Genomic DNA, 57,671 nt, shown 5'->3' on the forward strand with positions numbered 1-57,671 from the left:
AGGAAAGAGGAATTACAATTCTTTCAAAAAATACTGCTGTAATTTATAATGATATAAAAATAAATATAGTAGATACTCCAGGGCATGCTGATTTCGGTGGAGAAGTTGAGCGTGTACTTAAGATGGTCGACTCAGTTTTACTTGTTGTTGACTCTTATGAAGGTCCAATGCCACAAACTAAATTCGTTTTAAAGAAATCATTAGAATTGGGATTAAAACCAATCGTTATAATTAACAAGATAGATAAACCTAATGCTAGACCAACAGATGTTATAGATGAAGTATTTGACTTATTTGTAGAACTTGGAGCTAATGATGAACAATTAGATTTCCAAATTATTTATGCATCAGCTAGAGAAGGTTTTGCAAAATATAGTGTAGATGATGATAATAATGATATGAATCCTATATTTGAAACAATAGTGAAATATGTTGCACCACCAGAAGGATATGTAGATGAACCACTTCAAATGCTTGTAAGTACATTAGATACAAATGCATTTGTTGGTAAAATTGCAATTGGTAAAATACATAGAGGTACAGTAAAAAGAAATCAAACAGTATCTTTATTAAAAAGTGATGGTTCAAACTCTAATTTCAAAATAACTAGTATATTTACATACAAGGGATTGAAAAGAGAAGAAGCAGAAGAAGCTTCAATGGGAGATATAGTTGCAGTAAGTGGTGTTCTTGATGCAAATATAGGTGATACTATAGCAGACTCTTCAGCACCAGAAGCACTTCCATTCTTAGAAATAGATGAACCAACATTAAACATGAACTTTATGGTTAATGATTCACCATTTGCAGGTCAAGAAGGTGAATTTGTAACATCAAGACATTTAAGAGATAGATTAATGAAAGAACTTGAAACTAATGTAAGTTTAAGAGTAAATGAACTTACTCCAGATTGTTTTGAAGTTTCAGGAAGAGGAGAACTTCATCTTTCTGTTCTTATTGAAACAATGAGAAGAGAAGGTTATGAATTCCAAGTTTCAAAAGCTAATGTTATCTTTAGAGAACACAATGGACATAAGGAAGAACCAATTGAATACTTAACAATAGATGTTCCAGAAGAATTTATGGGGCCAGTTATGGAAAAGCTTGGACCTAGAAAAGCTGAAATGGTTAATATGACATCAGCAGTTAATGGATATACAAGATTAGAATTCACAGTTCCAGCTAGAGGTCTTATTGGATTTAGAAGTGAATTAATGACTGATACAAAGGGTAATGGAATCATGAATCACGTATTCCATTCATACGAAAAATATAAAGGTGAAATCCCAGGTAGAAGCAGAGGATCAATAGTATCTTTCGAAACTGGAGATTCAATAGCATATGGATTATTTAGTGCTCAAGAAAGAGGTCAGTTATTTATAGGAGCTGGTGTTCCAGTGTATGGTGGTATGGTTGTTGGAGTTTCTGCAAGAGCAGAAGATCTTGAAATCAATGTATGTAAAATGAAGAAACTTACCAATACAAGATCATCAGGTGCTGATGATGCATTAAAATTGACTCCGCCACTTGAAATGTCTCTTGAACAATGTTTAGAATTCATAAATGCTGATGAATTAGTAGAAGTTACACCAAAGTCTATCAGAATGAGAAAAAGAATTTTAGATAGTGCTGAAAGAAGAAGAACGATTAGTAGAAGTAAGAAGTAATTTACTAAAAGTACTTTAAATATTAAATAAAATAAATATAATTAAAGTAAATGGTCTTTTGAGACTATTTACTTTTAATTATATCTAGGAGAAGTTATGAATAAGCATAAATCATTTAGAAAATTCGTACTCATAGGTATCTTTTTTCTATTTGTAATGGTATTATTTTTTACTGTTTCTTATAATAAAGCTATAGATAAGCCATTAAAATCTAATGAAGATACAATTACGATAGAGGTAAAACAAGGGGAAGGTTTTAATGATATATTAAATAAACTAGATAAAGAAAATAAATTATCTAGTAAATTTTTTGTGAAAATAAAGTTGGCTATGGATAAAAGAAATTTTAAATTGCATGAAGGAATCTATGAAATAAATACTAATGCTACATTAGAAAGCTTCATCAATTCTTTGGAAAATGAGAATGGTGACAAGGATTTGGTTAAATTAACAATACCTGAAGGATATTCAATAGATGAAATTGCAGATACTGTTGACGAAAAAGGAATTTGTTCTAAAGAAGATTTCTTAAAAGCAGTTAAAAATTATGATTTGCCTGAATTTGTAAAAGCTGATAATAAAAAAAGATATAATTTAGAAGGATATTTGTATCCTGATACATACTTAGTTAAAAAAGACAGTGATGGGAATTCTTTGATTAAGACTATGCTGAATAGATTTAGTGAGGTATTACAACAGGTAAAGGAAGAAACTAAAACTGACTTAAAAGATGAAGAGGTTGAAAAAATTATTAACATAGCATCAATCATAGAAAAGGAAGCTAGGGTACCAGGAGATAGAACTTTAATTTCTTCTGTAATATATAATAGACTGGATAAAGATATGAAACTGCAAATAGATGCGGCTGTAATTTATGCTTTAGGATACCATGTTGACAAAGTATTAAACAAGCATCTGGAAATTGATTCACCTTATAATGTATATAGATATAAAGGATTACCAGTTGGACCTATATCTAATCCAGGTATTGATTGTATTAAAGCTGCATTAATGCCAGCAAAGACGGAATATTTATATTATGTTTTGCAGACTGATAAAACTCACTATTTTACTAATAATTATAATGATTTTTTAAAGAAGAAAAAGGAATTAGGATATTAATTCAGTTTACAGTGCACAGTTTTCAATTGTAGATTGTGAGTTGAAGTTAGAAGTATGATTGAAATTTGGAGGAAGTTATGAGTGAAATTACATATGACTATATGGAAGAATATATTAGAGGGCTAATTTCAGATAGGGATGGAATATTAAATGAAATAGAGAATTTTGCAAGGGAAAATGGAGTACCTATAGTTCAAAAAGAGACAGGTGTATTTCTTGAATTCATGACTAGTATGAAAAAGCCAAAGAGAATACTAGAATTAGGCACAGCTATAGGTTTTTCGTCAATCTTGATGTATCAAGCAGCAGGAACTGAACCTGAAATTGTAACAATCGAGAGAGATGAAAGAATGATAGAATTAGCAAACGTTAATTTAAATAAATTTAATTTGAGTGAAAAGATAAAGATTGAAGAAGGGGATTGTCTTGAGGTTTTAGAAAAACTGACTGAACCTTTTGATTTGATCTTTATGGATGCAGGCAAAGGACATTATAATCATTTCTTACCACATTGTTTAAGGCTGCTTAAGGAAGATGGAATAATCGTGGCTGATAATGTCCTATTTAGAGGGATGGTTGCATCACAAGATTTGGTGAAAAGAAGAAAAATAACAATAGTAAAAAGAATGAGAACTTATTTGGAATTAGTTACTCAAGATAAAGATTTAATAACATCTGTCATACCTATGGGAGATGGAATTGCAGTTACTAAGAGGAGGTAATTAAAAATGATAAGACCAGAAATTTTGGCACCAGCAGGTAATTTAGATAAGCTTAAGATAGCAATAGATTTTGGAGCAGACGCAGTATATCTTGGAGGAAGTAAGTTGAATTTAAGAGCATTTGCTGATAATTTCACAAATGAACAATTAAAAGAAGGCGTAGAATACGCTCATGAGAGAAATAGAAAAGTCTATGTAACAATGAATGTTTTTCCGCATAATGAAGATTTAAATGGTGCTGAAAATTATATAAAAGAATTATATGAAACAGGTGTTGATGCAATAATAGCATCAGATCCAGCTATAATAGCTACTGCTAGAGAGGTTGCACCAAACTTAGAAATACATTTGAGCACGCAGGCAAATAATGTTAACTGGAGAGCTGCAAAGTTTTGGTATGACCAAGGTGTTAAGAGAATAGTAATGGCTAGAGAGCTTAGTTTGACCGAAATCAAGCAAATGAGAGATAATTTACCTGAAGAATGTGAAATTGAAGCATTTGTTCATGGATCAATGTGTATAAGTTATTCAGGACGATGTTTGATATCTAATTATATGGTTGGAAGAGACGCTAATAGAGGTGCTTGTGCACAAGCATGCAGATTTAAGTATCATTTAGTTGAAGAAAAGAGACCTGGTGAATATTATCCGGTTGTTGAGGATGAAAAAGGAACATATATAATGAATTCAAAAGATTTATGTATGATAGAACATATAGATGATGTTATAAATGCTGGAGTATATTCTCTTAAAATTGAAGGAAGAATGAAGAGTATGTATTATGTTGCTGCAGTAGTGAAATCATATAGGCAAGCTGTAGATGCATATATGAAAGATCCTGGTGATTATAAATTTGATCCAAAATGGATGGAAAATTTAAATAAGGTAAGTCATAGACAATACCATACAGGTTTTTACTATGGCCAAAATGGTGAGCAGGTATACGAAGATTCGGCTTATATAAGAAACGCAGATATAATTGGTATTGTAAGAGCATATGATGAAGAAACACAAATAGCTACTATAGAGCAGAAAAATAAAGTTTTAAATGGTGATACTGTAGAAATACTAAGACCAGAAGGAGAAAATTTTGAGGTTGTACTCCATGATATGACAGAAGAAAATGGAACTCCAATTGAATCTGCTAATAGAGCAAAAATGATTTACAAAGTAAAAGTAGATGTGCCACTAAAGGTAAAAGACTTAATAGTCAAAGACAAATAATGAATAAAACACCTTCTTTAAGGCTAGAATTTAGCTAAAGGAGGTGTTTTATATTTTTACTGAAAAATTTCATATGAATAAAAGGCTAGCACAAATTTTGATTATGTTTATTGTAGTAATATTAATTTTAACAATGCGTTTATCTATGCTTCAAATATATCCATCTGATAAAGTTGTTTCTTCATATCAAAATCATCAAGAAGAAAATATAAGTAATATGAATTATATGATTGTTGATACTAATGGAAAAGATTTGATGAAATATAATAAAAAATATGTGCTTGTGATTGATACTAGGCCTTTCAGTTTAAATAATTATGAAGAAACACTAGAAGACTTAATGGCTTTAAATTTCATAATGAAGTCTGAAACTCCTGATTTTAATTATTCAGAAATAATGAAGCAAAGTGGAAAAGTGTATTTTAATATTTCAGAGGAGACTTATAATAAAATAAATAATCTTAAAAATATAAAAGGAATTTATACTTATATTTCCGATGAAGTTGATACAAAAAAAGCATGGAGTATTAGTAATATGTTATCAAAAATATTAGATGATAAACAGGAATCAAATTCATTAGAGGGGCAGTTATACAATTATTTAAAAGATAATGATAAACCTAAAAATGAATTCTATTTAGATAATAGAGCTGTTTATGCAGAAAAATCTGTAAAAATTAATGATAATAATAGAAACATAAAATTAACAATTGATAAAGAAATTGAGGATAAAATTCGAGAGATTTTAGATAAAGATGAATACTCATATCTTAATAATATAGGAGTAACGATAATGGAAGCAGATACAGGTAAAATTAGAGCTATAGTACAAAAAGATGAGAGTGAAGCTAATATAAATTTAGGAATTCAACAGATTGGCTATGAGCCAGGATCAATTTATAAAAGTATTACTCTCGCAGCGGCTCTGGATATGGGATTAGTAAATGTGAATGATACTTTTGTATGTAGTGGGAAGATATGTAAGGAAGTTCATGGAAAATTATCTGTAGAGCAAGCCTTTGAAAAATCGTGTAATGATATTTTTGCAGAATTAGGAGCTAAGGTTGGTTATGAAAAATTAATGGAATATTCAAAGGAGCAGGGATTATATGATAAAGTTCTAGATTTTAATACTAGCAATAGAGTTGAAGCAACAGGTGTAGAACCTAATATAGATGCAGGAATGAACAATATATCCATAGGTCAATGTATGAATGTGACACCAGTTCAGATGTTAGGAGCTATAAATACAATTATTAATAATGGGGTATATGAGAAACCATATATAGTTGAAGGAATTTTAGACAAGGATGATAATGAAGTAAAAGAATTTCAAACTTCTAAGAAAAAAGTATATAGTGAGACTACGGCAAAACTAGTTAAAAATGCTATGAAGCAGGTTGTAATAAAGGGAACGGGAATAAAAGCTTATATTAGTGATTTAGATATAGGTGGGAAAACTGGATCCTCTACAGGAAATGGAGGCCAGACGCATGGATGGTTTGCAGGTTATTTTAAAGTTGGAGGAAAGAATTATACGATGATTGTGTTTACTCCAAGCATAGAATCAAAGAATAATAATACTAATAATGAGGAATTAGGTGGAGGAGATACAGCTGCACCGATTTTCAAGGATATAGTAAAAAAACTTTCTGGAAATTAACTGAGAAATGTTCAATCTTAAGTTAGAGTGAATATAAAAATAAATGAAGATTGATGGGCAACTTTTTTATTATTTAAACATATTATAATATCAAGCACTGCTATGGAGGAAAAAGGTGTTTGTATTAAATAACTTTATAGACTTAATATGCAATTCCTTGTTTTTAACTGGATATGTAACAAACAGTAATACATTCCCATTGCCATTGGATGAGGCAGAAGAGCAATTGTACTTAAAAAAGTTTAAAGAAGGAGATAAGACTGCAAAAAGCATATTGATCGAAAGGAACTTAAGATTAGTGGCTCATATTGTTAAAAAATATTCATTCCCAAATAAGGATGTTGATGAATTGATTTCTATTGGAACTGTCGGATTAATAAAAGCCATTGATTCTTTTGATTCTAGTAAGGGGACTAGACTTGCAACTTATGCATCAAGATGCATTGAAAATGAAATATTAATGTTATTAAGAAATAACAAGAAGCAAAAAAGTGAAATTTATTTACAAGATCCAATTGGAGTTGATAAAGAAGGAAATGAATTTTGTCTTATGGATATATTAAGCAGTGAAAAAGATTGCGTTTTAGAAAAAGTTGAAAGTAATTTACAAGTAAGGGCTTTATATAAGAAGTTGATAGAATCATTAACAAAAAGGGAAAGTGCTATTTTGATAATGAGATATGGTCTAGTAGATGGAAAATGCAAGACACAGAGAGAAATTGCTATAAATTTAGGGATTTCCAGATCATATGTATCTAGAATAGAAAAAAAAGCCTTAAAGAAATTAAAAAGAGAACTATTTTTGAGAAATTAAGGATATATGAAGGAAAATGAGTTAGATTTTCTTAAGATAGATATTGACATACTTGGAATAAGAATGCTATTTTAAAAAGTAGCATTTTATTTTTTTGTAAACTTCTGAAATAAAAGAGGAATTTAACGAAATATGTTGAATATAAAGCAAGTAATAGATTTTTTCAGTTAGGAAGGGAAAGAATTAATTATGCAGCATGGGACAATTACAGTAATAGATTTTGGAAGTAAAAAATTATCAGCTTCCATTGCGGAAACTGGAAAAGAAGATATTGAGATTTTAGCAGTTAAATCATGTAAATCAAATGGTATAGAAAAAGGCTTATTAGTTGATGTTATTAAATGCAGGGAAAATGTTATAAATTTGTTGACTGAATTGGAGGAGAAAACTAAAAAAGATATTAAAGGGATATCTATTGGAATTTCTTCGAATAATATTCGTATTACTGAAATTACTACAGCTATAAATTTGCCAGAAGAAAAGGTTACAAGTAATGATATTAGAAAAGCATTGAAGAATGGCCAAAAAAGTATAACTATAAGTGAAGAAGAGTGTGTAGTTGATGTATTAATTAATTTCTATATATTAGATGGAAAGGTAATACATAAAGACATAATTAATTGGAAAGGCCGAAAGTTAGAAATAAGTCTTACATTAGTAATAGGGCAGACGAATGAAATTCAAAAGTATTATGAATTATTTAAAGATACTAAATATGATATTGAATTTATAAAATTAAATGTATTAGTCGGAAAACAAATTTTCTTGAATGAAAAAAATTCCATGGGGAATGTTGCTTTAGTTGATATAGGAGCAGGAATTACTGATATAGCGCTATTTAATAATGGAATTCCTAAAAATATAAACGCCATTCCACTAGGTGGAAATAATATAACTAATGATTTGGCTATTTGTGGGCAATTTTCATTTTTGGAAGCTGACAACATGAAAAAGATTTATTCAAGTAATTATAATACTTTATATAAAGATACTTCTATTTCTGACGAAATTGAAGTAGGGACAACTAAGGTATCAAAAAAGTTGTTTTATGAGGTGGTTAGTGCTAGAATTGAAGAAATATTAAGTTATGTTAATATAAAATTAAAAAATACTGGTCATTATGATAGGATTTATAGTATAATTCTATATGGGGACGGAGTCAATTATTATGAAGATATAAATGAAATCGTTCGTAAAACTTTTGAGATACAAACTAGAGTTATTACTAAGAGTGAATTAGGAATAAAAAATTCTGAAAATATTACTTCCATGGCTATAGCTAAAGAGGTATATGATAGATTAAATTTATTAGGGAACAAGGGTATAGTTCAAGCTAATAAAAATAACGAAATTAAAAGAATTGATGAAAATCATAATTTGCACAATAATGAAGGTGAAAATCATATTATTAAAAAATTAAAGGATTTTTTTAATAAGATTTTTTAAGGGGAGGAATTGTTTTGTTAGATTTTGAGACAGATATACAAGAATTAACCAACATAAAGGTAATTGGTTGTGGTGGCGGTGGAAGTAATGCCGTTAACAGAATGATAGTAGAAGGATTGAAAAATGTTGAGTTTATCGCAATAAATACAGATAAGCAAGCTTTGATGCTTTCTAATGCAAATCAAAAAATTCAAATTGGAGAAAAGTTAACTAAAGGTTTAGGTGCTGGAGCTAATCCGGAAATTGGTAAAAAGGCAGCAGAGGAAAGCAGAGAAGAGATTACAGCATCTGTAAAAGGCGCTAATATGGTGTTTATTACAGCTGGTATGGGTGGCGGAACAGGTACTGGTGCAGCTCCTATAGTTGCAGAAATAGCAAAGTCTATGGATATTTTAACTGTAGGTGTAGTTACAAAGCCTTTCCCTTTTGAAGGTAAAAGAAGAATGAGACATGCTGAGATGGGTATTGCAACATTAAAAGAAAAGGTTGATACATTAGTTATTATTCCTAATGAAAGACTACTTAACATGGCAGATAAGAAAACAACATTATTAGATTCATTTAAATTAGCTGATGAAGTGTTGAGACAAGGTGTTCAGGCTATTTCAGATTTGATTACTATAACTGGTGTAATTAATGCGGACTTTGCTGATATAAAGGCAGTTATGCTTAATAAAGGATTAGCACATATGGGTGTTGGTTTTGGTAAAGGTGATACAAGAACACAGGATGCTGTTAAGCAAGCTATATCTTCTCCATTGTTAGAAACATCAATAGATGGAGCAACAGATGTTATCATAAACTTTACAGGTGGTGCAGATCTTGGTGCTTTAGAAGTATACGATGCTGCAGATGTTGTTCGTGAAGCTGTTGATCCTGATGCTAACATAATTGTTGGAGCAGTAATTGATGAAACTCTTACTGAAGAAATTAGGATTACTGTTATTGCAACTGGATTTGAAAGCGAAAATAATGCAATTGCTAATTCATTAGTTGAAGAACCAAAGAAACAGCCGGTTCAAGAAACAGTGAAGGCAGAACCAGAAGTTGCAGTGGATACAAAAGAAACAGAAGTGAATTCTAATAGTTTTGAAAATGATGATTTAGATATACCAGTTTTTTTAAGAAGACAAAAAAGGCACTAAAAAAGATCAATTAAATTATATAATTGAATAAAAGACAAAATCTAATTATTTAGGTTTTGTCTTTTTTGTGTGGTTAAATTCCTAATTTAGATAAAAATGCTACATTGTATTTTTAAAAATATATAATGTAAATATATGTAAAAAGGATAGGTAAAAAAACAAAAATAATTAATGTCATTATGACAAATTTTTGAAATTAATAAGTATATAATAAATTTCATACAGGAGGAGTAAAATGAAAATTTATGCAGATGTTTTAATTTTAGAAAATAGTATAGTAAATTTTTTTTTATTAACTTTAACTATGAAGATGATAAAACACAAATGCAAAATTGGAGCCTTAATATGTTCTAGTATTATAGGTGGAATATATACAATAGTTTTGATTATTCCACAATTAACTGTAATGACAAATTTACCCTGCAAATTAGCAGTAGCATATATTATGGTGAGAATTGCATATGGAAGAAATAATATTATTAATAATATGAAAGTCTTATTTGTTTTTTTGCTCGTAACATTTACTTTAAGTGGACTATGTTTTCTATTATCGTTACAACAAAATATATATATTCTAGGAAATAGCTTTAGAATAGAAAAATATTCGATTAAATATATCATGTTGGGAATAATGATTGTATATGTAATTTATGGCAGGTTAATTGAATATATCAGAAATAAATTGTTTGTGAATAATTATATTTTTCAGCTTGAATTTGAAATACAAGATAAGAAATACAATTTTAAAAGCTTTCTAGACACAGGAAATGAATTACGAGAACCAATTACAAATCTCCCGTGTATATTGATTGAAAAAAATCTGATAGAAGATATAAAATTTGATTGCAATAATACATATCGTATTCTTTATGATTCTATTGGAGATGGAGGAGAACTAAAGGGAGTAAGAATTAATAATGTTAAATTAAATAGTAATAGATTTCTAGATAAAAAAATTGATGCGATAATATGCCCTTGTACAGAAAAATTAAGTAAGGAAAACGAATTTAATGCATTGTTATCAAGGGGAGTAGTATAGAGGGGGATATAAATGGAAAAACTAATTTTATTTTTTAACAAACTAATAAGTAAATTTAAATGGATTAGAAAAAAATTATATTATGTTGGGGGCAATGATGCTCTGCCACCACCATTATCAAAAGATGAAGAAGAGGATTTGTTAAATAAATTAAATGATGATGATGAAAATATTAGGAGCATTTTAATTGAGCGAAATTTAAGATTAGTGGTATATATAGCCAGAAAATTTGAAAATACAGGTGTATATGTGGAAGATTTAATTTCAGTTGGAACTATTGGCTTGATAAAAGCAGTTAATACTTTTAATCCTGAGAAGAAGATTAAATTGGCAACATATGCTTCAAGATGTATAGAAAATGAAATATTAATGTACTTGAGGAGAAATAGCAAAATAAAAGCAGAAATTTCATTTTATGAACCCCTAAATATCGATTGGGATGGAAATGAACTTTTATTATCAGATATATTAGGAACTGAAAACGATACTGTTTATAATTTAATAGAAGATGAAGTTGATAAGCAATTACTGATTTTAGCATTAAAAAGTTTAAATGATAGAGAAAAAGAAATTGTAAGGTTGAGATTTGGCTTAAATGGATCAAGGGAAAAAACACAGAAAGAAGTTGCAGATATGCTTGGCATTTCTCAATCGTATATTTCTAGACTAGAGAAAAAAATAATTAAAAGATTGAAAAAAGAAATAAGTAGAATGATTTAGCTTGTCTTCAAGTATAAAAGTATTCCCTATCGGAGATAATGTTTAATGCAATGGATTATTACTTTCGAAGGGGTGAATACTTGTGATAATTAACAAAGTAGAAATATGTGGCGTTAATACTTCAAAACTCCCTGTACTTAAGGAAAAAGAAAAAAAGCAACTCTTTATGCAAATGAAAGCAGGAGATAAAACTGCAAGAGAAACTTTTATAAAGGGAAATTTGAGATTAGTACTTAGTGTTATTCAAAGATTTAATAATAGAGGAGAAAATATTGATGATTTATTTCAAGTGGGTTGTATTGGATTAATGAAGTCAATAGATAATTTTGATTTATCTCAAAATGTTAAGTTTTCAACTTATGCTGTTCCAATGATAATTGGAGAAATTAGAAGATATTTAAGAGATAATAATTCTATTAGAGTGAGCAGATCTTTAAGAGATATTGCATATAAAGCACTAATTATGAGAGAGAAGTATATTAAGGAGAATAATAAGGAACCTACAATTTCTCAAATTGCAAAAGAACTTGAATTACCAAGAGAAGAAGTTGTATTTGCACTAGATGCGATACAAGATCCAGTATCATTGTTTGAACCAATATATCATGATGGAGGAGATGCAATATATGTAATGGATCAAATAAGTGATTCACAAAATACAGATGAACATTGGCTTGAGAATATATCTATAAAGGAAGCGATGAAGAAGCTCACTGATAGAGAAAAATTAATATTAAATTTAAGGTTTTTCAATGGAAGGACTCAAATGGAGGTAGCTGATGAAATTGGAATTTCGCAAGCACAAGTTTCTAGATTAGAAAAGACAGCATTAAAGCATATGAGAAAGCATATATAAATAATTTAATTATGGGGGAGAATTATGGAAAATGAATTACATTCACTTAATGCTATGAGAAATATGGAAGTAATAGATATAATGACTGGAGCAAAAATTGGTTTTATAAAAGATTTTAAAATAGATTGTGATGCAAACAAGATTATTGCACTAATTTTACCAGGAGAAATGAAATCGTGGTTTGCGAAGGACGATGAAAAAGAAATCTATTGGAATGAAATTGTGAAAATAGGAACTGATGTAATATTGGTAAAAATAAATGATAAAGTAAATGCAAGTAATGTATAGTCAGATTTTTAAAATATATGTATAATAAGAGAAGGAGTTGATATAGGAAAGCTAAGAGGTGACTGAAAAGTATGAAATGTCCATATTGTGGTTTTGAAGAAAGTAAAGTTGTTGATTCAAGAGCAGCAGAAGATAATACATCTATTAGAAGAAGGCGTGAGTGCTTGCAATGTACTAAACGTTATACAACATATGAAAAAATAGAAGATTTACCGATTTTAGTGATAAAAAAAGATTTTACTAGAGAAAATTTTAATAAAGAAAAAATAATTAATGGACTAATCATTGCATGCCAAAAACGACCTGTATCTAGGAAACAAATTGAAGATATAGCAGCTGATATTGAAAAAACTGTTTCTAATAGTATGCTTACAGAAGTTCCAACAAATGATATAGGTGAAATGGTTATGGCTAGATTGAAAGAAATAGATGAAATATCATATGTAAGATTTGCATCAGTTTATAGGCAATTTAAGGATATTAATACTTTCCTAGATGAGATAAAGAATCTTATAAAATAAACTATTTGAATTTAAGGGTGTTGAAAAATTTCAATATCCTTTTTTGCATTCAAGTGGATAGTTTAGATTATTAGCTTCATTGAAGGAATGTTATATATAGGTTAAACTTTGGTAAATAAAGATGATAAATAGCATTTATAATGTTAAAATTAAGTAAGAATTAATATATAAAATTACAGTATATTTTAGATAAAAGGTGTAAGTTATTGTTTTAAGGTTATGATTATGTTATAAGTAATATAAAAATGCGGAGGAATATAGTGAATACATTAGAATTAAAAGAATTATATATAAAAGAAGATTTTGCAATATTAGATAATGATAAATCAATAGTAGCATTTACTAATGCAGAGAAAGAGAGAAGTTTTAATAGAAATACGGAAGATGGGGTAAGTGAAATTAATTCTTTAAAAAAAGAATTTGCTGCAGATGATGTTATATATCTAAAACAAATCCATAGTGATAAAATATTAAAATATGAAAATAATGCTTCTTATATTAAGAATGAAGAGGGAGATGCAATAATAACAAATCAAAAAAATATTATTATTGGCGTATTTACGGCTGATTGTGTTCCGATTATATTAGTAGATGAAGTGGATGGAGTAATAGCGGCTATACATAGCGGTTGGAGAGGAACTTTTGAATCAATAACATTAAAAACAATAATGAAAATGAAAGCTGAATTTAATATTAAAGTTGATAATTTAAGGGCATATATAGGACCGCATATTAGAAAGTGTTGCTACGAAGTTTCAGAGGATTTAAAAAAGGACTTTATTAATAAAAAAAGTACAATAAGAGAAGAGGATCTATTTGAAGGAAGAAATTTAAATTTGGAAGCTTGTATATTAGAAGATTTAAAAGAAGCTGGTGTAAAGGCATGCAATATAAACAGTTTGAATTTATGTACTTATTGTAGTGATGAGATTAAATTACATTCATATAGAAAATCAAACGGAACATATGGTAGAATGTTTTCATTTGCTATGTTGCGTTAAGGGGGAGTAAATTATGGCAAAAGAAAAAATATTAATAGTTGATGATGAAGAACATATAGTTGAATTATTAAAATTTAATTTATTAAATGCAGGATACAATGTGTTTACTGCTAATAATGGGATAGATGCAGTAAAAATTGCTAAATCAGAAAAACCTAACTTATTATTGCTTGATTTAATGCTTCCGGGTATAGATGGATTTGATGTTTGTAAAGAAATAAAAAGAGATAATGAAATGAAAAAGACATCAATAATTATGCTGACAGCAAAGGGTGAAGAATTGGACAAAATACTTGGATTAGAACTTGGAGCAGATGATTATATTACGAAACCATTCTCAGTTAGGGAGCTGCTTGCAAGAGTAAAGGCAGTTTTGAGGAGAACAAATTCATTTGAAGAAATTGAAGAAGATTCTTATAACTCAGAAAATCTTAAAGTAGACTTTGAACGTCATGAAGTATATGTTAATGATGAAAAGGTAGACTTAACTTTAAAAGAATTCGAACTTTTACAAATATTAATAAAAAATAAAGGGAAAATTTTAAAGAGAGAAACCTTGTTGGATAAGATTTGGGGATATGAATATATAGGAGAAACAAGAACTGTGGATGTTCATATAAGATATCTTAGAAAAAAAATAGAAGAAGATGATAAGAATCCGAGATTCATTGAAACTATAAGAGGAGTAGGGTATAGATTTAACCCAGCAGAATAGTAAAATGAAAAATAAAATATTAACTTCAGTTATGATAACAGTCTTGTTTGCAATAATAATTGTAGTATCTTCTTTTATGATAATAACAAATTTAGAACAGGAAAAATTTACAACAGAAGAACTTAGGAATATTAATTATTTAGTATCAGAATTAAATAATGTTACAGATATTAGTAATAACAATTATGAAGCAATAAGAGAATTAAATACAACAAAAATAAATGGAATAGACGTAAGATTTACTCTTATTGATAATAATGGTGTTGTTTTATATGATAATGAGCAGTTAAGTGGTGAAAATCATAAAGATAGAGTAGAGGTCAAAGAAGCATTGGCTAATGGGCAAGGATATTCAAAACGATATAGTGACACTATAAAAGCATACTTAATTTACTATGCAACTAAGTTAAAAAATAATTATGTAATTAGAAGTTCGGTCAGTATAAATACAATTACCTTATTACAAAAAGAAAATATAAAATATTGTTTAGGAATATTAGCATTAGTCATTCCTTTTTCTGTATTTTTATCGCTAAGATTAGTTAAAAAGATTGTTGATCCAGTAAAAGAATTAGAAAGTGTAACCTTAAAGATGGCTCATGGGGATTATGAAATTCGTGCAGATATTAATACTAATGATGAACTTGGAACTTTAGGAAACAGTTTTAATAATATGGCGGAACAATTACAATTGAAAATTCATGAAGTTATTGATAACCAAAATAAAATAGAATCTATTTTTAAGAGCATGGAAAGTGGAGTTATAGCAGTAGATAACCATGATAATGTTATTTCAATAAATCCATGTGCAGAGTCGTTACTAGGGATAAGAAAAAATATTGTGGGGCAATGTCTGCTGGATTATGTAAATGATTATGATATAAATAAATTTTTACAAGAAGAAGGAGAAAGTGATAAAGAAATAAAAATACTACATCCAATAGAGCGAGATTTTAAAATTAAAAAATCAGAAATGTTTGATGGAGCAGAAAATATAGGTAAAGTAATAACTTTTCAGGATATTACAGATATTAATAGGGTAGAATTAATGAGACGTCAATTTGTTGCTAATGTATCTCATGAATTAAAAACTCCATTAACATCAATAAAAGGTTTTGCTGAAACCTTGAAATTTGTTAAAGATGATGAGACAAGAGAAAAGTTTTTAGACATTATTGATAAAGAAGCAGAGAGATTATCAAGACTTATAAATGATATATTGGTATTATCTAAAATTGAAAGTAATTTAACTATAGATATGGAAGAATTTGAACCAAGAATAGTAATTGAAGAAGTTCTGAATATTATGAGAAAAATTGCTGTTAACAAAAATATTAAATTAGAATTCAAAGATACTAGTGATAAAAAAGTTTTAGGAAATAGAGATAAGTTTCATCAGTTAGTATTGAATTTAGTTGAAAATGCAATAAAATATTCCAAGGATGATTCGGGTAAAGTTGAAGTATTTAGTTATGATAAAGATGAATATTATTGTTTAATTGTAAAAGACAATGGGGTGGGAATACCTAAAGAAGATATACCAAGAATTTTTGAACGATTTTATAGAGTTGATAAATCTAGAAAAAAAGGTGGTACAGGACTTGGTTTAGCAATTGTAAAACATATTGTTAAATTATTTAATGGAGAAATTAATGTTAAAAGTGAAGTGGGAGAAGGCACAAGCTTTGAAGTTAAAATCCCGGATATTTGATTAATTGAAAAGGAATGCTGAAAGGAAAATCGAGGAACGGTTTACCTTTCAGCATTTATTTTTTTAAAGAATTTTTAACAATAGATAAGTGCAATGTTAAAATTTCTTAACAATTTCCTAATATAACTTAACAAACCTATAATAATCAATTAACTAAGAGGGTATATTATAGAATATGTAAGAAAGATATTTTGAACATAAATAATATGAGGTAAATAGTGGAGGGAAAATAAATGAAAAAAAGAACATTAAAGTTAATGGTTAGTGCACTAGTAGTGGCAATGATAGGAAGCGTAATGGTAGGGTGTGGACAATCAGCACCAAAAGATAATAAAGCAGATACAGGTACAAAAACTGAATCAGCAGTAAAAGGATCTATAACATTAAGTGGATCAACAGCATTATTACCACTTGTAGAAAAAGCAACTGAACCATACAATAAGATAAATCCAGATGGACAAATTAGTGCTCAAGGTGGAGGATCAGGTACAGGGTTAACTCAAGTATTAGGTGGATCTGTAGATGTAGGAATGTCAGATATATTGGCTGAAGAAAAATTAGATGCAGATAAAGCTAAGCAATTAGTAGATCACAAAGTATGTGCTGAAGGATTTGGAGTAGCAGTAAGTAAATCTTTAGGATTAGATAATTTAACATCTGCACAACTTAAAGATATATTCTCAGGAAAAGTTACTAACTGGAAAGAAGTTGGTGGTCCAGATAAGCCGATTTTCATAATCCATAGAACAGCTGGTTCAGGAACAAGAGCTACATTTGAAAAAGTAGTACTTGGAGGAGATAAATCTTTAGAAAATGATTCATTAGGAGTAACTCAAGATTCAAATGGAGCAGTTTTAAGTGCAATGAAACAAAATGATGGATCAATTAGTTACTTAGGTCTTGCATATATGAACACAAAAGAAGCAAAAGATGCTATAAAAATAGTTAAACTTGATGGTGTAGCAGCTGAAAAAGCTAATATTGCTGATGGTTCATACAAATTCTGGTCATGGGGACATATGTATACTAAGGGAGAAGCAACAGGTGTAGCTAAGGATTTTATAGATTATGTTTCAAACAAAGTAGATAAATCAATATTAGATGAGTTAGGATTTGTTTCAGCAAGTGATATGAAAGTAAAATAATCAATTAAAGGATGAGTAAAGATGGAAAAAAGAAGTTTTAAAGAAAAGCTCAAAAATGAATATCTAGGTCAAGGCTTTTCAGCGCTATGTGGAATATTAATAATTGCAATAACAATAGCAATAATAGTATTTATAGCTTCAAAAGGTATAAGATTATTTACAGTAGATGGATATAGCATCACAGACTTTTTGTTTAAAAATGATTGGAAGCCAAACAAAGATGGAGAACTTTCCTTTGGATCTTTAGCTTTCATCTTAGGCTCAACTTTGGTAGCAATAGGTGCAGTAGTTTTAAGTGCACCTATTGCTGTTGCCTTAGCAATTTTTGTGAATGTAATATCTAATAAGGTAGGTATGAAGATAATTAAACCATCTCTAGAAATATTAGTTGGAATACCTTCTGTTGTATATGGATGGGTTGGAATCTCGGTGTTAGTACCACTTATCAGAAATTCATTTGGTGGAATGGGATTTTCTATGCTTGCAGGAATAATAGTTCTTTCAGTGATGATATTACCAACAATTGCAACATTATCTATGGATGCAATAAAAATAATTCCTAGAGATCATATTGAAGCGTCTTATGGGTTAGGGGCAACAAGATGGCAAACAATTTCAAGAGTAATAGTTCCTGGTGCAAAATCTGGAATACTTACTGGAATTGTATTAGGCGTAGCAAGAGCCTTTGGTGAAGCGTTGGCAGTACAAATGGTAATTGGAAATACTGTTAAAATGCCAGATGGTATTCTTTCATCGATGGCAACTTTAACTAGTGTTATAACAATGGACATGGCTAATACAGTTGGGGAAACTCCATGGAATGATGCATTATGGACATTAGCATTAATTCTACTTGTAATTTCTTTTATATTTATTGTTATTGTAAGAATGATTGAAAAAAGGAGTGCAGTATAATGGATGCAAAAAGAGTTGATAAGATAGCTACAGTTGTATTTTATGTTATTAGTACGTTCATAGTGGTACTACTTGGGGCATTTATATTATATATTTTATATAGAGGTGGAAGTATGTTAAAACCTTCATTTCTATTTGGAAATCCAAAAACCACTGGTACTGGTGGTGGAATCGGACCTGAATTGTTTAATTCATTTTATATGTTAATTATTTCTTTAGTAATAACAATTCCAATTGGAGTTGGTGCTGGGATTTATTTAGCAGAATATGCAAAAGAAGGCCCTATTCTTAGATTTATTAGAATGTCTTTGGAAACAATATCTTCACTTCCATCGATTGTTATCGGTATGTTTGGATTATTGGTTTTTGTTACTATGGCAGGCTGGGGATATTCAATACTTGCTGGAGCTTTGTCAGTAAGTATATTGAATATACCATCTATGACTAGAATTTCAGAAAATGCTATAAGTGCAGCAAGTAAGAAAGTAAAAGAAGCTTCAATTGGTCTTGGTGCAACTAAATGGCAAACACTTGCAAAGATTACAGTGCCAACAGCAATGGGAGAGATACTAACAGGAATAATATTGGCATCTGGTAGAATTTTCGGAGAAGCAGCAGCATTTTTATATACAGCTGGACTAAGTTCAAAAAGTTTAAATTTTGATTCCATAAGTTTATCTGGAAATAGTTCTGCATTTTCTCTTTTTAGACCAGCAGAAACTTTAGCAGTACATATATGGAAGTTGAATTCAGAAGGAATAGTACCTGATGCAGCTCAAATAGCTAATGGAACAGCGGCTGTACTTATTATAGCTGTACTTATATTTAATGTTGGTGCTAGATTACTAGGAAATAGATTAATGAAAGCTTATAGTGGGAAGTAGGAGAGTAGTATGAATATAATAGAAACTAAAGACTTATGCTTATATTATGGAGAAAATCAGGCTCTTAAAAATATTGATATAGCTATAAATAAAAATGAAGTTACTGCACTTATTGGACCTTCAGGTTGCGGAAAGTCAACATTTTTAAGAACTTTAAATAGAATGAATGATTTAATTGAAATTGTAAAAATTACAGGGAATGTTTTTTTTGAAGGTAAAGATATTTATAAAGATTATGATGATATAGACTTAAGAAAGAGAGTAGGAATGGTGTTCCAAAGGCCTAATCCGTTTCCAATGTCTATTTATGATAATATTGCCTATGGACCTAGAATACATGGAATAAAGAATAAAAAAATATTAGATGAAATAGTAGAAAAAAGTTTAATAGGTGCAGCTCTCTGGGATGAAACTAAGGATAGATTAAAATCAAGTGCTCTTGGAATGTCTGGAGGACAACAGCAAAGATTGTGCATTGCAAGAACTTTGGCTGTTTCACCAGAAGTAATACTAATGGATGAACCAACTTCGGCTTTAGATCCTATTTCTACTAGTAAAATGGAAGAACTAATGGATGAATTAAAAAAGAAATATACGGTAATAATAGTAACACATAATATGCAGCAAGCAGGAAGAATAGCTGATAAAACAGCATTCTTTTTAAATGGAGAAGTAATTGAATATGGGAAAACAGAAGATATATTTTATAATCCAAGGGATAAAAGAACGGAAGATTATATAACAGGAAGATTTGGTTAAGAAGGAGTATTGATTATTATGACAAGAGGATCTCAGGATACAAGGGTGAAAATTATTAATAGGGAATTAGTTACTATGTCTAGTTTAGTAGAAAAGCAGATATATGAAAGTCTACTTTGCTTGAAAAATTATGATGTAGAAAAAGCTAAACAAGTTATTAAAGACGATGATAAAGTCGATGATATGCAAAAGAAAATTGAAGAGGAATGCATTAAGTATATTGCTACAGAACAACCACTTGCTACAGATTTAAGAAGAGTATTTACTGCATCTAAAATAGTGACTGATCTGGAAAGAATGGCTGACCATGCAGTAGATGTTTGCAAGATAACAAAAAGAATAGGTGGAAGCATAAGTAACAATAAAGAAATTCTAGAACAGTTGATGAGCATGGAGTCAAAAGTAAGGTCTATGTTAAAGGCAGCTATAGAAGCACACATTAACGAAGATTCTGAATTAGCATACAAAATATGTGAAAAAGATGATGAAATTGATGCAGTTTATAAATCATTATTTTCAGCTTTAGTTAATGCAATAAAGGTTGATGAAACTTTAATTGAAAAAGGAACACAATTATTATTTGTAATAAAATATTTAGAAAGAATAGGAGATCATATAACAAATATATGCGAATGGACTATTTTTTCTAAAACTGGAGCTTATGTAGATTTGAATGAATAAAATTATAGGTGAGTAAAAATGTCCGTTTAGGGCATTTTTATTTTATGTAGAAAATTAAAAAAATGAAGGCTAATGATAAAAGCATTTCTTGACGTAGCAATTATATTAATGTAATATAACAAGGATAGATATGTTATAATTAGGAGTGGAATAATGAGAAATATTATAACAATGGTAGTCTCTAATGGAATTGCAGAGGAAGTAGGAATTGAAAAAGGTGATGTTTTATTATCTATTGATGGTAATAAAATTAATGACATAATAGATTATAAATTTTTATCAGCGGATGAAGAAATAGTTTTAGAAGTAGAAAAACCAAGTGGTGAGGTTTGGAAAATTGAAATTGAAAAAGAATATGGTGAGGATTTAGGTATTGAATTTGGCGGTGGGATTATGGATAAGGCAAAATCATGCAGTAATAAATGTATATTTTGTTTCATAGATCAGTTGCCTAAAGGAATGCGAGAGTCTCTATATTTTAAAGATGACGACTCAAGATTATCCTTTCTACAGGGGAATTTCGTGACCCTAACTAATATGAAGGAAGAGGATATTGATAGAATAGTACAATATCATATAAGTCCAATCAATATTTCTGTACATACAACAAATCCAGAGCTTAGAGTAGAAATGCTTAATAATAGATTTGCCGGTAAAGTATTTGAACGTATGAAAAGACTAGCTGATGCGGGAATAAATATGAATGCACAGATAGTTTCAGTTCCAGGCATAAATAATGGTGAAGAACTTAAAAGGACAATTCAGGATTTGTACACATTATATCCTCAAGTGTCAGATATTGCTGTAGTGCCAATAGGTATAACTAAGTTTAGAGAAGGTCTTAAGAAAGTAAAGACATATACTAAAGAGCAATGTTTAGAAGAAATTGAGAATGTGAAGAAACTCCAAGAGAAATATATGAAAGAAAATGGAACACCTTTTGTAAGATTATCTGATGAATTTTATCTTGTTGCAGAGGAAGCAATACCAAGTCAGGAATTTTATGATGATTATCATCAAATTGAAGATGGAATAGGTATGGTTAGATGTTTTAGAGATGCAATAGAAAGTGATTTGGAAGATTTAGATGTAAATATGAAAGGTGATTTTTCTATTGTAACAGGGACTTTAGCATATCCAGAAATTTTAGATGCTGCAAATAAAATAAAAGAGAAAAACACAAATATAAAATTAGATGTATACAAAATAGTAAATAATTATTTTGGAAAATCAATTACAGTTGCTGGACTTTTAACAGGAACAGATATAATAGAGCAGTTAAAGGGCATAATAAATAGTAAGTACTTAATTATGTCTAGTAATATGTTTAGAAAAGGCTATGAATTATCAGATTCAACAGAGCAGATAATGCTTGATGATTTGAAAATTAAAGATATAGAAACAGCTTTAAATGTTCAAGTTATTGTGGTTGATTATACAGGAGAAGATTTGATTGAAAAACTTAATGAATATAAAGAGGAGGAATTTTAATGGGTAAACCAATAGTTGCAATAGTGGGAAGACCTAATGTTGGAAAATCGACATTGTTTAATAGATTAGCAGGAAAAAGAATTTCAATAGTACAAGATACACCAGGAGTTACGAGAGATAGAGTATATGCGGAAGCAGAGTGGTTAAGTTATAATTTTACCATGATAGATACAGGTGGTATTGAACCTGAAAGAGATGATATTATAGTAAAACAAATGAGGAGACAGGCGAACATTGCCATTGAAACAGCAGATGTTATAGTTTTTATAGTTGATGGTAAAGAAGGCTTAACACCAGCAGATAATGAAGTTGCAACTATGCTTAGAAAAAGTAAAAAGCCTGTAGTGTTAGTAGTTAACAAGGTTGATTCTCTTAAAGAGGAAGATAATGCTTGGGAATTCTACAATCTTGGAATAGGGGATCCTGTAACTATTTCTGCATCACAAGGTTTGGGACTTGGAGATATGCTTGATAAGGTAGTTGAGGGCTTTGATAAATCAATCTTCGAAGAAGAAGAGGATGAATATATAAGAATAGCTATGATTGGAAAACCTAATGTTGGAAAATCTTCGTTAATCAATAAGTTACTTGGTGAAGATCGTGTTATAGTTTCAGATGTTCCAGGAACTACAAGAGATGCAATAGATAGTCATTTAGAAACTGAAGAAGGTAAGTTTATTTTAATTGATACTGCTGGACTTAGAAGAAAGAGCAAAGTTAAAGAAGAAATTGAAAGATATAGTGTTGTAAGAACTTATGCAGCAATTGAAAGAGCTGATGTTTGTATACTTATGATTGATGCAACCGAAGGTATCACAGAGCAAGATGAAAAAATAATAGGATATGCTCATGAAATGAGAAAAGCTATTATGGTAATTGTTAATAAGTGGGATTTGGTTGAAAAAGATGATAAAACTTTAGATAAATTCAAAAAAGAATTACAAGGAAACTTAAAGTTTTTAAGTTACGCTGAATATTTATTTATTTCTGCATTAACAGGACAAAGAACAAATAAGGTGCTTCATATGGCTAAATATTGCTATGATAACTATAACAAGAGAGTATCTACAGGAATATTAAATGATGTTATAAGTAAAGCTATTCTTATGAAAGAACCTCCTGTTGTTGGAATAAAAAGAATGAAAATTTACTATGCTACTCAAGTAGCAACAAGACCGCCAAAGTTTGTGTTTTTTGTAAATGATGAAAGTGCAAGACATTTCTCATATGAAAGATATTTAGAAAATCAGTTAAGAGATAGTTTTGACTTTAAAGGAACTGGAATTCAAATAGAATACAGACAAAGAAAGGAATAATTATGAGCAAAATTGCTTTTTTAGGTGGAGGAAGTTTTGGAAGTGCTTTAGCTGTTTTACTTGCAGAAAAAGATAATATAGTTAGTATATACAATAGAGATGAAAATGTTGTTAATGAAATAAATCAGATGAGATTAAATAAAAAATATCTAAAAGATTTAAGAATTCCGGATGGAGTAACTGCATTTAATAATATTGACAAGACAATACAAGAAGCTGATTATATAGTTTTATCAGTTCCATCACACGTTATTAGAAATATGTGTAAAGCAATTAAAGGGAAAGTACCTAACCATATTCCAATAATTTCAATTGCTAAAGGTATTGAAGAAGACAGTGATAAGAGATTGTCTGTTGTGATAGAAGAAGAGCTTGAAAATCCTGTAGTAGTTTTATCGGGACCAAGTCATGCTGAAGAAGTTGCAATGAAAATACCTACAACTATTGTAAGTACATCTAAAGATATGAAATATGCTATTGAGATACAGGATTTATTTATGACATCGTATTTTCGAGTTTATACTAATGATGATATTATTGGTGTAGAAGTTGGCGGGGCTGTAAAGAATATAATTGCTTTGGCAGCAGGGGTTATAGATGGCCTTGGATATGGAGACAATACAAAGGCGGCTCTTCTTACAAGGGGGATGAAAGAAATTACAAGGGTTGGAATGGCTCTTGGAGGAAGACTAGAAACCTTTTATGGATTAACTGGAATGGGGGATCTAATAGTAACTTGTACTTCAATGCATTCTAGGAATAGAAGAGCTGGATTGCTTATTGGAAAGGGAATGTCTGTTGAAGACGCTTTAAAGGAAATTGGGATGGTTGTTGAAGGTGTGAAAGCCTGCAAAGCATTTTATCAATTAAAAGAAAAGACTGGAATATCAATGCCAATAACAGATGGCCTTTATAAAGGGTTGTTTGAAGGTAAAGATGCTAAGGTTATTGTTGACGAACTTATGAATAGAGATAAAAAAAGTGAGTTGTTTTAGTGATTGAGAACTAAGAATTAAGGAAGAAAAATTTGAGGTGTTTCTTAGATTGAACAAAAAGAGTGGTTATTCCACTCTTTTTTATTGTACAGAAAACTGCATAATTTGAGGTAATTAATAATAATTAATGCTCAATTGTCAATGAAGGATGAAATGCAGTAGGCTTTTCTAAAAAATGAACGAAAGTCTTTAGCTTTAAACATTGGCTAATAACTTAAAATTAGCAATTGAAAAAGTTATGAGAAAGGAAAATTTTCTTAAAAGGTTTTTATTGCAGCATAGCTGCTTTGGGGGGATTATGAAAAATGATCTTGGTTGCAGCATAGCTGCTTTGAAGGGATTATGAAAAATGATCTTAATTGCAGCATAGCTGCTTTTTTTATATGTGTATATTTTGAAGTTGAGCTGAATATATATATAGTGGAAAAAGAATATAGGAGGTAATTGTGTGGATAATTTTAACATATACAAAGACATATCTAATAGGACTCAAGGGGACATATATGTAGGAGTGGTTGGTCCAGTTAGAACTGGGAAATCAACCTTCATAAAAAAGTTTATGGATCTTATGGTTATACCTAAAATTGATAATACTTATAAAAAGGAAAGAGCAAAAGATGAATTGCCACAAAGTGGATCGGGAAAAAATATTCATACAACAGAACCTAAGTTTGTTCCTAACGAAGCAGTTGAGATAAACTTAGGAGATGAAATTAAATTCAAAGTGCGGATGGTAGATTGTGTGGGGTATATTGTAAAAGGAGCTCTTGGATATATGGATGGTGAAGAGAGCAAAATGGTTCACACTCCATGGTATGATTATGAAATACCATTTGAGGATGCTGCTGAAATTGGTACAAGAAAAGTAATTAAGGATCATTCTACGATTGGCATTGTAATTACCACAGATGGCAGCATTACAGGAATTGATAGGAATGATTATGTTGATGCAGAAGAAAGGGTAGTATCTGAATTACAATCTATTAATAAGCCATTCATTGTAGTTCTTAATACTAATAAGCCCAATTCGCAAGAGACTAAAAATTTAAAAAAAGAATTGGAAGAAAAATATAATGTAACTGTACAAGTTATGGATGTTTATAACATGGAGGAAGATGATATTCAAAATTTATTTAAGCATGTACTTATAGAATTTCCTGTAAAAGAAATAAATATAGATATGCCAGAATGGTTAGAAAAATTAGAAGGTAGCCATTGGCTAAAGAAAGATTTCTTCAACATAATTATGAACATGAGTCAAGATGTATCGAAGGTTAGAGATATAAAATATTGCTTAAATAACTTTGAAAATGAAGATTTTATTGGAGCAGCTACAATGAAAGAAGTGAATTTAGGCAATGGGACTGCAAAAATATTAATGAAACCAAGAGAAGGCATTTTCTATAAAGTACTTAGTGAAATTTGTGATTTGGAAGTTAATTCAGAAAGTGATCTGCTTGGCATAATAAAGGATTTAACACATGCAAAATGTGAATATGATAAGGTTAAAGATGCACTAGAAGATGTGAAAGAAAATGGGTATGGTTTAGTTGCACCTCAACTTTCAGAAATGAAATTTGAAGAGCCAGAAATAGTTAAGCAAGGTAATAAATATGGGGTGAAATTAAAAGCAAGTGCACCAAGTCTACATTTTATAAAATGTGATATTAAAACTGAAATAAGTCCTATAATGGGTTCTGAAAAAGAATCGGAAGAACTTGTGAAAGGTTTATTGGAACAATTTGAAACTGATCCAGCCCTTCTTTGGCAAAGTAATATGTTTGGAAAGTCATTAGAAGTATTAGTAAAAGAAGGCTTACAAAATAAACTCTATAAGATGCCAGAAGATGTTCAAGTGAAGATTCAAAAAACTTTGCAAAAAATAATAAATGAAGGTAATGGTGGGTTGATTTGTATAATATTATAAAAATATAATATATTCTTTTTCATAAAGTGTTGATTTTAAGGTGTAGTTTAACAAGTTAAAATTTAATTAATAATCACTACATATTTTTTCTATATAATCAACACTTTTTTATTGATATTATTTATCTTAATTAAGTAGAAAAATACATAAAAGTGGGATATAATATAAAGAAAGGATATAAATGAGGGGTATTATGAAGAGAGAGTACAAAGCTTATAAGAAAGTTGGGAAGATAGGAACCTCTATAAGTGAGCTCTTAGAGCTTGATTTACCTAGAATTGTTTATGCCTCTCCAGGTGTTATAAACCATATAAAAAAAAGACATGGTAAGCAATTCACCAAAAAAATGAAAGATAATATAATAGATATTATTGAAAAGGTGATTAAGGATCCTGAATATGTTGGGTTAGATAATAAGAGAGGAAATGGTGGCTCTCTTGAATTAATAAAAAAGGTTGATAATATTATATTGCTTTTGGGATTAGAAATTGATCTAGAAGATAAATATATTTATATTGCAACTTTGTATCCAATAACATTGTCCAAGATGAACGCTAGAATATATAGAGGAAGATTAATAAAAGTTGAAGAAGTTGAATTAAAAGAAAAAATATTGTAATATAGTATAAAGAAATTATTTTTTGAGGTGAGAAAAGGCTCCTCATGCGCTAATATTAGTAATCAGAGATGCAGGATACGCCGACCTGCCAAAAAATAATTATTTAATTTAATTATTGCATAACAATTAATTAATAATTGTTATGTTTTTTTTGCATAAAATTTCAAAGTAAAATTAAATGTTAACAAAGTGTGAACAAAATATTGACATTGAAAGTTTATTTGATTATCATTATAATCACGTTGGATAATTACTTTACATGATAAGGGGGTGTAAATTTGATAAAAAGTATGACTAGCTTTGGAAGAGCACAAAACGAGGACGAATTAAATTCATGTTTTTCAATAGAAATGAAAAGTGTTAATCATAGATATTTGGATATAAATATTAGAATGCCAAGAAATATGCTGTCATTAGAAGAAAAAATAAGAAATATAATTAGTAAAAGACTAAACAGAGGAAAAGTTGATGTTTTTATTAATTATAAAAATTATGGTAACGGGACTGGAAAAATAAATTTAAATATGAATTTGGCAAAAGAGTACTATGAGTGTTTGAGACAAATTCAAAGTGAACTGAATATTATAGATGATATATCAGTGTCTAAGATAGCTAAATTTCCAGAGGTTATTACTTTGGAAGAACCACAGGAAGATTTAGATATTATTTTCAATAAAATATCTCCATTAATTGAATCAGCTCTTAACTTGATGGAAGAAATGAGAATAAGAGAAGGTGAAAAATTAAAAGATGATATTTTATTAAAAGTAAATACAATAGAGGGTCTTGTTGAAGAAATTGAAAAAGTAGCAGATAATGTGCCTAAAGTTTATAAGAAAAAACTTGAAGAGAGACTAGACGAATTATTGTCTGGAGTAGATTTGGATGAAAGTAGAATAGCATTAGAAGTTGCAGTATTAGCTGATAAAGCAGCTATTGATGAAGAAATAACTAGACTTAGAAGTCATTTGAGTCAAATGAAAAGTACTTTAGATTTAAATGAATCTGTTGGACGGAAATTAGACTTTATAATTCAAGAAATGAATAGAGAGGCTAATACTATAGCATCTAAATCAACAGATATTAGTATGACTAATAAAATAATAGAAGTGAAAAATATAATAGAAAAAATAAGAGAACAAGTTCAAAATATTGAATAATAAGGAGGCAAAAAATGGGAATTAAATTAATAAACATAGGTTTTGGAAACATCGTTTCAGCTAATAGATTAGTTGCAATTGTGAGTCCGGAATCAGCACCTATTAAAAGAATTATTCAAGAAGCAAGAGATAGAGGTATGCTGATAGATGCTACATATGGAAGAAGAACTAGAGCAGTTATAATAACTGACAGTGACCATGTAATATTATCAGCAGTTCAACCTGAAACAGTTGCTCATAGATTATCATCAAAAGATGATGTGGCAGTTGAAGAGGATGATGATTAATGGATAACAAGAGGAGAGGACTATTAATAATCATATCAGGACCATCAGGTGCAGGGAAAGGAACAATCTGTAAGAGTTTCATGGAAAGAAATGAAGATGTTGTATTATCTGTATCTGCAACGACACGTTCTCCTAGAAAAGGTGAAGTAGAAGGCGTTAATTACTATTTTATGTCTAAAGAAGAATTTAAAGATAAAATAAAAAGCAATGATTTTCTTGAATATGCAGAAGTTTATGATAACTACTATGGCACACCAAAATCTAATGTTGAAGAAGTTTTGGAAAGTGGAAAAGATGTAATTTTAGAAATAGATATTCAAGGGGCATTGAAAGTTAAAGAAAATACTCAAGAGGGAGTTTTCGTATTTATACTTCCACCATCTATGGAAGAATTAAAGCAAAGGATTATAAATAGAGGAAGCGAAACTCAAGAGTCACTAATGAAGAGATTTAAATCAGCATATAAAGAAATAAATTTTGTATCAAAGTATAATTATGCTGTAGTAAATGATGAAGTAGAACTAGCGGTTGAAAAGCTTGAAGCTATAATAGCTGCAGAAAAATGCAGAGTAGATAGAATAAAGGATAATATATTAGATTCAAAGGAGGGCGAAATTCATGAACAACTCTATGATTAATCCATCAGTGGTAGATTTATTAGAAAAGGTGCATGATAGATATTCTTTAGTAATTTTAACATCAAAAAGAGCAAGACAAATAATAGAGGGGTCTGATCCTCAGATTTCTACTAAATCACATAAGCCTTTAACAATTGCAATCAATGAAGTGGATCAAGATGCAATTGAATATGAAATAGTTAAAGAAGGTAATAAGTAAAATGAAAAAGAATTTAGTGCTTGGTGTTAGTGGAGGAATTGCAGTATATAAAGCATTAGAAATTGTAAGTTTACTTGTGAAGAAAAATATAAATGTTGATGTAATTATGACTGAAAGTGCTACTGAATTTGTTACTCCACTTTCTTTTCAGTCATTGAGCCAAAATATGGTTACTTGTGATATGTTTTCAGAACCGAAAGCTTGGGAAATACAACATATAAGTTTAGCAACAAAGGCAGATGTGCTATTAGTAGCACCTGCTACTGCTAACATTATTGGAAAAGTGGCTAATGGGATAGCTGATGATATGTTGTCTACTACAATAATGGCGACAAAAGCAAAGGTTATTTTTGCACCAGCTATGAATACAAATATGTATGAAAATCCTATAGTTCAAGGTAACATTAAAAAGTTAAAATCCTTTGGATATGAATTTATTGATCCAATTGAAGGTAGAATGGCATGTGGAACAACTGGAGCAGGAAAATTTGAAGATCCTAAGGTTATAGTAGATAGAGTTTTAATGGAATTGCATGAGAAGAAGGACTTAGTAGGAAAGAATGTTTTAGTGACAGCAGGGCCAACTATAGCTCCAATAGATCCAGTTAGGTATATTACTAATAGATCTACAGGAAAAATGGGATATGCGATAGCTAAAGAAGCAAGGGACAGAGGTGCTAATGTTACATTGGTGACTGGACCTACTTCATTAGAAGCTCCTAAAAATATTAATGTAATAAAAATTTCTACCAATGAAGAGATGAAGAATGAGGTATTAAAATTATTTGATTCATCGGATATAATAGTAAAGTCAGCAGCAGTTGCTGATTTTAAGCCAAAAGCCTATAGTACACAAAAGATTAAAAAAGGTGACGGAGGTTTATCATTTGATTTAATAAGAGATAATGATATTCTAATGGAACTTGGAAATAGAAAAGAAAAGCAAATTTTAGTTGGATTCGCTGCTGAAAGTGAAAATTTAAAAGCTAATGCTATGACTAAACTTCATAAGAAGAAATTAGATTATATTGTAGCTAATGATATAACAGCAAGTGATACAGGATTCGCATCAGAAGATAATAGAGTAATAATTTTATCTAAAGAAGGTAATGAAATATATTTAGATAAGATGAGCAAAGAAAAGATTGCAAGTAATTTATTTGATATTATACTTGAGAAGCGCTAAATTTTTGCGCTTTTTTTGTTGAAATAAGGTGGTAAGTAAAGATTATGTATGCTGAAATAATTATTAATAGTGATGCATTAGATATAGATAAGTTATTTACATATAAAATACCTTATGAATTTCAAGAAAGAATTGATATAGGTTTTAGAGTTAAGCTTCCTTTTGGGCCTAAAAACAAACCTATAGAAGGATTTGTTTTTTCTATATTAAGAGATACTTCAATTAAATTTGATTACAAAGTGAAAGAAATTTTAACTTTATGTGATAAGGAAGCTATGTTAACTAAAAATGATATAGAAATAATTAAATTTATGAGAAAAAAATATCTTTGTAGATACATTGATGCAATTCGTCTTATGATTCCTGTTGGAATTATGAAGGGGTCAAAGGAAAAAACGAAAAAGGTTATATATATTAATAAAGAAATAGATGATCAAGAATTAAATAAAGAAAATTATATAAATTTATATAATTTTATACTTGATAACGATGGGATTTTTTCTAAAGCTGAAATTACAAGCAATAAACAATTTTCCTTATACTCTTTAAATAAACTCATAGAAAAGAATATTTTTAGAGTTGAAGAGCAAGTGGTCTTTAGATATAACGTTCGCCAATATGAAACTGATAGCAGTAAAAAATTAACTGAAGAGCAAAGTGACTGCCTAAATAAGATTTTAAGTGGAACAAATTTAAAATATCTTATTAAAGGTGTTACAGGATCAGGAAAGACAGAAGTATATATGAGATTGGTTGAGGAAATGTTAAATGAAGGTAAGAGTGCAGTAGTTTTAGTTCCAGAAATTTCATTAACGCCTCAAATGATTGAAAGATTTAAAGGACGTTTTGGAGAAAATGTAGCATTGTTTCATAGTAGATTAAGTGATGGTGAACGATTTGATGAGTGGTATAGAATTAAAGAAGGAAAAGCTAAATTAGCTATTGGTGCAAGAAGTGCTTTGTTTTTGCCATTTCAAGATCTTGGACTTATAATAATTGATGAAGAACATGAAAATACATATAAATCAGAACATAATCCCAAGTATCAGGCTAGAGAAGTAAGTGAATTCATATGTGAATTAAAAAAATGTAAGTTGGTATTAGGTTCAGCTACTCCGAATATTGAAAGCTATTACAGGGCTATTAATGGAGAATATGAATTAATTCATATGAATAAAAGAGTAAATGGGAAAAGAATGCCATTTATGAAAATAGTAGATATGAGAGAAGAACTTAAGAATAAAAATCTTTCTTTATTTAGTAAGACATTATTGAATGAACTTGATGAGACCTTAAAGAATAAAAAACAGGCTATTTTATTTTTAAATAGGAGAGGGTATTCGACTTTTATTTCATGTAGAAGCTGTGGGTATGTATTTAAGTGCCCAGAATGTGATGTTTCAATGACATATCATAAGAATGGTTATTTAATATGCCATTATTGTGGGAGGGCTGAACAAGTACAGAAGGTTTGTCCCAAATGCAATAGTAAATATGTGAAATTTTTTGGAGCAGGAACAGAAAGAGTTGAATTAGAAGTAAAGAAATTTTTTCCTAAAGCAAGAATTTTAAGAATGGATGTTGATACGACTAGGTTTAAGAATGCACATGAATCTATCTACAATTCATTTAAAAATGGTGAAGCAGACATTTTGATTGGTACTCAAATGGTATCAAAAGGACTAGACTTTAAAAATGTTACATTAGTAGGAGTTTTAGCTGCCGATATGTCTTTAAATTTACCTGATTATAGAGCTGCTGAAAGAACGTATCAAATAATAACTCAAGTAGCAGGTAGGGCAGGAAGAGGAGAAGACGAAGGAAAAGTAATTGTTCAAAGTTATACCCCAAACCATTATAGTTTGAATTATGCTATGGAAGAAGACTATAAATCGTTATTTGATGAAGAAATAAAACTTAGAAGGTTGATGGGTAATCCACCTTTTGGTAAAATATTATTAATTAATTGTAATTCGAAATCAGAAGAAAAATTAAAAAACTTTATGTATATTTTAGCTGATAACTTGAAAAAAATAGTATCAGAGGATTTAACAATGTTAGGTCCAGTTCCTTGTATTATTACGAAGATAAAAGAAAATTATAGATGGCAGATAATAATTAAAGGAATTTTTAATGATGAGTTTGGAGAAAAAGTAAAAGATATGCTTTATATATTAAATAAGAGTGTATATAATGAAATAAGGGTTAGTATAGATGTTAATCCTAATAATATGACATAGGGGGAATACAAATGGCATTAAGAAATATAAGAAAATATGGAGATGACGTTTTAAGAAAGAAATGTAGAGAAATAGATAAAATAGATGATAGATTATTGACATTAATTGAAGATATGAAAGAAACAATGTATGAAGCTGATGGAGTTGGCCTTGCAGCTCCACAAGTTGGCATATTGAAAAGATTATTTATTGTAGATATTGGAGAAGGTCCATTAGTATTCATTAATCCTGAAATACTTGAAACAAGTGGAACACAAACAGATGAAGAAGGATGTCTTAGTTTACCAGGTAAAACAGAAGAAGTAACTAGACCTAACTTTGTTAAAGCTAGAGCTTTAAATGAAAAAGGTGAAGAATTTGAGATAGAAGCAGAAGAGCTACTTGCAAGGGCTATTTTACATGAATATGATCATTTAAATGGAACGCTCTTCATTGATAGAGTGAACTCACCTTCTCAAAAATAAATTTGCTAGGAGGCAACATGAAATGAATATAGTATTTATGGGTACTCCAGATTTTGCAGTTCCTTCATTAAGTAAATTAATTAATACATATGAAGTTTCAGCAGTTTTTACTCAACCTGATAAGCCTAAAGGAAGAGGAAAGAAAATGGCATGCTCAGAAGTTAAGGAAGAAGCATTAAAGCATGGGATACCAGTGTATCAACCTTTAAAATTAAAGAATGATGCAGAATTAATTCAGAAACTAAAGGACTTACAACCAGATTTTATTATAGTAGTAGCTTTTGGTCAAATTTTGACTAAAGAGGTACTGGGTATACCGAAATTTGGATGTGTTAATCTTCATGGATCACTATTACCAATGTATAGAGGATCTGCGCCAATACAGTGGTCAGTAATAAATGGTGAAAAAGTATCAGGTAATACTACTATACTTATGGATGCAGGGATAGATACAGGAGACATGATTCTTAAAGATGAAGTTGAAATTACTAATAATATGACTGCAGGAGAATTATATGATATATTAAAGGTAAGAGGTGCAGATCTTTTAGTTAAAAGTATAGAAGGAATTGCAAATGGAAGCGTGACTTTGGAAAAACAGGGTGATGAAACTTTTTATGCAAAGCCACTTGATAAAAATATTGCAAATATTAATTGGTGTAAGCAAGCAAGTGAGATACATAACTTGGTTAGAGGGTTAAATCCTTGGCCTATTGCGTATACTAGCTATAAAGAAGATAGAATGAAAATTTATGAAACAGAAGTAAGTGATGAAGAAAGTTCAAAGGAACCTGGAACTATAATTGATGTAAGTAAGAAGGGCTTAAAGGTTTCGTGTAAGGAAGGCGTTCTGATTATAAAAAAGGTACAATTTCCGAATGGAAAACCACTTACTATTGAACAATATATAAATGGGCATGAAATTGAAAAAAATATTATTTTAAAATAATGGAGGGATGTCTAAATGCCTTTTTATCCATTTTTTGATTCAACAATGCTACTATTACTTCCAGCTATAATAATTTCATTTTGGGCACAAACAAAAATAAATAGCACGTATAGTAAATATAATGAAGTAAGAACAGTTAATGGCTATACTGGGCAGCAGGTTGCACGAATGATGTTAGATGACGCAGGATTATATGATGTAAGAATAGAAGTCATAAATTCAAAACTTGGAGATCATTATGATCCATCTAATAAGGTGTTAAGATTATCTCCAGATGTTTATTTTGGTGAAACAATTTCTTCAGCTGGAATAGCAGCACACGAAGTTGGGCATGCACTTCAACATAAGGAGAAATATGCACCACTTGTTATTAGAAATAGCATAGTCCCCGCTGTAAATATTGGTTCTAGTTTATCGTGGATATTATTTATAGCTGGTTTATTTCTGGGATTTAAGGGATTAACTACATTAGGGATAATTCTGTTTTTAGGTGTAGTAGTGTTTCAGATAATAACCTTGCCAGTTGAATTTAATGCTTCTACAAGAGCTTTAGATATATTAAAATCAAGAGGAATATTATATGCCGAAGAAAATAAAAATGCACAAAAAGTTTTAGATGCAGCAGCTATGACTTATGTAGCAGCTACATTGATGGCAATATCACAATTAGTAAGACTTATTGCATTAAGTAATAGAGATGATTAAAAAAAAAGAGGTAGATTATGAATTGTAGAAAATTAGCAGTAAAAATATTAGATAGAGTCTTAAATGAAGGAGCATATTCTAATATTGTACTATCAAAAGAATTAAATGAAGTAGAATTAAATGATAAAGACAAAGCTCTATTGACTGAAATAGTATATGGAGTTTTAAGAAGAAAGAAAACACTAGATATAATAATATCTAATTTTGTAAAAGATATAAAGTTGATGGATAGAAATATCTTAAATATTTTAAGAGTAGCAATATATCAAATGAATTTTTTAGATAAGATACCAAGTTATGCAGCTTGTAATGAAGCTGTTGAAGAAGCAAAAGAAATATCAGAAAATGATTCAAAGTTAGTGAATGGAATACTAAGAAATTTTACAAAAAATCCAGATGATATTGAAGTGCCTGGAAATAAAATTGATGAGTATGCATATAAATTTTCTTTTGAGCCATGGATGATAAGACTTTTAATAAAGCAATATGGTGAAGCATTATCAAAGAAAATAATGTCAGGATTAAATACAATCCCACAAGTTAGTGTTAGGGTAAATGAATTAAAAGCAGATTATGATGAAGTTTTTGAAGAATTAGAAGCACTTGAATATGATGTTGAAGAAGGGGCAGTTTGTCCAGAAGCTATTTGCATAAAAGGTGGTAAGTCAATAGAAAATAATCCTTTATTCAACGAAGGGAAAATTACAGTTCAAGATGAAAGTGCAATGATTATAGCACCTTTATTAGAGCTTGAAGAAAATATGACAGTTATAGATTTATGTAGTGCACCTGGAGGAAAAACAACTCACATTGCTGAAATACTTCAAAACACTGGAAAAGTATTAGCTTTTGATATACATGAATCTAAACTTGGATTAATAAAAGAAAACTGTGAAAGATTAGGAATCACAAATGTTGAAGTTAATGTAAATGATGCTACTAAATTAAATCCAGAACTAGTATCATCTAGTGATAGAATATTAATTGATGTTCCATGTTCTGGAATTGGGATAATAAGAAAGAAACCTGAAATAAAATGGAATAAAACTAGATCTGATTTAAGAGAACTTATACCAATACAAAGGGATATAATGGAAAATGCTTGGCAATATTTGAAAAAGGGTGGAATAATGATATATTCTACTTGTACCTTAAATAAGGAAGAAAATGAAGAAAATATTGAGTGGTTTATTGATAAGCATAAGGATTGTAATATAAAGAAAATTTTTATAGGGAATCAAAATAATTTAGTTTATAATAGAAATGGTTCTTTAACAATTATACCTAATGAAAATATGGATGGATTTTTTATGGCTAAATTAGAAAAAATCTAATAGTAGGTGGATAGATGAATAATTTATTGAATTATACTTTAGAAGAACTTAAAGTTTGGATGAAAGAAAATGGCGAAAGTGCATTTAGAGCCCAGCAAGTATTTTCTTGGATTTATAAAGGGGTTAATGAATTTGAGGGTATGAAAAATATATCAAAGCCATTAGTATCAAAGTTGAAAGAAAACTTCAATATTGATTTGCCGAAAGTAATAGAAGTATATAAATCCGAAATTGATGGGACTGAAAAGTTTTTATTAGGCTTTGAGGATGGAAACTTAATAGAGTCTGTGCTTATGAGGTATAAACATGGGAATTCTATATGCATATCAACGCAAGTTGGTTGTGCAATGGGGTGTAAATTTTGTGCATCTACAATCGAAGGAAAAGTTAGAAATTTGACAACAAGTGAAATTTTATCACAGGTTCTTACGGTTCAAAATTTTATTAAAGATAGAATATCGAATATAGTTTTGATGGGAAGTGGAGAACCTTTAGATAATTATGATAATGTAATAAAATTTTTGGAAGTTGTATCAGCAGAATATGGCTTGAATATCGGGCAAAGACATATAACGCTATCAACTTGTGGAATTGTTCCTAAAATATATGAGCTGGCAGATAAGGATTTTAGTATAACTTTAGCAATTTCATTACATGCATTTAGTGATGAAAAAAGAAAAGAAATTATGCCTATTGCTAATAAATATAGTATAAAAGAAATATTAGAAGCTTGTAAGTATTATATTGACAAGACTAATAGAAGAATTACTTTTGAATATGCTTTAGTAAAAGGCGTAAATGATGGAAAAGAAGATGCAAGAGCATTGGGTAATTTGTTAAAAGGAATGCTATGTCATGTGAATTTAATACCTGTAAATGAAATAAAAGAAAATGACTTTAGAAGATCTTCTAAAAAGTGTATTGATGATTTTTCAGAGATACTTAAAAATTATGGGATAGAAGTTACCACAAGGCGCGAGATGGGAAGCGACATAAATGCAGCATGTGGACAACTTAGAAGAAGTTACATGGAAACCCAAGAACTAGAGGGGAGTAAGAAATGGTAGGCTTAGTTAGTGACGTTGGACTAAAAAGAAAATTAAATGAAGATTACGCTTCTTATCTTGAAAAAGAAGAGTTTAAAGTATATGTAGTAGCAGATGGAATGGGCGGACATAATGCTGGTGAAGTTGCTAGTGAAATGGCTGTGAAGAGAATTATTAACTATATAGATGAAAAATATTCTTCTAGTAAAATAAACAATTTGCTTGCAGAAGCAATAGAAAAGGTAAATAGAGATATATTTAATTATTCTAACACTAATGAAAGTTTAAGTGGAATGGGAACTACGGTTACCGCTTCATTTATAACCAAAGATTTTGTCCATATTGCTAATGTTGGAGATAGCTCATGTTTTGGAATAAGAAAGAATGAAATTATAAAGATAACTAAAGATCATTCTTTAGTGCAAGAACTTGTTGATATGGGCAGTATAAGTGAGAAGGAAGCTGAAAAGCATCCTAAAAAAAATATTATTACTAGAGCGTTAGGCACTGGTAGTAGTGTGTGTGTAGATATATTTGAATTAGAAAATAAAGAATATGATTTATATTTATTATGTTCTGATGGTTTAACGAATGAATTGACAAAGGAAGAAATTTTACAAGTTATCATGGAAGAGGATGACTATGTAAAGATAGCTAATAAATTAGTCTACTTGGCGAATGAAAAAGGTGGCAGGGATAATATAACAGTATTGTTGTTTGGAGGAGATATTTAGTATGGATGGAATTGTACTTGGAAACAGATACGAGTTGTTGGAAAAAATTGGAGAAGGCGGAATGTCTGAAGTATTTAAAGCTAGATGTAATAAATTAAATAGATTTGTTGCAGTTAAAATACTTAAAAAAGAATTTTGTAATAACCCTGATATCGTTGAAAAATTTAAGGGAGAAGCAACTGCCATTGCAACATTATCAGATAACAATATAGTAAATATACTTGATGTAGGAACTCAAGATGATATTAATTATATTGTAATGGAATATGTTAAAGGAAAAACCCTAAAAGATATCATAAAGCAAGTGGGAAAGATGAATTATGAAACAGCTATATCTGTTGCTATACAAATAGCTAAAGCGTTAGATTGTGCACATAGAAATAAAATAATTCATAGAGATGTTAAACCACAAAATATATTAGTAACTGAAGATGGAGTCATGAAAGTAACTGACTTTGGAATAGCAAAATCTCCAACGACAGAAACTATCACTAATACAAGCACTATAATGGGATCTGCTCACTATCTTTCTCCAGAGCAAGCTAAAGGAACTTTTATTGATTGTAGAACTGATTTATATTCCCTTGGGGTAGTTTTATATGAAATGGTTACTGGGACTCTTCCTTTTCAAGCAGATACTGCAGTAACTATAGCTTTAAAGCATTTACAAGAAGATGTAGTACCGCCTAAAAATCTTAATTCCAAAATTCCAGAAAGTTTAAATCAACTTATTTTGAAGTCAATGGAAAAGGAACCAATAAAAAGATATCAAACTGCTAAAGAGATGATATCAGATTTGCAAAGAATAAAAGATGATCCAAATGTGCAAATTGATAAGGAAGATAATGATCATACAATAATAATGTCTGCTGTAACTCAACAAATACCTAAAAATGATGAAAAAATAAATAGACCGTATGAAGATGATGATGATGACGATGATTATTATTATGAAGATGAGGATGAAAAAGAAGGCGGAATAAATAAAAAAAGAATAATGAAAGTTGGAATAGGTGTCGCTTTAGCTCTTTTATTAGTAGTTATAGGTGTTGCAGCATTTAAAATATTCAGTTCAGGAACCTCAAGTAACAAAGAAGTTCAAGTTCCTAACATAGTTGGAATGAAAGAAGATGATGCTAAGAAAGAATTAGATAAATTGAATTTAGTCTTAGTAGAAGGTGGAACTGATATTAGTGATCAGCCTGAAGGAACAATATTACAAATGAAACCTGATTCTGGAACGATGGTAAAAGAAAAGAGTGAAATAAGAGTTATTGTAAGTAAGGGTGGAAAGAAAACGTTAATGCCTGATTTAGTAGGTTATGATGTTGATAAAGGTAATACGATTTTAAGTGCCTTTGGACTTAAAATTGGAGATAAAACTGAAGATTTTAGTGATGATGTACCAAAAGGTCAAATTATAAGTCAAAAACCTACAAAAGATACGGAAGTTACATCTGGAGATAAAGTTTCAGTTGTTGTAAGTAAAGGTCCAGAAGTTAAACTTACAAAGGTTCCAAGTGTCAAAGGCTTAACTGCAGATGATGCTAAGAGTAAATTAGAGGGTGCTAACTTGAAGGTTGTTCCAAGTACTAAAGAAACTCAAAACCAAAGTGAAAATGGTATAGTTTTAGATCAATCAATTGATCCAAACAGTAGAGTAGAACAAGGCACTTCTGTAACTATTACAGTTGGTAATTATGTTCAAAAACAAGCACCACCGGCTGTAAATGCACCAGGTACTACACAAAATGGAACAACTCCAGGAACTACTAATTCAGGGCCAGGAAGTAGTACACCGGGTTCGGGCACTTCTAATACACAGACACCATCAGGAAATGACAAAACTAATAATCAAAATAATACATCGCCAGGCAAAAATACAAGTCCAAATAGATAATCTTAACAGAAGGGGGAGAGGTTGATAAAAATAACCTCTCCTTCTATAATATATTTATCCAAAATTAATAATTGGGCATTGAAAATAAATGAATGGAGGTAAGACATGGAAGGAAAGATAATAAAAGGAATAGGGGGCTTTTACTATATCAAGACGGAACAAGGATTAATTGAATGTAAAGCTAGAGGCAAGTTCAGACATAAGGATATAAAGCCGATGGTGGGAGATGATGTTACGATTGAAATAGAAAAAGGAAAAGGTGTCATAGAAGATATACATAAAAGAAAATCTCAACTAGTGAGACCAACAGTTGCAAATGTATCCCTAGCCTTTATTGTTTTTGCAGTTAAAAATCCAGATATAAATTTTGATTTATTAAATAAATTTCTAATTTTATGCGAATATAATAATATTGAAGTTGTAGTGTGCTTAAATAAGATAGATTTGGTATCAGACGAAGAAAGAGAAGAAATAAAGAAAAGAATAAACGACATAGGATATGAGGTAGTTTATATTAATGCTAAAAAAGGAATAGGTATAGATGGGTTAGTTGAAAAAATTAAAGGAAATATAACAGTATTATGTGGACCATCTGGGGCTGGTAAATCTACATTAATTAATAAACTTTCTAACAAAGAACATATGGAAACAGGTAAGGTGAGTGAGAAGCTTGGAAGAGGAAAACATACTACTAGACATAGCGAGCTTATTGATGTTTCAGATGGCTACATTGTAGATACTCCGGGTTTTTCTACCTTAGAAATAAAAGACTTAATGGATAAGAATTCACTAAAATATTGTTTCCCGGAATTTACGGAGTATAATGATAAGTGTAAATTTAGAGGATGTTTTCATTATAAAGAGCCAGGCTGCGTGCTTAAGGAAGCAGTAGAAAATGGAGATATTAATAAATATAGATATGAATTTTATGTAAAATCACTAGAAGAAATCATAGAGGAGGAGAAGAACAAATGGTAAAAGTTGCACCGTCAATATTATCAGCAGATTTTTCAAAATTAGGAGAAGATATAGAAAGAATAGATAAAGGAGGGGCAGATTTTATTCATATAGATGTAATGGATGGATCATTTGTACCTAACATCTCATTAGGATTGCCAGTTATTAAATCAATAAGAAATAGAACAAAGAAAATATTTGATGTGCATTTAATGATAAATAATCCAGCAAATTACATAGATGATTTTATTGAAGCGGGCGCTGATATAATAACTGTTCATTATGAAGCTGATAAACATATAGATAGAACAATTAATTATATAAAATCTAAAGGAATAAAAGCAGCGATTTCATTAAATCCTGGGACCCCAACAAGTTTGATAAAGGATTTAATACCAAATTTAGATATGGTATTAATAATGTCTGTAAATCCAGGATTTGGAGGACAAAAATTTATTCCATATTGTTTAAATAAAATTAATGAAATTAGGGAATATAGTAAAGAAGTAAATCCGGCATTGTTAATCGAAGTTGATGGTGGTGTTGATAAAACTAATGTTAAGGAAATAATTGCAGCTGGTGCAAATGTTATTGTTGCAGGCTCGGCTGTATTTAATGAAGGAGACATTAGTGATAATATAAGAGTCTTAAGAGGTGAATAAATTTGAACGTAGCAATTATTAGTGGTGGTACACCTCCTTCAGAAAAACTATTAAAAAGTTATTTGGGAAAAGTAGACTTTATAATTGCAGCCGATAAGGGGAGTGAGTGCCTGTATAATTATAATATTGTGCCTGACGTACTTTTAGGAGACTTTGATTCTATCAATAGAGGAGTATTAAATAATGTAAAAGCACAGGTTAAAGAGATATTACAATTTCCACCAGAAAAAGATTATACAGATACTGAAATAGCGATAAATGAGGCAATTAAAAGAGGGGCAAGGGAAATATATTTATTTGGAGCATTAGGATCTAGAATGGATCATGCATTGGGAAATATAGGACTTCTTTTGACATCAAAGAAAAAAGGTGTAGTATTAAAAATAATTGATGATAATAATAAAATTTATCTTGGAGAAAATAATATGACTCTATATGGAGAGCTCGGTGAAAATATTTCTTTTCATGCATTAAGTGATATAGTCAAAAATTTTAATATAAAAGGTGCTAAATACAATTTAGAAGGATATAACATGAATTTATTAGATCCAAGAGCTATATGTAATGAATTTATGGATACGCCTATAGAAATCAGCTTTGATGAAGGAGAATTATTGGTATTACATTCAATTGATTAATTGCAATTAATAAAGTAATTAATATGTATTAATTATTTTATTAAATTAGGAACATTTAAGCTTCAATCTGAATATTAATATAATAAGGCATAATTATTTTTAACTTATTAGCCGTATATATTAATGTTTGGAGGAAGATGAATGAAAATTATTGCTATAAAATTACCAAAATTTTTATCAAATATCATAAAATTTTTCAGAAGGAAAAATTAGAAATACATAAGATATATTTAATTTACTATAAAAAAATAACAGGTCAGAAGCTAATAGAGTGACTTGTTATTTTTTGTGATAAATTCTAAATAAGATTGTGCATTTTAATTCAAGAAATCATAAAGGGATTTTAATATTAATTTATGGTTTGAATAAATCATATAATTATGTGCAAAATAAAAAATGCAATTGGGATAACAATTGCATTTCTTATTATGAACTATATTGCTCTTTGAACCTTTCCAGATCTAAGGCATCTTGTACATACATGAACAGTTTTTGGTGTTCCGTTAACTAAAGCTTTTACTTTCTTTATGTTAGGAGCCCAAGTTCTCTTTGATTGACGATGTGAATGGCTATAGCTAACTCCAGCTACAACACCTTTATCACAAATTTCGCATCTTCTTGCCATTAGAAAACACCTCCTTATATTCCAAAGATAATCATCTTCAATAGGACAGAGTAAATTATAACACAGTAAAAAATAATAGGCAAGATAATTTATTAATATTATTAAATTTTGAAATAAAAGTGAATACTCAAAAAGCGAAAACAGAAAATCTGTTAGTGAAGTTTTTGTTGTTAATTGACAATTGTTAATTGACGGTTGATAATTGGAGCATATATATATATTCTTAGAATACTTGAATAAAATATGGTTCTAATATAGAATATAAAATAAGATATAAGTTTTAGGAGGAATTTTGATGGTTGGATTTTCAAATGAAAATGGTAATATAAATTATTCAGAAGAAGTTTTAGCCAAGGTTGTAGGATTATCTACAATGGAATGTTATGGAGTAGTTGGAATGGTTTCCAAAAATGCCACAGAAGGTCTATGGGAACTTATGAGAATAGAGAATTTAAGCAAAGGTGTAAAAATACAATTAACAGATGAAGAAAAATTACAGATAGAGTTGTTTATTATGGTGGAATATGGGACTAAGATTTCAGTAATAGCAAATAATATAATACAAAAAGTTCGTTATAGTGTTGAAAATTATACTGGTCTAAAAGTTTCGGCTATAACAGTAAATGTGCAAGCGGTTAGAGTCTAGGAGGTTAAACTAAATGGAATATGCAAAAATTAACGGCCGTGATTTTTATAATATGGTTGTAAATGCTAGCAATAAATTATTAGAACAAAGTGAATTTGTAAATGCACTAAATGTATTTCCTGTGCCAGATGGTGATACGGGAACTAATATGTCTATGACATTTAAAGCAGCAGTTAAAGAAATAGAAAATATGGATACGGATTCTATAGGAGAAATATCTAAAAAGTTAGCTAAAGGTGCTTTAATGGGAGCTAGAGGTAATTCAGGTGTTATTTTATCTCAAATTCTTAGAGGTATTTCTAAAGGGCTAGAAGGAAAAAAAGAAGTGGACGTTTCAGAATTTGCTGTAGGCTTTTTTGAAGGATCAAATTCGGCATATAAGGCAGTTATGAGACCAACAGAAGGAACCATTCTTTCTGTAATTAGAGCGGCTTCTGAGGCGGCAGTGGCTTCTAATGCTAATGATGTAGTAAGTTTTATGGAAGAAGTAACTGTAAAGGCAAAGGAAATGCTAGATAGAACTCCTGAACTATTACCAGCTTTAAAAAAAGCTAAAGTAGTTGACTCTGGAGGGATGGGATTATACATTATATTACAAGGTATGTTTGAAGCTTTAAAAGATGGAATTAGTGCAGAAATAAAAGATATAACACCAGGTGCGTCTAATAATTCTGTAGCACAAGATACTCAAGAAATTGATATTAAATTTGGATATTGTACTGAATTTATAATAATTGGAGATGCTAAACGTGCAAAAGAGTTCCAAAGTCAAATAGAATCTCTTGGTGATTCTATGATTGTTGTTGGATACGAGGATGTTATTAAAGTTCATATACATACAAATGATCCTGGATTAGTATTGTCAAAAGCAGTAGCTATAGGAGAATTATCAAAGATTAAAATAGATAATATGAGAGAAGAACATAGAGAAATTTTAATGAATGCTCAGGATAAAGAAAATAATTCGAATATGGATGAAAATGAAGTTGTAGAAAATGAGAAAAAGGAATATGGATTCATTACTGTAGCAATGGGAGACGGAATTTCTAATATCTTTAAGGATTTAGGAATGGATTGTGTTATCGAAGGTGGTCAGACAATGAATCCTTCGACACAAGATTTTTTAGATGCTGTCAATAAAATAAATGCTGAGCATATTTTTATTATGCCAAATAACAAAAATATAATTATGGCAGCAAATCAAGCGGCAGAAATATCAGAAAAAGACATAAGAGTAATACCTACAACAACAATTCCACAAGGAATAACTTGTGCAACAATGTTTAATTTTGATTCTAGTGTTGAAGAAAATTGCAACAATTTAAAGAACGCAATTGAAGATGTTAAAACTGGTTCAGTAACCTATGCAGTTCGTGATACTGAAATTGATGGAATAGATATTAAGCAAGGAAATATGTTAGGGCTTGTTGAAGGAAAGATAAAGGAAGTAGGAAAAGATAAGAAAGAAGTTGCAAGTAAGGTTCTAGAAGATATGTTAGATGAAGATTGTGAGCTTATAACAGTATACTATGGAGAAGAAGTTAGCGATGAAGAAGCTAGTGAGTTTGAGAATGAATTGCAAGATAAATATGAAGAATTTGATATTCAATTCTATAAAGGAAATCAGCCTCTTTATTATTTTTTAATGTCAGTAGAATAGATAAGTATAAGGTTAAAGAGTAATAAACTGTAACAAAGTTTTTGATATTATTGTATATAAGTAAGCTTAGCTAATAGGTACACTATAAGTTAAGCTTACTTGCTTGTTTACTATAAAATACATATGTTAGAGGATTAATGTGTTTATCTGAAAGTTACTGTTAAATCTTTTGGAGTGTTTTTGGAGGAGAAAATTTTGGATATATATAGTAATATTTCTGTATTAAAAGGAGTAGGCCCTAAGTCTATGGAAAAATTGAATAAATGCGGTATTTTTAATATATTAGATATTTTATTGTATTTTCCACGAGACTATGAATTTGTGGATAGTAATGTTGATTTTGAAAATATTACAGGTGAAGATAAGCAAATATTAAAATGCGAAGTTGTAAGCTTTGGTAGAGATATAAGAACCAAAAGCAGAAAAATTTTAACAACTATTGAGTTTAATTATAACAATCATAAAGTGGCAGGAAAGTGGTTTAATCAGCCATATATAAAGAATTCGTTTAAATTAGGGCAGATATATAATTTGATGGGAAAATTTAAAAGAATAGGTAATACTTTAGAAGTGGTGAACCCAACCATTACTTGTGAAGAAGCACTTTCGAGTGAAATAATTCCCAAATATCCTTTAAAGGGTGATATAAGCAACAAGTTGCTTGAAAAATTAATTAATGAAATTTTAGCAGTTATGAAAATAAAAGAAAATCTTCCTAAAAACATAGTGGAAAAATATTCCTTGATTTCGCTAGATGAAGCAATAAGAAGTATACATTTTCCGGAAAATAAAGAGTTTTTAGATAAAGCAATAATACGATTGAAATTTCAAGAATTATTTACGTACTCAATGAAATTATTATTATTAAAGTATAAAATTAAAAAAAATAACACAGGTATATATTTTGAATGGGCTAAAGAGCTAAATATTTTTAAGGAAAGATTGCCATTCCCACTTACTAATGCTCAAACTAAAGTTATTCGTGATATTCTCAGGGATCAAAAATCAAATTATTCTATGAACAGATTAATTCAAGGTGATGTTGGGAGTGGTAAGACTATAGTTGCATTAATAGCTATTTTTAATGTGATTAAAAATGGATATCAATGTGCGTTTATGGCTCCAACTGAAATTCTTGCAAATCAGCATTTTGAAGAAGCTAAAAAAATTTATAAAGATTTTGATGTTGCAATAGAGCTATTAACTGGATCAACATCAGCAAAAGAAAAGCAAAGGATTAAGGAAAGAATTAAAAGTAATGAAACTATTTTATTAATAGGAACTCATGCATTATTCCAAGATGATGTTGTATTTTCAAAATTAGGGCTAATAGTTACTGATGAGCAGCATAGATTTGGAGTTGAGCAAAGAAGCAAACTTATAAACAAGGGAAAAAGAGCAGATTGCTTAGTTATGACTGCAACACCAATTCCAAGAACATTAGCACTATATCTTTACTCGGATTTAGATGTTTCTATAATAGATGAATTACCTCCAGGAAGGAAAAAGATAGATACAAGATTTTATTTGGAGAGTAAAAAAGATATTGCATATGATTTAGCATATGATGAGGTTAAAAAGGGGAGACAAGTTTACATTGTTTGTCCACTTATTGATGAAGATGAAAAAGAAGTGTTGAATTCAGTGGAGACTGTATATAATGACCTTACAACAGGAGTGTTTAAAGATTTTAATGTTAAGATTCTCCATGGGAAAATGAAATCATCAGAAAAAGATAAAATAATAAAGAAATTTAAAAATAATGAAATTGATGTTTTGATATCAACAACTGTTATTGAAGTTGGAGTTAATGTCCCAAATGCATCCGTAATGATTGTAGAAAATGCTGAAAGATTTGGACTTTCTCAATTACATCAATTAAGAGGAAGAGTTGGAAGAGGCGAATATTCTTCATATTGTATACTAATTGCAAATGCTAAAAGCAATGTAACCAAAAAAAGAATGCAGATAATGACTGAATCAAGTGACGGATTTTTAATATCAGAGAAAGATTTAGAATTAAGAGGAGCAGGAGAAATGTTTGGAAAAAAACAAAGTGGTGATGAAGGCTTTGTACTTGCTGATCTTTATGAAGATATGAAGATTTTAAGGTGTGCAAAATTAGAAGCAAATAGTATAATACAAAATGAATCAGGAATAAATTCTGAAATAATAACTGAATTGAGTAAAAATTTAGAAAAGACTAGTAAGTATATTTGTTTTAATTAAATTGAAAAAATGTATGTAAATATGTTAATATATAAAATATATAACATAGAAGGAGAAAGAGATGAGAATAATCGCAGGAAAAGCAAGAGGGCATAAATTGATACCTCCAGCTACAATGGAAACAAGGCCTACATTAGATAGAGTTAAGGAAGCTATGTTTAGCTCAATTCAATCATATATACCAGAAGCTGTTGTTGTTGATGTTTTTGCGGGAACAGGAAGTTTGGGATTGGAGGCTGCAAGCAGAGGAGCAAGTGAAGTTTATTTGTTTGATAAGAGTTCAACGACATTTCCTCTATTAAAGCAAAATGTTGATAATCTCAGATTTCAAGATTTTTGCTTTCCAATAAATACTGATGCATATTCAGGACTTAAAAAATTAGCTGATAAGGGCAAGAAATTTGATATTATATTTATAGATCCACCTTATTGTAAAGAAATGATTCCAGAAGCTATGAAAATTATAAAGGAAAATAAAATGTTAAAAGAGGATGGAATAATAGTTACTAAAATAGATACAATTGAAGAAATATATGATGGATATGAAGATATAAATTTAATTAAGAACAAGAAATATGGAAATACAACTGTATGCTATTATAAGTATGAGGAGAAATAAATAATGAAAATTGCAGTATATCCAGGAAGTTTTGATCCAATAACTAATGGACATCTTGATATAATTAAACGAGGTGCTAAAGTTTTTGATAAAATTATAGTAGCGGTGCTTGTTAACGTTGATAAGCATTATCTTTTTAGTATTGATGAACGAGTTGAATTGATAAAAAAGGTTACAAAAGATATAAGTAATGTTGAAGTTAGAAGTTTTGATGGATTATTGGTGAATTTTTTGAAGGAATGTAATACAAATGTAATTCTAAAAGGCTTGAGAACAACCTTTGATTTTGAATATGAACTACAAATGGCATTTATGAATAGTGAATTAGATGGAAATATTGAAACTGTATGTATGATGTCTTCTTCTAAAAATTTACATATTAGTTCTTCGTGCGTTAAACAAGTAGCAAAATTTGGTGGAAATATTGAAGGGCTTGTTCCAAGTGAAATTGTCTCGGATATAATGAGTAAAATGAGTAGCTAAGGAGGGGTTTTATGGAAAATATGAGCGTAAATATTATAGAATTATTAGAGTATCTGCAAGATTTGGTAGAAAATTCGCCAAAAGTACCTATGAGCGGAAAAGTGATGATAGATAAGCGAGAACTTATAGAGGTAATAGACCAAATTATAAATTATTTACCAGAGCAATTAAAAAAAGCTGAATGGGTAATGAATGAGAGAGAACGAATTTTAAATGAAGCTAAAAAAGAATATGATTCGGTTAGAAAAGAAACTATGACTATGATGAGGCAAAATGTTGAGAATCATGACATTGTAAGGGAAGCGAAGCTAAGAGCGCAAGAAATTACATCTGCAGCACAACGTGATGCTAAGGCTATAAGATTAGGTTCTAGAGATTATTCAGATGAGATATTAACTGAATTAGATAGAGAAATTGAAGCACAAAAAATGAAGCTTATAAAGAGTCTCCAAGATAGTTTTGAATCTGTAGCTAAGGAAATTGATTTAAATTTAACTGGAACATGTGATATGATAAAAGATAATGTTAAAGAATTACGTAACATGAAAAAATAAATACAGGAATAATTTGATTTATTTTATTAATGAAAGCGGCTGAATAGAATTTACTCAGCCGCTTTCATTATGTTTTAATTTCTTGAGTGATTTAGTTTACTAATGATCTTTAGAAAGATTGTTAAGAAAATTAAAATAAGTATTGGATAAAAATAAGAATAAACATTTATATATTGATTAACTTTAATTTTGGATACATATATGCTTGATGGAATTAACTTAAATAGCACATAAGTGATAAAGAAGCTAATAACACCTTGAACTATTTTGAAAAATATATATTTATAATAATTTATTTTTGTTTCACTTACAAAAGAACTAACTTGAGCAATTACTGCTAATCCGGAAAACGAACATAAAAAACTTATAATTCCTAGTTTAAGATTAAGTGAAAGAGGAAGGGATGCTGTAAGATTACAGCCATTTGTCATTTCAATGCTTCCTAAAAATAGGCAATATAAAGTGCCTAAAGGTAAACTAAATAGAGATTCTAAGTGTTTGAAAATATTACAAATATAGATGTTATTTTTGACAAGGCATATAATAACCGAGAAAATTATAATGAATCCACCTATAGAAAAAATAGTATTTATTGCATTTTGCACTGAATTTTTTATGGCAATACCAAAGTTAATAGTTTCAGTTTTAGGTTTACTTATTGAATTTGAGTTTTGTACGCATTTCTTTTTCTTTAATATTAATCCTATAAGTATTGCTGATAAGTAATTCCCAGTAAGTAAAATATATCCTAAAAATATATTCCCTAGTAAAGTTCCAGCAACAGATCCAATTAAAAAAATGGGACCAGCATTAGAAGCTATATTTAATAATCTTTCGTATTCATCTGTTTCTATGTATTTCATAGAATATAAATCAACACAATATTTTGCACCTAATGGATAACCGCATAAAAAACTTGCAACAATTGGAAAGGAGCAGTTTTTAGAAAGCCCTAATGGCTTGCAAATTAGTGGACCAAGAATTTTAGAGTAGAGGCTTATACCATCATAATATATTAATAAATTACAAATGACCAAAAAAGGAAAGGTGGTTGGTAATACAGATTTATACCACAATTTGCATCCTTCAATAGCTGCAGAAATACAAGTATTTAGATTTACTAAAAAAAGAAGAATAAAAATTGAAATAAATATACAAAAAATAATGTTTTTTTGAACATTAAGAAGTCTAATTAAAAGAATAGTAAAAGTTATAATTAAAAACCACAAGATAGTAATATATATCATCAAATCACTCCAATCAATAATATATATTCTTGTGGTTATGTAAAATATTACTTGAATATGATAGGGCTTTTTAAATAGTCATCCATAGGATTTACCTTAGGTTGTAGAATAGAATATGCTTTTGTTCCTAAGATATCAATTTTTAGATGGTCGCATAAATTGTTTTTAGGAACCTTAGTGATAATATCTGTACATCCTTTTATTCTTTTTAGCATATTTTGTCCTATAGTATTAAAAGCAAGAACTCTGGCATATGGTACTGGCATTTTCGATAAAGCAAATAGATTAAAATTCTCGAGATTTAAGAAGCATTGAGTTAGTATTCGATTAATTCTGGTATAAGTGTATCTTTTGCTTTTGATTTTTAGAATAAATTCATCTAAAGAGTTTGAATTTATTATTTCTTTAAATATTTTATTATCCAAGCCTTCGGAAATATCAGGTAAATTCATTAGGCATTTGTCATTTGTAAGTAATTTATATTTTATAAATTTAAACATATCTTCTTCAAAAACAAAACGATAATCTGAATGGGATAAATCACTTAAAAAATCATGGCTAGCTTTAGGTATTAATGAAGCAAGTTCATGTAATGAATTTGACTTAAGATGATTTCTTATGGAGGTAGCTGAAACAAAAGAATGATTTAAAGAGGTATCATTATAGGATGCACCTTCTCTTTTTAGTGTCATTGGAGTAATAGTGCTGTTTAGGGTTATTAAGGCTTTTAAATATTCAATTCCTAATATATTATTTGAATTTGATAATACATTTAAAATATCATCAGAAGCTAAATAATCCGATAGCGCATTTGCTCTGCTTATATGAAAAGGCAATCCTAAATGTAAGTTGTTTTTTAACAGATTTCTATATTCTTGTGGTTCTGTGACTAAAGTTTTTGCAACAGTTTGTAATTTATTTATACTACCTTCCTCACTTCCGAAATATAAATAATCCACAATTCCTAAGGAATTAAGAAGAGATACACTTCCAAAGGCAAAGTGTTCTGCAGAGGATATTGAATAAACTAAGGGTAACTCTAAAACTAAATCAACACCGTTTCTAACTGCCATTTCAGCTCTCTTCCATTTATCAACAATGCTTGGGATTCCTCTTTGCATAAAATTACCGCTCATTACGCAAACTATACCATCTGAATTAGTTTCCTGCTTTGCTTTAGTAAGATGATACTCATGCCCTTTATGAAAGGGATTATATTCAGCGATTATTCCTGTGATAATTATAATCATCTCCTTTTTATTTAAACATAATTATTGTATGGAGGCTTCAGTTTAACAATATGGTAATTATAGCATATTCATAAAGCAGCATGTAAATAATTATTTATGGGTAAAGTATAATATATTTTCCTATTAAGAGACTAAAATAATATAAAAAGTCATTGTTAAAAAATATACTTTTTTGATTTTTCAAGATTTACAAAGAGTTTTTAAAATAATCAGAAAAGTGTAAAAAAAGAAAAAGTTCAATAGAGTATATAAAAGATATCTTATTTGCTAAAAATTAATGCAATTTGCTGGTGTTTTCAGTTCTAGAGGCTATTTTCAGTAATAAAAAAATAGAAAGTAGCATGAAATTATTCTAAAAATAGCAGGATTTATATATGTATATTGTTTAATTTAAAACTGAAAATAAGTTTTGATAATTGACAGCAAAAAAAATTAAAAATTAATTTTAATTGTTAAAAAATATACTTTTACTATATCAGTATTTTATATTATTATTGTCTGATAATTTAGATTATTGCTAATCTAAAGATTTTTATTTTATAGAGATTTTTTGTTGAAAACACTGTTAATAAAGGAGTATATTAATATTAGAGATAGGATAGATATAGAGAGGAGACAAAGACACATGGACCTTATGAAAAAAATATGGGCAGCAGCTCAATCTGATAAAAGAAGAATCGTTCTTCCGGAGGGAAATGAAGAAAGAAATATTGAGGCTGCAGGAAAAATACAAGAATTAGGACTAGCATATCCAATTTTAATTGGTGGGAAAGACGAAATAGAAGCTAAAGCAAAGGAATTGGATGTAGACTTATCTGGAATTGAAATTATAGATCCAGAGAAATCGGAAAACTTAAACAAGTATATTACAGCCTTTTATGAATTAAGAAAAAGTAAAGGCGTAACTATGGAAAAGGCTGATAAAATTGTAAGAGATCCTCTATATTTCGCTACAATGATGGTTAAACTAGATGATGCAGATGGAATGGTATCTGGAGCAGTTCATACAACTGGAGATTTATTAAGACCAGGATTACAAATAATAAAGACAGCACCAGGTGTATCTGTAGTTTCAAGTTTCTTTATAATGCAAGTGCCAGGATCTACTTATGGAGAACAAGGAACTCTTATATTCTCTGACTGTGCAGTTAACCCAAATCCAAATGAAGACCAATTAGCCGCTATTGCTATTGCAACGGCTGAAACAGCAAAGAGATTATGTAACATGGATCCTAAAGTAGCAATGCTGTCATTCTCCACAATGGGAAGTGCAGATAATGAATTGGTTGATAAAGTTAGAAATGCAACACAAAAAGCAAAAGAAATGAGACCAGATTTAGATATTGATGGTGAACTTCAATTAGATGCAGCAATTGTTAAAAAAGTAGCTGATCAAAAGGCACCAAATAGTAAAGTAGCAGGAAAAGCTAATGTTTTAGTATTCCCAGATTTACAAGCTGGAAACATAGGTTATAAATTAGTCCAAAGATTTGCAAATGCAGAAGCTATTGGGCCTATTTGTCAAGGCTTTGATAAACCAATAAATGATTTATCAAGAGGATGTAGTTCAGATGATATCGTAAATGTTGTTGCATTAACTGCTGTACAAGCGCAAAACAATAAATAGTATTAAGGATAAGTTCATTTTAAGGGTAACTAGGAAAGTATATTTAAGGATAAAGGAGAAAAAATATGAAAGTATTAGTTATAAATTGTGGTAGTTCTTCATTAAAATATCAACTTATAGATATGAGCAATGAAGAAGCATTGGCACAAGGACTTGTTGAAAGAATAGGAATTAACGGTTCAATACTAACTCAAAAGGTTGAAGATAAAGACAAATATGTTGTTGAAACACCACTTAAAGACCATCAAGATGCAATTGAACTTGTTTTAAAATGTCTAGTTGACGAAAAGCATGGCGTAATAAAATCTATGGATGAAATAGCTGCTGTTGGACATAGAGTAGTTCATGGTGGTGAAAAATATGCTACTTCAGTTTTAATTGATGAAACTGTAATTAAGAATCTTGATGAATTTACAAAACTAGCACCGCTTCATAATCCACCAAATATAATTGGAATTAATGCATGTAAGGCTCTTATGCCAAAAACTCCAATGGTAGCAGTATTTGATACAGCGTTCCATCAAACTATGCCTGAAAAAGCATTTATGTATCCATTACCATATGAGTTATATGAAGAAGATCATATTAGAAGATATGGTTTCCATGGAACATCTCATATGTATGTAGCTGGAGAAATGGCAAAATGGATGAATAAGGATATAAAAGATCTAAAAATTGTTACTTGTCATATAGGTAATGGAGTAAGTGTTACAGCTGTTGAAGGTGGAAAATCTGTAGATACTACAATGGGATTCACTCCTTTAGATGGAATTATAATGGGATCTAGATCTGGAAGCATCGATCCAGCTATAGTTACTTATTTAGTAAAAGAAAAAGGATATTCTATAGATGAAGTAAATGATATATTAAATAAAAAATCAGGAGTTTTAGGAATATCAGGAATAGGAACAGACTTTAGAGATATTAGAAGTGCTGTAGAAAATGATAATGATCCTAGAGCATTACTTGCTATGGATATATTTGGATATCAAGTCAAGAAACAAATTGGTGCTTATGCTGCAGTAATGGGCGGAGTAGATGCAATTGTGTTTACTGCTGGAATTGGTGAACATGCTCCGGAAATTAGATCAAGAGCATTAACTAATATGGAATTTTTAGGAATAGAAGTAGATTTAGAAAAGAACGAAAGTCATAATATTGGCGATGGTATGGAAATTTCTAAAGAAACTTCAAAAGTAAAAGTAGTTGTAATACCTACTAACGAAGAATTAATGATTGCTAAGGAAACTTTAGCATTAGTTTAATTAGATATATAAATAATAATGAATAATTAAGGGAGAAATTACTATGTGAGTTCGATCTTGATTATTCATTATTTATTATTTATTCTTAATCAATTATCATAAATACCTTGACTTTTTGGCACTCAATTTATATAATAAGTTGTGTTTGTTTTATAAATTTATGTGCTAAGGAGTGAAAAGGGGAAAGTAGTATATAATTTACAAATAAGTATATTATATAAATAGTTACCCTGTGATTTTATGAAAGTACAAATTTCAGACATTGTTTCTGGTAAAGATAGAAGCAAGAAAATTGATTATGAATTTGAGATACCTACAATTAACTTCGAAGGAGATGAAATTAAACCTATAGGCTCTTGTGAAGTTGTTGGAACGATTTCAGCAGATAAGGATATACTTTTAGTAAATGCTAAGATTAAAGCTAAGCTGGAAATGGTATGTTCAAGATGCTTAGATACCTTTATCTATCCAATAGATATTGATATAGAAGAAAGGTTTACAACAAATAGGAACAGTGAAGATGACGAAGCTATTGTTGTAATGGATGATGTTTTAGACATCACAGAAATTGTTGAAACTAGTATAATTTCAACATTACCTATTAAAAGAGTTTGCAAGAATGACTGCGAAGGGCTTTGTCAAGAATGTGGATGCAATTTAAATCATGATTCATGTTCGTGTCAAAAGGAAGACGTAGATATACGCTTTGAAGCCTTGAGAAGTTTGTTTGATAATAAGGAGGTGTAATGTATGGGTTGTCCAGCAAGAAAATCAGGGAAATCAAAAGTTAGATCAAGAAGATCTCAAACTTTTAAAGCTAGTTTACCTGGCATAGTTGAATGTCCACAATGCCACGAAATGAAACTTGCTCATAGAGTATGTAAAAATTGTGGTTATTACAAAGGTAAGGAAGTTGTAGCTTCTGAAAAATAAGAGAAAGTCTTTATGACTTTCTTTTGTTATATATAGAATAATTAAGTATATAAGTATAATGATTGGCTTTAGGCAAGGGGAAAGGAGATATTGCTATGAAGATAGCTATTGATGGAATGGGTGGAGATAATGCGCCAGTAGCTGTAGTACAAGGCGCAATAGATGCACTAAAAGAATATGACAATATCGAATTATATATTACTGGCCCAGAAGAATTGATAAACGCAGAGTTAGAAAAGTATACTTATTCAAAAGAAAAAATTAATGTAATAGATGCAAAAGAAGTAATTTCGCCTAATGAACATCCTGTTATGGCATTGCGAAAAAAGAAGGATTCTAGTATTGTTAAAGCATTAGAATTAGTGAAAGATGGTGTTTGTGATGCTATAATTTCAGGAGGAAGCACAGGTGCTTTTTTAGCTGGTTGTACTTTGACTATTGGTAGAATTAAAGGTGTAGAAAGACCTGCGCTTGCACCTATTATGCCAGGCAGACATGGAAGCTTTATGATAGTAGATGTTGGTGCTAATGTTGACTGTAAACCACAATTTTTAATGCAGTTTGCAAAAATGGGCAAAATATATTATGAAAAGGTTTTTGATGTTAAAAATCCTAGTGTTGGACTTATTAATATTGGTGAAGAAGAAGAAAAAGGAAATGAACTTACTAAAGCAGCTTTTAAATTGCTGAAAGAAGAAAAAAATATTAACTTTAAAGGGAATGTTGAACCTAGAGAAATACCAGGAGGTAATACTAATGTTTTGGTTTGCGATGGATTTGTCGGAAATACAGCTTTAAAAATGTATGAAGGGTCGGCGTCAAGTATTTTAGGAATAATAAAAGATGAAGTGCTTAAATCATCAATTACGTCCAAATTAGGGATATTGTTATTAAAACCTGTATTAAAGAATTGTCTAAAAAAATTTGATTATAAGGAATATGGAGGGGCACCATTTTTGGGCGTTAATGGAATTTGCATAAAAGCTCATGGTAGTTCTGACGGAAAAGCCTTTAAAAATGCTATTAGACAAACCAAGATATTTTATGAAAAAAGAGTATTAGAAGACATGAAAAATGAATTTTGTAGTGAAAATTAATAAAATATATTGAAACTTATATTGACGATTTAAACAATATATACTATTATCTAAATGTAGAACTTGGGAGGTGAAATGAATGTTTGAAAAAATCCAAGCAATTATTGCTGATAAGTTAAGTATCGATGTAGAAAGCGTTGTTATGGAAGCATCATTTATAGAAGATTTAAATGCGGACTCATTAGATATAGTTGAGCTTATAATGGCTCTAGAGGATGAACTAGACATGGAAATACCAGATGAAGACGTTGAAAACTTTAAAACAGTTGGAGATGTTGTAAATTACGTAAAAGCTCATCACGAAGAATAAGATAATCCCGCATTTGCGGGATTTTATATTTTCTTAATAAACTAGTTTATTCTTGAATTTGTTATTGTGGAAAATTATTATTTAGCAAGTTGAAGAATAAACTTCAAGGAGTGGAATACATGAATAGATATACACTTAGAGAAATAGAAGAAAACTTAGGAGTTTATTTTAATAATCCAACTTTACTAAAAACGGCGCTTACACATAGCTCTTTTGCAAATCAATTTAAAGATGCTGAGTATAATGAAAGACTTGAATTCTTAGGAGATTCAGTTTTACAGTTATGTATTACAGAACATCTTTTCAATAATTACAAGCATAAGAGTGAAGGTGAGCTAACAAAAATAAGAAGTTTAATAGTTTGTGAGAACTCTCTTTATGAAATAGCAAAAAAAATAAATCTTGGGAATTATATTAGGATGAGTAAAGGTGAAGAACTCACAGGAGGAAGAGAAAGAATATCTATACAGGCAGATGCAGTTGAAGCTGTAATTGCTGCAGTGTATTTAGATAAAGGAATTGGCTTTGTGAGGGATTTTATTTTACTTCACTTTGAAGAAGTGATAAATAAGGCTATAAATAACAAAATAGTTTTAGATTTTAAAACAAAACTTCAAGAACTTCTTCAAAAGGATGGAGAG

General features: G+C 29.6%; 58 protein-coding genes (2 of these 58 cut by a window edge). 55 read left to right on the plus strand and 3 right to left on the minus strand.

Features of this window, described 5'->3' with window-relative positions; all coding sequences use genetic code 11:
- From typA to CSPA_RS06330, 42 genes are all read left to right on the plus strand, one after another.
- Window positions 1-1,667, plus strand: the 3' portion of a protein-coding gene (gene typA, locus CSPA_RS06125; RefSeq protein ID WP_015391347.1) for a translational GTPase TypA. The gene continues 160 nt to the left of window position 1, outside the view; only the last 1,667 of its 1,827 coding nucleotides appear in the window; the start codon falls outside the window, past its left edge; its stop codon occupies window positions 1,665-1,667.
- Between the two features lie 96 nt (window positions 1,668-1,763).
- Window positions 1,764-2,789 carry an endolytic transglycosylase MltG gene (gene mltG, locus CSPA_RS06130; protein ID WP_015391348.1) on the plus strand — a complete coding sequence of 342 codons (1,026 nt, stop codon included), beginning with the start codon at window positions 1,764-1,766 and terminating at the stop codon, window positions 2,787-2,789.
- Window positions 2,790-2,866: 77 nt separating this feature from the next.
- On the plus strand, window positions 2,867-3,511 hold the full coding sequence (locus CSPA_RS06135) for an O-methyltransferase (RefSeq protein WP_015391349.1): 645 nt from the start codon (window positions 2,867-2,869) through the stop codon (window positions 3,509-3,511).
- Between the two features lie 6 nt (window positions 3,512-3,517).
- Window positions 3,518-4,735: a peptidase U32 family protein gene (locus CSPA_RS06140; protein WP_015391350.1), complete on the plus strand. Its 1,218-nt coding sequence runs from the start codon at window positions 3,518-3,520 to the stop codon at window positions 4,733-4,735.
- A 73-nt stretch (window positions 4,736-4,808) separates the two neighbouring features.
- Window positions 4,809-6,398, plus strand: coding sequence for a penicillin-binding transpeptidase domain-containing protein (locus CSPA_RS06145; RefSeq protein ID WP_015391351.1), 1,590 nt, complete (start codon window positions 4,809-4,811; stop codon window positions 6,396-6,398).
- Window positions 6,399-6,513: 115 nt separating this feature from the next.
- Window positions 6,514-7,212, plus strand: coding sequence for an RNA polymerase sporulation sigma factor SigK (sigK, locus tag CSPA_RS06150; RefSeq protein WP_015391352.1), 699 nt, complete (start codon window positions 6,514-6,516; stop codon window positions 7,210-7,212).
- Window positions 7,213-7,401: 189 nt separating this feature from the next.
- A complete protein-coding gene (locus CSPA_RS06155) occupies window positions 7,402-8,658 on the plus strand; it encodes a cell division FtsA domain-containing protein (protein WP_015391353.1) in 1,257 nt (418 codons plus the stop codon).
- A 14-nt stretch (window positions 8,659-8,672) separates the two neighbouring features.
- Window positions 8,673-9,803, plus strand: coding sequence for a cell division protein FtsZ (gene ftsZ / locus CSPA_RS06160; RefSeq protein WP_015391354.1), 1,131 nt, complete (start codon window positions 8,673-8,675; stop codon window positions 9,801-9,803).
- Window positions 9,804-10,038: 235 nt separating this feature from the next.
- The gene (locus CSPA_RS06165) at window positions 10,039-10,842 is read left to right on the plus strand and encodes a sigma-E processing peptidase SpoIIGA (RefSeq protein ID WP_015391355.1); all 804 of its coding nucleotides are present in this window, start codon (window positions 10,039-10,041) and stop codon (window positions 10,840-10,842) included.
- A 12-nt stretch (window positions 10,843-10,854) separates the two neighbouring features.
- The gene (gene sigE / locus CSPA_RS06170) at window positions 10,855-11,562 is read left to right on the plus strand and encodes an RNA polymerase sporulation sigma factor SigE (protein ID WP_015391356.1); all 708 of its coding nucleotides are present in this window, start codon (window positions 10,855-10,857) and stop codon (window positions 11,560-11,562) included.
- An 82-nt stretch (window positions 11,563-11,644) separates the two neighbouring features.
- Window positions 11,645-12,418, plus strand: coding sequence for an RNA polymerase sporulation sigma factor SigG (gene sigG / locus CSPA_RS06175; RefSeq protein ID WP_015391357.1), 774 nt, complete (start codon window positions 11,645-11,647; stop codon window positions 12,416-12,418).
- 24 nt (window positions 12,419-12,442) lie between these two features.
- Entirely contained in the window at window positions 12,443-12,706 is a 264-nt protein-coding gene (locus tag CSPA_RS06180; RefSeq protein ID WP_015391358.1) for a YlmC/YmxH family sporulation protein, read from the plus strand.
- Window positions 12,707-12,777: 71 nt separating this feature from the next.
- Window positions 12,778-13,227, plus strand: a complete 450-nt coding sequence (nrdR, locus tag CSPA_RS06185) for a transcriptional regulator NrdR (RefSeq protein WP_015391359.1) — start codon at window positions 12,778-12,780, stop codon at window positions 13,225-13,227.
- 260 nt (window positions 13,228-13,487) lie between these two features.
- Window positions 13,488-14,228 (plus strand): peptidoglycan editing factor PgeF, encoded by a 741-nt coding sequence (gene pgeF / locus CSPA_RS06190; RefSeq protein ID WP_015391360.1) that lies wholly within the window; start codon window positions 13,488-13,490, stop codon window positions 14,226-14,228.
- Between the two features lie 13 nt (window positions 14,229-14,241).
- The gene (locus CSPA_RS06195) at window positions 14,242-14,943 is read left to right on the plus strand and encodes a winged helix-turn-helix domain-containing protein (protein ID WP_015391361.1); all 702 of its coding nucleotides are present in this window, start codon (window positions 14,242-14,244) and stop codon (window positions 14,941-14,943) included.
- 4 nt (window positions 14,944-14,947) lie between these two features.
- Window positions 14,948-16,654, plus strand: a complete 1,707-nt coding sequence (locus CSPA_RS06200; RefSeq protein ID WP_015391362.1) for a sensor histidine kinase — start codon at window positions 14,948-14,950, stop codon at window positions 16,652-16,654.
- Window positions 16,655-16,887: 233 nt separating this feature from the next.
- Window positions 16,888-17,799 carry a phosphate ABC transporter substrate-binding protein gene (locus tag CSPA_RS06205; protein ID WP_015391363.1) on the plus strand — a complete coding sequence of 304 codons (912 nt, stop codon included), beginning with the start codon at window positions 16,888-16,890 and terminating at the stop codon, window positions 17,797-17,799.
- A gap of 21 nt (window positions 17,800-17,820) precedes the next feature.
- Window positions 17,821-18,714: a phosphate ABC transporter permease subunit PstC gene (gene pstC / locus CSPA_RS06210; protein WP_015391364.1), complete on the plus strand. Its 894-nt coding sequence runs from the start codon at window positions 17,821-17,823 to the stop codon at window positions 18,712-18,714.
- Entirely contained in the window at window positions 18,714-19,598 is an 885-nt protein-coding gene (pstA, locus tag CSPA_RS06215; RefSeq protein ID WP_015391365.1) for a phosphate ABC transporter permease PstA, read from the plus strand. Before pstC ends, pstA begins: the two co-directional genes overlap by 1 nt.
- A gap of 9 nt (window positions 19,599-19,607) precedes the next feature.
- Complete coding sequence (gene pstB, locus CSPA_RS06220) at window positions 19,608-20,357, plus strand: phosphate ABC transporter ATP-binding protein PstB (protein WP_015391366.1); 750 nt, start codon at window positions 19,608-19,610, stop codon at window positions 20,355-20,357.
- An 18-nt stretch (window positions 20,358-20,375) separates the two neighbouring features.
- A complete protein-coding gene (gene phoU / locus CSPA_RS06225; protein ID WP_015391367.1) occupies window positions 20,376-21,038 on the plus strand; it encodes a phosphate signaling complex protein PhoU in 663 nt (220 codons plus the stop codon).
- A gap of 153 nt (window positions 21,039-21,191) precedes the next feature.
- Window positions 21,192-22,529: a DUF512 domain-containing protein gene (locus CSPA_RS06230; RefSeq protein ID WP_015391368.1), complete on the plus strand. Its 1,338-nt coding sequence runs from the start codon at window positions 21,192-21,194 to the stop codon at window positions 22,527-22,529.
- Window positions 22,529-23,845: a ribosome biogenesis GTPase Der gene (der, locus tag CSPA_RS06235; RefSeq protein ID WP_015391369.1), complete on the plus strand. Its 1,317-nt coding sequence runs from the start codon at window positions 22,529-22,531 to the stop codon at window positions 23,843-23,845. Before CSPA_RS06230 ends, der begins: the two co-directional genes overlap by 1 nt.
- A 2-nt stretch (window positions 23,846-23,847) precedes the next feature.
- On the plus strand, window positions 23,848-24,840 hold the full coding sequence (locus CSPA_RS06240) for an NAD(P)H-dependent glycerol-3-phosphate dehydrogenase (RefSeq protein ID WP_015391370.1): 993 nt from the start codon (window positions 23,848-23,850) through the stop codon (window positions 24,838-24,840).
- A gap of 448 nt (window positions 24,841-25,288) precedes the next feature.
- The gene (gene spoIVA / locus CSPA_RS06245) at window positions 25,289-26,767 is read left to right on the plus strand and encodes a stage IV sporulation protein A (RefSeq protein ID WP_015391371.1); all 1,479 of its coding nucleotides are present in this window, start codon (window positions 25,289-25,291) and stop codon (window positions 26,765-26,767) included.
- Between the two features lie 193 nt (window positions 26,768-26,960).
- Window positions 26,961-27,386, plus strand: coding sequence for a PBECR3 domain-containing polyvalent protein (locus tag CSPA_RS06250; protein WP_015391372.1), 426 nt, complete (start codon window positions 26,961-26,963; stop codon window positions 27,384-27,386).
- A 278-nt stretch (window positions 27,387-27,664) separates the two neighbouring features.
- A complete protein-coding gene (locus CSPA_RS06255; protein WP_015391373.1) occupies window positions 27,665-28,546 on the plus strand; it encodes a YicC/YloC family endoribonuclease in 882 nt (293 codons plus the stop codon).
- A 14-nt stretch (window positions 28,547-28,560) separates the two neighbouring features.
- Window positions 28,561-28,833, plus strand: coding sequence for an extracellular matrix/biofilm regulator RemA (gene remA, locus CSPA_RS06260; protein ID WP_015391374.1), 273 nt, complete (start codon window positions 28,561-28,563; stop codon window positions 28,831-28,833).
- Window positions 28,833-29,471: a guanylate kinase gene (gene gmk / locus CSPA_RS06265; RefSeq protein WP_015391375.1), complete on the plus strand. Its 639-nt coding sequence runs from the start codon at window positions 28,833-28,835 to the stop codon at window positions 29,469-29,471. The genes remA and gmk overlap by 1 nt, the downstream gene beginning before the upstream one ends.
- Window positions 29,452-29,670 carry a DNA-directed RNA polymerase subunit omega gene (gene rpoZ / locus CSPA_RS06270; protein ID WP_015391376.1) on the plus strand — a complete coding sequence of 73 codons (219 nt, stop codon included), beginning with the start codon at window positions 29,452-29,454 and terminating at the stop codon, window positions 29,668-29,670. Before gmk ends, rpoZ begins: the two co-directional genes overlap by 20 nt.
- 1 nt (window position 29,671) lies before the next feature.
- Window positions 29,672-30,856 (plus strand): bifunctional phosphopantothenoylcysteine decarboxylase/phosphopantothenate--cysteine ligase CoaBC, encoded by a 1,185-nt coding sequence (coaBC, locus tag CSPA_RS06275; protein WP_015391377.1) that lies wholly within the window; start codon window positions 29,672-29,674, stop codon window positions 30,854-30,856.
- Between the two features lie 44 nt (window positions 30,857-30,900).
- Entirely contained in the window at window positions 30,901-33,096 is a 2,196-nt protein-coding gene (priA, locus tag CSPA_RS06280; protein ID WP_015391378.1) for a primosomal protein N', read from the plus strand.
- 11 nt (window positions 33,097-33,107) lie between these two features.
- A complete protein-coding gene (gene def / locus CSPA_RS06285; protein WP_015391379.1) occupies window positions 33,108-33,560 on the plus strand; it encodes a peptide deformylase in 453 nt (150 codons plus the stop codon).
- A 22-nt stretch (window positions 33,561-33,582) separates the two neighbouring features.
- Window positions 33,583-34,509: a methionyl-tRNA formyltransferase gene (gene fmt, locus CSPA_RS06290; RefSeq protein ID WP_015391380.1), complete on the plus strand. Its 927-nt coding sequence runs from the start codon at window positions 33,583-33,585 to the stop codon at window positions 34,507-34,509.
- A gap of 15 nt (window positions 34,510-34,524) precedes the next feature.
- On the plus strand, window positions 34,525-35,214 hold the full coding sequence (locus CSPA_RS06295) for a zinc metallopeptidase (RefSeq protein WP_015391381.1): 690 nt from the start codon (window positions 34,525-34,527) through the stop codon (window positions 35,212-35,214).
- A 17-nt stretch (window positions 35,215-35,231) separates the two neighbouring features.
- Window positions 35,232-36,548, plus strand: coding sequence for a 16S rRNA (cytosine(967)-C(5))-methyltransferase RsmB (rsmB, locus tag CSPA_RS06300; RefSeq protein ID WP_015391382.1), 1,317 nt, complete (start codon window positions 35,232-35,234; stop codon window positions 36,546-36,548).
- 14 nt (window positions 36,549-36,562) lie between these two features.
- Entirely contained in the window at window positions 36,563-37,615 is a 1,053-nt protein-coding gene (gene rlmN, locus CSPA_RS06305; protein ID WP_015391383.1) for a dual-specificity RNA methyltransferase RlmN, read from the plus strand.
- On the plus strand, window positions 37,609-38,328 hold the full coding sequence (locus tag CSPA_RS06310) for a Stp1/IreP family PP2C-type Ser/Thr phosphatase (protein WP_015391384.1): 720 nt from the start codon (window positions 37,609-37,611) through the stop codon (window positions 38,326-38,328). Before rlmN ends, CSPA_RS06310 begins: the two co-directional genes overlap by 7 nt.
- Before the next feature lies 1 nt (window position 38,329).
- Window positions 38,330-40,228, plus strand: coding sequence for a Stk1 family PASTA domain-containing Ser/Thr kinase (pknB, locus tag CSPA_RS06315; RefSeq protein WP_015391385.1), 1,899 nt, complete (start codon window positions 38,330-38,332; stop codon window positions 40,226-40,228).
- A 105-nt stretch (window positions 40,229-40,333) separates the two neighbouring features.
- Window positions 40,334-41,206 (plus strand): ribosome small subunit-dependent GTPase A, encoded by an 873-nt coding sequence (gene rsgA, locus CSPA_RS06320; protein WP_015391386.1) that lies wholly within the window; start codon window positions 40,334-40,336, stop codon window positions 41,204-41,206.
- Window positions 41,200-41,847, plus strand: a complete 648-nt coding sequence (gene rpe / locus CSPA_RS06325; RefSeq protein WP_015391387.1) for a ribulose-phosphate 3-epimerase — start codon at window positions 41,200-41,202, stop codon at window positions 41,845-41,847. Before rsgA ends, rpe begins: the two co-directional genes overlap by 7 nt.
- A 2-nt stretch (window positions 41,848-41,849) precedes the next feature.
- Entirely contained in the window at window positions 41,850-42,485 is a 636-nt protein-coding gene (locus CSPA_RS06330; protein WP_015391388.1) for a thiamine diphosphokinase, read from the plus strand.
- A 433-nt stretch (window positions 42,486-42,918) separates the two neighbouring features.
- On the opposite strand, the gene rpmB is transcribed toward CSPA_RS06330, so the two are convergent.
- Window positions 42,919-43,110 carry a 50S ribosomal protein L28 gene (gene rpmB / locus CSPA_RS06335; RefSeq protein WP_008424849.1) on the minus strand — a complete coding sequence of 64 codons (192 nt, stop codon included), beginning with the start codon at window positions 43,108-43,110 and terminating at the stop codon, window positions 42,919-42,921.
- A 295-nt stretch (window positions 43,111-43,405) separates the two neighbouring features.
- Between rpmB and CSPA_RS06340 the strand changes: the two genes are divergently transcribed.
- The 6 genes from CSPA_RS06340 (at window position 43,406) to CSPA_RS06365 (ending at window position 49,301) form a co-directional block, all read left to right on the plus strand.
- Window positions 43,406-43,756, plus strand: coding sequence for an Asp23/Gls24 family envelope stress response protein (locus CSPA_RS06340; protein WP_015391389.1), 351 nt, complete (start codon window positions 43,406-43,408; stop codon window positions 43,754-43,756).
- 13 nt (window positions 43,757-43,769) lie between these two features.
- Complete coding sequence (locus CSPA_RS06345) at window positions 43,770-45,416, plus strand: DAK2 domain-containing protein (RefSeq protein ID WP_015391390.1); 1,647 nt, start codon at window positions 43,770-43,772, stop codon at window positions 45,414-45,416.
- A 195-nt stretch (window positions 45,417-45,611) separates the two neighbouring features.
- Window positions 45,612-47,645: an ATP-dependent DNA helicase RecG gene (recG, locus tag CSPA_RS06350; protein ID WP_015391391.1), complete on the plus strand. Its 2,034-nt coding sequence runs from the start codon at window positions 45,612-45,614 to the stop codon at window positions 47,643-47,645.
- A gap of 61 nt (window positions 47,646-47,706) precedes the next feature.
- Window positions 47,707-48,264, plus strand: a complete 558-nt coding sequence (gene rsmD / locus CSPA_RS06355) for a 16S rRNA (guanine(966)-N(2))-methyltransferase RsmD (RefSeq protein ID WP_015391392.1) — start codon at window positions 47,707-47,709, stop codon at window positions 48,262-48,264.
- A 3-nt stretch (window positions 48,265-48,267) separates the two neighbouring features.
- The gene (coaD, locus tag CSPA_RS06360) at window positions 48,268-48,747 is read left to right on the plus strand and encodes a pantetheine-phosphate adenylyltransferase (protein ID WP_015391393.1); all 480 of its coding nucleotides are present in this window, start codon (window positions 48,268-48,270) and stop codon (window positions 48,745-48,747) included.
- An 11-nt stretch (window positions 48,748-48,758) separates the two neighbouring features.
- Window positions 48,759-49,301 carry a hypothetical protein gene (locus CSPA_RS06365; RefSeq protein ID WP_015391394.1) on the plus strand — a complete coding sequence of 181 codons (543 nt, stop codon included), beginning with the start codon at window positions 48,759-48,761 and terminating at the stop codon, window positions 49,299-49,301.
- A gap of 74 nt (window positions 49,302-49,375) precedes the next feature.
- Here CSPA_RS06365 and ylbJ read toward each other — a convergent pair whose 3' ends face one another.
- Both ylbJ and CSPA_RS06375 read right to left on the minus strand, forming a co-directional pair.
- Window positions 49,376-50,548 carry a sporulation integral membrane protein YlbJ gene (gene ylbJ, locus CSPA_RS06370; RefSeq protein ID WP_015391395.1) on the minus strand — a complete coding sequence of 391 codons (1,173 nt, stop codon included), beginning with the start codon at window positions 50,546-50,548 and terminating at the stop codon, window positions 49,376-49,378.
- Window positions 50,549-50,595: 47 nt separating this feature from the next.
- Window positions 50,596-51,798, minus strand: a complete 1,203-nt coding sequence (locus CSPA_RS06375) for a nucleotidyltransferase (RefSeq protein WP_015391396.1) — start codon at window positions 51,796-51,798, stop codon at window positions 50,596-50,598.
- A 625-nt stretch (window positions 51,799-52,423) separates the two neighbouring features.
- On the opposite strand from CSPA_RS06375, the gene pta reads away from it, so the two are divergent.
- The 7 genes from pta to rnc all read left to right on the plus strand — a co-directional run.
- On the plus strand, window positions 52,424-53,425 hold the full coding sequence (pta, locus tag CSPA_RS06380) for a phosphate acetyltransferase (protein WP_015391397.1): 1,002 nt from the start codon (window positions 52,424-52,426) through the stop codon (window positions 53,423-53,425).
- A gap of 65 nt (window positions 53,426-53,490) precedes the next feature.
- On the plus strand, window positions 53,491-54,690 hold the full coding sequence (locus CSPA_RS06385) for an acetate kinase (protein WP_015391398.1): 1,200 nt from the start codon (window positions 53,491-53,493) through the stop codon (window positions 54,688-54,690).
- Window positions 54,691-54,930: 240 nt separating this feature from the next.
- Entirely contained in the window at window positions 54,931-55,437 is a 507-nt protein-coding gene (locus CSPA_RS06390) for a YceD family protein (RefSeq protein ID WP_015391399.1), read from the plus strand.
- A 3-nt stretch (window positions 55,438-55,440) separates the two neighbouring features.
- A complete protein-coding gene (gene rpmF / locus CSPA_RS06395; RefSeq protein ID WP_015391400.1) occupies window positions 55,441-55,623 on the plus strand; it encodes a 50S ribosomal protein L32 in 183 nt (60 codons plus the stop codon).
- 95 nt (window positions 55,624-55,718) lie between these two features.
- Window positions 55,719-56,720, plus strand: a complete 1,002-nt coding sequence (plsX, locus tag CSPA_RS06400; RefSeq protein ID WP_015391401.1) for a phosphate acyltransferase PlsX — start codon at window positions 55,719-55,721, stop codon at window positions 56,718-56,720.
- A 79-nt stretch (window positions 56,721-56,799) separates the two neighbouring features.
- A complete protein-coding gene (acpP, locus tag CSPA_RS06405; protein ID WP_009169140.1) occupies window positions 56,800-57,030 on the plus strand; it encodes an acyl carrier protein in 231 nt (76 codons plus the stop codon).
- 119 nt (window positions 57,031-57,149) lie between these two features.
- Window positions 57,150-57,671 carry the 5' portion of a ribonuclease III gene (gene rnc, locus CSPA_RS06410; protein WP_015391402.1) on the plus strand. 177 nt of this gene lie beyond the right edge of the window, so only the first 522 of its 699 coding nucleotides appear in the window; its start codon is at window positions 57,150-57,152; the stop codon falls past the right edge of the window.

The sequence above is a fragment of the Clostridium saccharoperbutylacetonicum N1-4(HMT) genome (assembly GCF_000340885.1).
In the GTDB taxonomy this organism is placed as follows: Bacteria; Bacillota; Clostridia; order Clostridiales; family Clostridiaceae; genus Clostridium; species Clostridium saccharoperbutylacetonicum.

Bases quoted from the DNA above. Each gene is read 5' to 3' on its own strand.
- remA (WP_015391374.1), top strand. From the start codon at position 28,561: ATGGGAATTAAATTAATAAACATAGGTTTTGGAAACATCGTTTCAGCT.
- CSPA_RS06205 (WP_015391363.1), top strand. From the start codon at position 16,888: ATGAAAAAAAGAACATTAAAGTTAATGGTTAGTGCACTAGTAGTGGCA.
- CSPA_RS06180 (WP_015391358.1), top strand. From the start codon at position 12,443: ATGGAAAATGAATTACATTCACTTAATGCTATGAGAAATATGGAAGTA.
- rpoZ (WP_015391376.1), top strand. From the start codon at position 29,452: ATGAACAACTCTATGATTAATCCATCAGTGGTAGATTTATTAGAAAAG.
- CSPA_RS06345 (WP_015391390.1), top strand. From the start codon at position 43,770: ATGGAATATGCAAAAATTAACGGCCGTGATTTTTATAATATGGTTGTA.
- rsmB (WP_015391382.1), top strand. From the start codon at position 35,232: ATGAATTGTAGAAAATTAGCAGTAAAAATATTAGATAGAGTCTTAAAT.
- CSPA_RS06385 (WP_015391398.1), top strand. From the start codon at position 53,491: ATGAAAGTATTAGTTATAAATTGTGGTAGTTCTTCATTAAAATATCAA.
- rlmN (WP_015391383.1), top strand. From the start codon at position 36,563: ATGAATAATTTATTGAATTATACTTTAGAAGAACTTAAAGTTTGGATG.
- pknB (WP_015391385.1), top strand. From the start codon at position 38,330: ATGGATGGAATTGTACTTGGAAACAGATACGAGTTGTTGGAAAAAATT.
- CSPA_RS06145 (WP_015391351.1), top strand. From the start codon at position 4,809: ATGAATAAAAGGCTAGCACAAATTTTGATTATGTTTATTGTAGTAATA.
- nrdR (WP_015391359.1), top strand. From the start codon at position 12,778: ATGAAATGTCCATATTGTGGTTTTGAAGAAAGTAAAGTTGTTGATTCA.
- CSPA_RS06140 (WP_015391350.1), top strand. From the start codon at position 3,518: ATGATAAGACCAGAAATTTTGGCACCAGCAGGTAATTTAGATAAGCTT.
- sigE (WP_015391356.1), top strand. From the start codon at position 10,855: ATGGAAAAACTAATTTTATTTTTTAACAAACTAATAAGTAAATTTAAA.
- CSPA_RS06195 (WP_015391361.1), top strand. From the start codon at position 14,242: ATGGCAAAAGAAAAAATATTAATAGTTGATGATGAAGAACATATAGTT.
- CSPA_RS06155 (WP_015391353.1), top strand. From the start codon at position 7,402: ATGCAGCATGGGACAATTACAGTAATAGATTTTGGAAGTAAAAAATTA.
- mltG (WP_015391348.1), top strand. From the start codon at position 1,764: ATGAATAAGCATAAATCATTTAGAAAATTCGTACTCATAGGTATCTTT.
- CSPA_RS06165 (WP_015391355.1), top strand. From the start codon at position 10,039: ATGAAAATTTATGCAGATGTTTTAATTTTAGAAAATAGTATAGTAAAT.
- CSPA_RS06240 (WP_015391370.1), top strand. From the start codon at position 23,848: ATGAGCAAAATTGCTTTTTTAGGTGGAGGAAGTTTTGGAAGTGCTTTA.
- rsmD (WP_015391392.1), top strand. From the start codon at position 47,707: ATGAGAATAATCGCAGGAAAAGCAAGAGGGCATAAATTGATACCTCCA.
- rpe (WP_015391387.1), top strand. From the start codon at position 41,200: ATGGTAAAAGTTGCACCGTCAATATTATCAGCAGATTTTTCAAAATTA.
- rpmF (WP_015391400.1), top strand. From the start codon at position 55,441: ATGGGTTGTCCAGCAAGAAAATCAGGGAAATCAAAAGTTAGATCAAGA.
- pstB (WP_015391366.1), top strand. From the start codon at position 19,608: ATGAATATAATAGAAACTAAAGACTTATGCTTATATTATGGAGAAAAT.
- acpP (WP_009169140.1), top strand. From the start codon at position 56,800: ATGTTTGAAAAAATCCAAGCAATTATTGCTGATAAGTTAAGTATCGAT.
- pstC (WP_015391364.1), top strand. From the start codon at position 17,821: ATGGAAAAAAGAAGTTTTAAAGAAAAGCTCAAAAATGAATATCTAGGT.
- CSPA_RS06230 (WP_015391368.1), top strand. From the start codon at position 21,192: ATGAGAAATATTATAACAATGGTAGTCTCTAATGGAATTGCAGAGGAA.
- phoU (WP_015391367.1), top strand. From the start codon at position 20,376: ATGACAAGAGGATCTCAGGATACAAGGGTGAAAATTATTAATAGGGAA.
- CSPA_RS06250 (WP_015391372.1), top strand. From the start codon at position 26,961: ATGAAGAGAGAGTACAAAGCTTATAAGAAAGTTGGGAAGATAGGAACC.
- coaBC (WP_015391377.1), top strand. From the start codon at position 29,672: ATGAAAAAGAATTTAGTGCTTGGTGTTAGTGGAGGAATTGCAGTATAT.
- ylbJ (WP_015391395.1), bottom strand. From the start codon at position 50,548: ATGATATATATTACTATCTTGTGGTTTTTAATTATAACTTTTACTATT.
- CSPA_RS06295 (WP_015391381.1), top strand. From the start codon at position 34,525: ATGCCTTTTTATCCATTTTTTGATTCAACAATGCTACTATTACTTCCA.
- rpmB (WP_008424849.1), bottom strand. From the start codon at position 43,110: ATGGCAAGAAGATGCGAAATTTGTGATAAAGGTGTTGTAGCTGGAGTT.
- plsX (WP_015391401.1), top strand. From the start codon at position 55,719: ATGAAGATAGCTATTGATGGAATGGGTGGAGATAATGCGCCAGTAGCT.
- CSPA_RS06390 (WP_015391399.1), top strand. From the start codon at position 54,931: ATGAAAGTACAAATTTCAGACATTGTTTCTGGTAAAGATAGAAGCAAG.
- CSPA_RS06375 (WP_015391396.1), bottom strand. From the start codon at position 51,798: ATGATTATAATTATCACAGGAATAATCGCTGAATATAATCCCTTTCAT.
- pstA (WP_015391365.1), top strand. From the start codon at position 18,714: ATGGATGCAAAAAGAGTTGATAAGATAGCTACAGTTGTATTTTATGTT.
- def (WP_015391379.1), top strand. From the start codon at position 33,108: ATGGCATTAAGAAATATAAGAAAATATGGAGATGACGTTTTAAGAAAG.
- der (WP_015391369.1), top strand. From the start codon at position 22,529: ATGGGTAAACCAATAGTTGCAATAGTGGGAAGACCTAATGTTGGAAAA.
- coaD (WP_015391393.1), top strand. From the start codon at position 48,268: ATGAAAATTGCAGTATATCCAGGAAGTTTTGATCCAATAACTAATGGA.
- fmt (WP_015391380.1), top strand. From the start codon at position 33,583: ATGAATATAGTATTTATGGGTACTCCAGATTTTGCAGTTCCTTCATTA.
- pta (WP_015391397.1), top strand. From the start codon at position 52,424: ATGGACCTTATGAAAAAAATATGGGCAGCAGCTCAATCTGATAAAAGA.
- gmk (WP_015391375.1), top strand. From the start codon at position 28,833: ATGGATAACAAGAGGAGAGGACTATTAATAATCATATCAGGACCATCA.
- CSPA_RS06340 (WP_015391389.1), top strand. From the start codon at position 43,406: ATGGTTGGATTTTCAAATGAAAATGGTAATATAAATTATTCAGAAGAA.
- CSPA_RS06135 (WP_015391349.1), top strand. From the start codon at position 2,867: ATGAGTGAAATTACATATGACTATATGGAAGAATATATTAGAGGGCTA.
- CSPA_RS06310 (WP_015391384.1), top strand. From the start codon at position 37,609: ATGGTAGGCTTAGTTAGTGACGTTGGACTAAAAAGAAAATTAAATGAA.
- CSPA_RS06365 (WP_015391394.1), top strand. From the start codon at position 48,759: ATGGAAAATATGAGCGTAAATATTATAGAATTATTAGAGTATCTGCAA.
- priA (WP_015391378.1), top strand. From the start codon at position 30,901: ATGTATGCTGAAATAATTATTAATAGTGATGCATTAGATATAGATAAG.
- rsgA (WP_015391386.1), top strand. From the start codon at position 40,334: ATGGAAGGAAAGATAATAAAAGGAATAGGGGGCTTTTACTATATCAAG.
- CSPA_RS06200 (WP_015391362.1), top strand. From the start codon at position 14,948: ATGAAAAATAAAATATTAACTTCAGTTATGATAACAGTCTTGTTTGCA.